Source organism: Ruegeria sp. HKCCD3925 (genome assembly GCF_057221175.1).
This window is the reverse complement of sequence record NZ_JBWVBI010000005.1, coordinates 1-55704: the sequence shown is the minus strand read 5'-3', so window position 1 is coordinate 55704 and position 55704 is coordinate 1. Positions and strand designations below refer to the sequence as shown.

Annotated in this window: 60 protein-coding genes (1 of these 60 only partly in view); 25 read left to right on the top strand and 35 right to left on the bottom strand. The window is 56.7% G+C overall.

Going from position 1 to position 55704, the window contains the following annotated elements:
* The 6 genes in view from flgG to AC2TEM_RS12940 are tightly spaced (at most 21 nt apart) and all read right to left on the bottom strand, a layout consistent with a single transcriptional unit that may run on beyond the window.
* Nucleotides 1-731 carry the 5' portion of a flagellar basal-body rod protein FlgG gene (gene flgG, locus AC2TEM_RS12965; protein ID WP_170408683.1) on the bottom strand. The gene continues 55 nt to the left of window position 1, outside the view, so the window shows 731 of its 786 coding nt (coding positions 1-731); it begins with the start codon at nt 729-731; its stop codon lies off the left edge, out of view.
* A 21-nt stretch (nt 732-752) separates the two neighbouring features.
* Nucleotides 753-1463: a flagellar hook-basal body complex protein gene (locus AC2TEM_RS12960; protein WP_170423319.1), complete on the bottom strand. Its 711-nt coding sequence runs from the start codon at nt 1461-1463 to the stop codon at nt 753-755.
* Entirely contained in the window at nt 1463-1735 is a 273-nt protein-coding gene (locus tag AC2TEM_RS12955) for a flagellar biosynthetic protein FliQ (protein ID WP_170395271.1), read from the bottom strand. The genes AC2TEM_RS12960 and AC2TEM_RS12955 overlap by 1 nt, the downstream gene beginning before the upstream one ends.
* Nucleotides 1736-1738: 3 nt before the next feature.
* Nucleotides 1739-2029 carry a flagellar hook-basal body complex protein FliE gene (fliE, locus tag AC2TEM_RS12950; RefSeq protein ID WP_170408685.1) on the bottom strand — a complete coding sequence of 97 codons (291 nt, stop codon included), beginning with the start codon at nt 2027-2029 and terminating at the stop codon, nt 1739-1741.
* A gap of 12 nt (nt 2030-2041) precedes the next feature.
* Nucleotides 2042-2428, bottom strand: coding sequence for a flagellar basal body rod protein FlgC (gene flgC, locus AC2TEM_RS12945; protein ID WP_170395265.1), 387 nt, complete (start codon nt 2426-2428; stop codon nt 2042-2044).
* Nucleotides 2429-2439: 11 nt separating this feature from the next.
* Entirely contained in the window at nt 2440-2826 is a 387-nt protein-coding gene (locus AC2TEM_RS12940; protein WP_170396063.1) for a FlgB family protein, read from the bottom strand.
* A gap of 107 nt (nt 2827-2933) precedes the next feature.
* On the opposite strand from AC2TEM_RS12940, the gene AC2TEM_RS12935 reads away from it, so the two are divergent.
* The 6 genes from AC2TEM_RS12935 (at nt 2934) to AC2TEM_RS12910 (ending at nt 10162) form a co-directional block, all read left to right on the top strand.
* Nucleotides 2934-4259, top strand: coding sequence for a FliI/YscN family ATPase (locus tag AC2TEM_RS12935; protein WP_480856281.1), 1326 nt, complete (start codon nt 2934-2936; stop codon nt 4257-4259).
* An 83-nt stretch (nt 4260-4342) separates the two neighbouring features.
* Nucleotides 4343-5182: a flagellar motor protein MotB gene (locus tag AC2TEM_RS12930; protein WP_480856236.1), complete on the top strand. Its 840-nt coding sequence runs from the start codon at nt 4343-4345 to the stop codon at nt 5180-5182.
* 98 nt (nt 5183-5280) lie between these two features.
* Nucleotides 5281-6576, top strand: coding sequence for a flagellar hook protein FlgE (locus AC2TEM_RS12925; RefSeq protein WP_255611994.1), 1296 nt, complete (start codon nt 5281-5283; stop codon nt 6574-6576).
* A gap of 33 nt (nt 6577-6609) precedes the next feature.
* Nucleotides 6610-8061: a flagellar hook-associated protein FlgK gene (gene flgK, locus AC2TEM_RS12920; protein WP_170423311.1), complete on the top strand. Its 1452-nt coding sequence runs from the start codon at nt 6610-6612 to the stop codon at nt 8059-8061.
* Nucleotides 8062-8063: 2 nt separating this feature from the next.
* Nucleotides 8064-9071: a flagellin gene (locus tag AC2TEM_RS12915; protein WP_170423309.1), complete on the top strand. Its 1008-nt coding sequence runs from the start codon at nt 8064-8066 to the stop codon at nt 9069-9071.
* On the top strand, nt 9068-10162 hold the full coding sequence (locus AC2TEM_RS12910) for a flagellar basal body P-ring protein FlgI (RefSeq protein WP_170423307.1): 1095 nt from the start codon (nt 9068-9070) through the stop codon (nt 10160-10162). Before AC2TEM_RS12915 ends, AC2TEM_RS12910 begins: the two co-directional genes overlap by 4 nt.
* Before the next feature lie 38 nt (nt 10163-10200).
* On the opposite strand, the gene AC2TEM_RS12905 is transcribed toward AC2TEM_RS12910, so the two are convergent.
* The 15 genes from AC2TEM_RS12905 to AC2TEM_RS12835 form a co-directional block, all read right to left on the bottom strand.
* Entirely contained in the window at nt 10201-10845 is a 645-nt protein-coding gene (locus AC2TEM_RS12905; protein WP_170423305.1) for a DUF1523 family protein, read from the bottom strand.
* Between the two features lie 10 nt (nt 10846-10855).
* Nucleotides 10856-11122 carry a hypothetical protein gene (locus tag AC2TEM_RS12900; protein ID WP_170395242.1) on the bottom strand — a complete coding sequence of 89 codons (267 nt, stop codon included), beginning with the start codon at nt 11120-11122 and terminating at the stop codon, nt 10856-10858.
* A 1-nt stretch (nt 11123) separates the two neighbouring features.
* Nucleotides 11124-12461 carry a DUF6638 family protein gene (locus tag AC2TEM_RS12895; RefSeq protein ID WP_170423303.1) on the bottom strand — a complete coding sequence of 446 codons (1338 nt, stop codon included), beginning with the start codon at nt 12459-12461 and terminating at the stop codon, nt 11124-11126.
* Nucleotides 12458-13222, bottom strand: coding sequence for a hypothetical protein (locus tag AC2TEM_RS12890; RefSeq protein WP_170609116.1), 765 nt, complete (start codon nt 13220-13222; stop codon nt 12458-12460). The genes AC2TEM_RS12895 and AC2TEM_RS12890 overlap by 4 nt, the downstream gene beginning before the upstream one ends.
* On the bottom strand, nt 13219-15150 hold the full coding sequence (locus AC2TEM_RS12885) for an ATP-binding protein (protein WP_170423301.1): 1932 nt from the start codon (nt 15148-15150) through the stop codon (nt 13219-13221). The genes AC2TEM_RS12890 and AC2TEM_RS12885 overlap by 4 nt, the downstream gene beginning before the upstream one ends.
* A 55-nt stretch (nt 15151-15205) precedes the next feature.
* Nucleotides 15206-16330 (bottom strand): hypothetical protein, encoded by a 1125-nt coding sequence (locus AC2TEM_RS12880; RefSeq protein ID WP_170423299.1) that lies wholly within the window; start codon nt 16328-16330, stop codon nt 15206-15208.
* Entirely contained in the window at nt 16317-16673 is a 357-nt protein-coding gene (locus tag AC2TEM_RS12875) for a hypothetical protein (RefSeq protein ID WP_170423297.1), read from the bottom strand. Before AC2TEM_RS12875 ends, AC2TEM_RS12880 begins: the two co-directional genes overlap by 14 nt.
* On the bottom strand, nt 16674-17753 hold the full coding sequence (locus AC2TEM_RS12870) for a coiled-coil domain-containing protein (protein WP_170423295.1): 1080 nt from the start codon (nt 17751-17753) through the stop codon (nt 16674-16676). It lies immediately after the preceding gene.
* 209 nt (nt 17754-17962) lie between these two features.
* Complete coding sequence (locus AC2TEM_RS12865; RefSeq protein WP_170395209.1) at nt 17963-18394, bottom strand: hypothetical protein; 432 nt, start codon at nt 18392-18394, stop codon at nt 17963-17965.
* 223 nt (nt 18395-18617) lie between these two features.
* On the bottom strand, nt 18618-19085 hold the full coding sequence (locus AC2TEM_RS12860; protein ID WP_170395206.1) for an Hsp20 family protein: 468 nt from the start codon (nt 19083-19085) through the stop codon (nt 18618-18620).
* 122 nt (nt 19086-19207) lie between these two features.
* Nucleotides 19208-20026 (bottom strand): trypsin-like serine peptidase, encoded by an 819-nt coding sequence (locus AC2TEM_RS12855; RefSeq protein WP_480856235.1) that lies wholly within the window; start codon nt 20024-20026, stop codon nt 19208-19210.
* Complete coding sequence (locus AC2TEM_RS12850; RefSeq protein ID WP_170423291.1) at nt 20023-20808, bottom strand: trypsin-like serine peptidase; 786 nt, start codon at nt 20806-20808, stop codon at nt 20023-20025. Before AC2TEM_RS12850 ends, AC2TEM_RS12855 begins: the two co-directional genes overlap by 4 nt.
* Before the next feature lie 117 nt (nt 20809-20925).
* Complete coding sequence (gene glcF / locus AC2TEM_RS12845; protein WP_480856234.1) at nt 20926-22239, bottom strand: glycolate oxidase subunit GlcF; 1314 nt, start codon at nt 22237-22239, stop codon at nt 20926-20928.
* A gap of 3 nt (nt 22240-22242) precedes the next feature.
* Nucleotides 22243-23337, bottom strand: a complete 1095-nt coding sequence (locus AC2TEM_RS12840) for an FAD-binding protein (protein ID WP_170423287.1) — start codon at nt 23335-23337, stop codon at nt 22243-22245.
* A gap of 50 nt (nt 23338-23387) precedes the next feature.
* Nucleotides 23388-24827 carry an FAD-linked oxidase C-terminal domain-containing protein gene (locus AC2TEM_RS12835; RefSeq protein WP_170423285.1) on the bottom strand — a complete coding sequence of 480 codons (1440 nt, stop codon included), beginning with the start codon at nt 24825-24827 and terminating at the stop codon, nt 23388-23390.
* Between the two features lie 80 nt (nt 24828-24907).
* On the opposite strand from AC2TEM_RS12835, the gene AC2TEM_RS12830 reads away from it, so the two are divergent.
* Together AC2TEM_RS12830 and AC2TEM_RS12825 are read left to right on the top strand one after the other, a co-directional pair.
* Entirely contained in the window at nt 24908-25618 is a 711-nt protein-coding gene (locus tag AC2TEM_RS12830) for a DUF599 domain-containing protein (RefSeq protein WP_170395190.1), read from the top strand.
* A 35-nt stretch (nt 25619-25653) separates the two neighbouring features.
* Nucleotides 25654-26001: a hypothetical protein gene (locus AC2TEM_RS12825; RefSeq protein ID WP_170423283.1), complete on the top strand. Its 348-nt coding sequence runs from the start codon at nt 25654-25656 to the stop codon at nt 25999-26001.
* A gap of 3 nt (nt 26002-26004) precedes the next feature.
* On the opposite strand, the gene AC2TEM_RS12820 is transcribed toward AC2TEM_RS12825, so the two are convergent.
* From AC2TEM_RS12820 to AC2TEM_RS12805, 4 genes are all read right to left on the bottom strand, one after another.
* Nucleotides 26005-26490, bottom strand: coding sequence for an NAD(P)H-dependent oxidoreductase (locus tag AC2TEM_RS12820; RefSeq protein ID WP_170423281.1), 486 nt, complete (start codon nt 26488-26490; stop codon nt 26005-26007).
* 1 nt (nt 26491) lies between these two features.
* A complete protein-coding gene (gene rlmH, locus AC2TEM_RS12815; protein ID WP_170423278.1) occupies nt 26492-26962 on the bottom strand; it encodes a 23S rRNA (pseudouridine(1915)-N(3))-methyltransferase RlmH in 471 nt (156 codons plus the stop codon).
* A 44-nt stretch (nt 26963-27006) separates the two neighbouring features.
* Complete coding sequence (gene rsfS, locus AC2TEM_RS12810; RefSeq protein ID WP_039541351.1) at nt 27007-27366, bottom strand: ribosome silencing factor; 360 nt, start codon at nt 27364-27366, stop codon at nt 27007-27009.
* Between the two features lie 164 nt (nt 27367-27530).
* On the bottom strand, nt 27531-28892 hold the full coding sequence (locus AC2TEM_RS12805; protein ID WP_480856233.1) for a mechanosensitive ion channel family protein: 1362 nt from the start codon (nt 28890-28892) through the stop codon (nt 27531-27533).
* A 123-nt stretch (nt 28893-29015) separates the two neighbouring features.
* Here AC2TEM_RS12805 and AC2TEM_RS12800 point away from each other — a divergent pair, with 123 nt between their 5' ends.
* The 6 genes from AC2TEM_RS12800 (at nt 29016) to AC2TEM_RS12775 (ending at nt 33980) form a co-directional block, all read left to right on the top strand.
* Entirely contained in the window at nt 29016-29111 is a 96-nt protein-coding gene (locus tag AC2TEM_RS12800; RefSeq protein WP_260023663.1) for an isopropylmalate isomerase, read from the top strand.
* A 43-nt stretch (nt 29112-29154) separates the two neighbouring features.
* Nucleotides 29155-30558 (top strand): 3-isopropylmalate dehydratase large subunit, encoded by a 1404-nt coding sequence (gene leuC / locus AC2TEM_RS12795; RefSeq protein WP_170395174.1) that lies wholly within the window; start codon nt 29155-29157, stop codon nt 30556-30558.
* A 38-nt stretch (nt 30559-30596) separates the two neighbouring features.
* The gene (locus AC2TEM_RS12790; RefSeq protein WP_170395171.1) at nt 30597-31151 is read left to right on the top strand and encodes an HdeD family acid-resistance protein; all 555 of its coding nucleotides are present in this window, start codon (nt 30597-30599) and stop codon (nt 31149-31151) included.
* Nucleotides 31152-31193: 42 nt separating this feature from the next.
* Nucleotides 31194-31799, top strand: a complete 606-nt coding sequence (gene leuD / locus AC2TEM_RS12785) for a 3-isopropylmalate dehydratase small subunit (protein WP_170395169.1) — start codon at nt 31194-31196, stop codon at nt 31797-31799.
* A gap of 331 nt (nt 31800-32130) precedes the next feature.
* Nucleotides 32131-32961 (top strand): hypothetical protein, encoded by an 831-nt coding sequence (locus AC2TEM_RS12780; RefSeq protein WP_170395166.1) that lies wholly within the window; start codon nt 32131-32133, stop codon nt 32959-32961.
* The gene (locus AC2TEM_RS12775) at nt 32958-33980 is read left to right on the top strand and encodes an endonuclease/exonuclease/phosphatase family protein (RefSeq protein ID WP_480856232.1); all 1023 of its coding nucleotides are present in this window, start codon (nt 32958-32960) and stop codon (nt 33978-33980) included. Before AC2TEM_RS12780 ends, AC2TEM_RS12775 begins: the two co-directional genes overlap by 4 nt.
* A 7-nt stretch (nt 33981-33987) precedes the next feature.
* Here AC2TEM_RS12775 and AC2TEM_RS12770 read toward each other — a convergent pair whose 3' ends face one another.
* The gene (locus AC2TEM_RS12770; protein ID WP_170423274.1) at nt 33988-34893 is read right to left on the bottom strand and encodes a sugar nucleotide-binding protein; all 906 of its coding nucleotides are present in this window, start codon (nt 34891-34893) and stop codon (nt 33988-33990) included.
* Nucleotides 34894-34976: 83 nt separating this feature from the next.
* On the opposite strand from AC2TEM_RS12770, the gene AC2TEM_RS12765 reads away from it, so the two are divergent.
* The gene (locus AC2TEM_RS12765) at nt 34977-35870 is read left to right on the top strand and encodes a LysR family transcriptional regulator (RefSeq protein ID WP_170395159.1); all 894 of its coding nucleotides are present in this window, start codon (nt 34977-34979) and stop codon (nt 35868-35870) included.
* Between the two features lie 6 nt (nt 35871-35876).
* On the opposite strand, the gene AC2TEM_RS12760 is transcribed toward AC2TEM_RS12765, so the two are convergent.
* Entirely contained in the window at nt 35877-36404 is a 528-nt protein-coding gene (locus AC2TEM_RS12760) for a redoxin domain-containing protein (RefSeq protein ID WP_480856231.1), read from the bottom strand.
* Nucleotides 36405-36495: 91 nt separating this feature from the next.
* On the opposite strand from AC2TEM_RS12760, the gene leuB reads away from it, so the two are divergent.
* The gene (gene leuB, locus AC2TEM_RS12755) at nt 36496-37599 is read left to right on the top strand and encodes a 3-isopropylmalate dehydrogenase (protein ID WP_170515495.1); all 1104 of its coding nucleotides are present in this window, start codon (nt 36496-36498) and stop codon (nt 37597-37599) included.
* Between the two features lie 57 nt (nt 37600-37656).
* Here leuB and AC2TEM_RS12750 read toward each other — a convergent pair whose 3' ends face one another.
* Nucleotides 37657-39843, bottom strand: coding sequence for a transglycosylase domain-containing protein (locus tag AC2TEM_RS12750; protein WP_480856230.1), 2187 nt, complete (start codon nt 39841-39843; stop codon nt 37657-37659).
* 257 nt (nt 39844-40100) lie between these two features.
* Between AC2TEM_RS12750 and AC2TEM_RS12745 the strand changes: the two genes are divergently transcribed.
* Together AC2TEM_RS12745 and AC2TEM_RS12740 are read left to right on the top strand one after the other, a co-directional pair.
* Nucleotides 40101-40439 carry a P-II family nitrogen regulator gene (locus AC2TEM_RS12745; protein ID WP_039541190.1) on the top strand — a complete coding sequence of 113 codons (339 nt, stop codon included), beginning with the start codon at nt 40101-40103 and terminating at the stop codon, nt 40437-40439.
* A gap of 33 nt (nt 40440-40472) precedes the next feature.
* Nucleotides 40473-41795 carry an ammonium transporter gene (locus AC2TEM_RS12740; RefSeq protein WP_170395150.1) on the top strand — a complete coding sequence of 441 codons (1323 nt, stop codon included), beginning with the start codon at nt 40473-40475 and terminating at the stop codon, nt 41793-41795.
* Nucleotides 41796-41865: 70 nt separating this feature from the next.
* Here AC2TEM_RS12740 and AC2TEM_RS12735 read toward each other — a convergent pair whose 3' ends face one another.
* The 4 genes from AC2TEM_RS12735 to AC2TEM_RS12720 form a co-directional block, all read right to left on the bottom strand.
* On the bottom strand, nt 41866-43050 hold the full coding sequence (locus tag AC2TEM_RS12735; RefSeq protein WP_170664331.1) for an amino acid aminotransferase: 1185 nt from the start codon (nt 43048-43050) through the stop codon (nt 41866-41868).
* Complete coding sequence (sseA, locus tag AC2TEM_RS12730) at nt 43050-43904, bottom strand: 3-mercaptopyruvate sulfurtransferase (RefSeq protein WP_170423265.1); 855 nt, start codon at nt 43902-43904, stop codon at nt 43050-43052. The genes AC2TEM_RS12735 and sseA overlap by 1 nt, the downstream gene beginning before the upstream one ends.
* A gap of 93 nt (nt 43905-43997) precedes the next feature.
* The gene (locus AC2TEM_RS12725) at nt 43998-44267 is read right to left on the bottom strand and encodes a CBU_0592 family membrane protein (protein WP_170395139.1); all 270 of its coding nucleotides are present in this window, start codon (nt 44265-44267) and stop codon (nt 43998-44000) included.
* A 14-nt stretch (nt 44268-44281) separates the two neighbouring features.
* Complete coding sequence (locus AC2TEM_RS12720; protein WP_170423263.1) at nt 44282-44839, bottom strand: XRE family transcriptional regulator; 558 nt, start codon at nt 44837-44839, stop codon at nt 44282-44284.
* Between the two features lie 104 nt (nt 44840-44943).
* Here AC2TEM_RS12720 and ilvD point away from each other — a divergent pair, with 104 nt between their 5' ends.
* The gene (gene ilvD, locus AC2TEM_RS12715; RefSeq protein WP_170408716.1) at nt 44944-46776 is read left to right on the top strand and encodes a dihydroxy-acid dehydratase; all 1833 of its coding nucleotides are present in this window, start codon (nt 44944-44946) and stop codon (nt 46774-46776) included.
* 170 nt (nt 46777-46946) lie between these two features.
* Here the strand turns inward: ilvD and AC2TEM_RS12710 are convergent, their stop codons facing one another.
* Nucleotides 46947-47765: a sulfotransferase family protein gene (locus AC2TEM_RS12710; RefSeq protein ID WP_170423261.1), complete on the bottom strand. Its 819-nt coding sequence runs from the start codon at nt 47763-47765 to the stop codon at nt 46947-46949.
* Between the two features lie 140 nt (nt 47766-47905).
* On the opposite strand from AC2TEM_RS12710, the gene AC2TEM_RS12705 reads away from it, so the two are divergent.
* Nucleotides 47906-49483, top strand: a complete 1578-nt coding sequence (locus AC2TEM_RS12705) for a DUF5928 domain-containing protein (RefSeq protein ID WP_170423260.1) — start codon at nt 47906-47908, stop codon at nt 49481-49483.
* Nucleotides 49484-49521: 38 nt separating this feature from the next.
* Here the strand turns inward: AC2TEM_RS12705 and amaB are convergent, their stop codons facing one another.
* Nucleotides 49522-51033: an L-piperidine-6-carboxylate dehydrogenase gene (gene amaB, locus AC2TEM_RS12700; protein WP_480790637.1), complete on the bottom strand. Its 1512-nt coding sequence runs from the start codon at nt 51031-51033 to the stop codon at nt 49522-49524.
* 3 nt (nt 51034-51036) lie between these two features.
* On the bottom strand, nt 51037-52143 hold the full coding sequence (locus AC2TEM_RS12695) for a saccharopine dehydrogenase NADP-binding domain-containing protein (RefSeq protein WP_170395124.1): 1107 nt from the start codon (nt 52141-52143) through the stop codon (nt 51037-51039).
* A 272-nt stretch (nt 52144-52415) separates the two neighbouring features.
* Between AC2TEM_RS12695 and AC2TEM_RS12690 the strand changes: the two genes are divergently transcribed.
* From AC2TEM_RS12690 to AC2TEM_RS12670, 5 genes are read left to right on the top strand one after another with little or no spacing between them, the layout of a single operon-like run.
* A complete protein-coding gene (locus AC2TEM_RS12690) occupies nt 52416-52847 on the top strand; it encodes a hypothetical protein (protein ID WP_170423258.1) in 432 nt (143 codons plus the stop codon).
* Nucleotides 52844-53506, top strand: a complete 663-nt coding sequence (locus AC2TEM_RS12685; protein ID WP_170423256.1) for a MotA/TolQ/ExbB proton channel family protein — start codon at nt 52844-52846, stop codon at nt 53504-53506. Before AC2TEM_RS12690 ends, AC2TEM_RS12685 begins: the two co-directional genes overlap by 4 nt.
* A gap of 25 nt (nt 53507-53531) precedes the next feature.
* Nucleotides 53532-53864, top strand: coding sequence for an ExbD/TolR family protein (locus AC2TEM_RS12680; protein ID WP_480790636.1), 333 nt, complete (start codon nt 53532-53534; stop codon nt 53862-53864).
* A 4-nt stretch (nt 53865-53868) separates the two neighbouring features.
* Nucleotides 53869-54246 carry an ExbD/TolR family protein gene (locus AC2TEM_RS12675; RefSeq protein WP_170423254.1) on the top strand — a complete coding sequence of 126 codons (378 nt, stop codon included), beginning with the start codon at nt 53869-53871 and terminating at the stop codon, nt 54244-54246.
* Complete coding sequence (locus tag AC2TEM_RS12670) at nt 54243-55298, top strand: TonB family protein (protein ID WP_170423252.1); 1056 nt, start codon at nt 54243-54245, stop codon at nt 55296-55298. Before AC2TEM_RS12675 ends, AC2TEM_RS12670 begins: the two co-directional genes overlap by 4 nt.
* The last annotated feature ends 406 nt before the right edge of the window (nt 55299-55704 follow it).

Here is a 55704-nt window from a genome sequence, read left to right as displayed (position 1 = left end):
GCGTTCATTTCATAGCCACGCTGCGCTTCGATCAGTTCCGTGACCTCGCGCACCGCATCGACTGAGCTGTCCTCAAGATAGCCCTGCCGCAATGTGCCCAGCCCATCTTCGCCCGGGGTGCCGACCACCGGTGCACCCGAGGCTTCGGTTTCCTTGAAGAGGTTGCTACCAATGGCCTCAAGACCCTTGGCGTTCGAGAAGCTGGCCAGCGTAAACTCGCCCAGCAACTGCCCCTCGGCCGTATCATCGAAATAGGCATAGACCTCACCCGCCGCATTGATCGAGATCGATCTGGCATCGTCTGGAATGGTAATTTCAGGGGCAACGGCAAAGCCATCAGAAGTTACGATCAGACCTTCGGCCGAACGTTTCAGGCTTCCGTCTCGGGTAAAGGCGGATTGGCCATTCGGCATGGTGACTTCAAGGTAACCTCGCCCTTCGATGGCGATATCCAGATCACTGCCTGTTGCCGAGAGCCCACCCTGTTGCAGCTGTACGGTGACGGCGGCAGGGCGCACGCCCAACCCAAGCTGAATACCTGTCGGAAGGACCGTTCCATCCGAGGCATTGACCGCCCCGGCGCGCGCCATCTGTTGATAGTGCAGATCGGCAAACTCGGCCCGGCGGGTGTTGTAGCCGGTTGTATTCATATTTGCGAGGTTGTTTGAAATTGTCTCAACCCGCATCTGCTGTGCGGTCATGCCCGTAGCCGCGATCTTCAATGCTCGCATGTCGTATTCTCCTTCCGGTAATCAGCGCATCAATGCCTTAAGCGCCCCGCGAACCCGTTCGTCTTCGGCCTCAAGAAAACTCTGCCCGAGCTCGTAGGCCCGCTGAATTTCAATCATCCGGGTCACCTGACCAATGGCATTGACATTCGATCCTTCGAGAAACCGATGCAGCACGACCGGCTCGTCCACCGGGTCCACCTGCCCGCCTGCACGGAAATGTGTGCTTCCTTCGCGCACCAGGTTTTCGGGATCGGCGACGTTGTAGACACCGATCTGGCTCAGAAGTTGTCCATCGACGCTCATCGTGCCGTCGCTGCCAACATCGATCGTTGCGGCGTCGGGCGGGACAAAGACCGGCGCGCCATTGCTGTCCAGAACCCGGTGCCCGTCCATCGTCACCAGATCGCCCTCAGCATTGGGTGAGAAACTGCCGGAACGCGTCAGGCGGTTCCCTGCGGGCGTTTCGATCATAAAGAACCCGTCCCCTTCGATGGCAAAGTCGAAGGACCCGCCTGTCTCGGTCAGCACACCTTGTTGCAGAGAAGTGTTTCGAACCTGCGCACGGCTGAGCGATAGTGAAGGATTGCCCGGCATATCCCGGACGAATTCGGAGAACACCAGCCCCTGCTGACGATACCCGGTCGTGTTGGCATTGGCGATATTGTTGGCCACCATTCGCATCTCATCCATGAGACCGGATTGGCGGGACAAGGTGACATAAGCGGTGTCCATTAGCGACCTCCGGCAATAAGCGGGACCAATGTCCCGGTAAAAAACGTAACAAGGGTCTGGGTCATGAAGCCCATCGACATCCAGAACACGACCACGATTGCAATCAGCTTAGGCACGAAGGTCAGGGTCATCTCCTGAACCGAGGTCAGCGCCTGAAACAAACCAACTGTAAGGCCCGAGATCAGCGCCACCGCCAGGATCGGAACCGACGTGATGACTGCAACCCAAAGCGCCTGGCGCACGATGTCGTAGAACAGACCTTCGCTCAGCATCGTTCAGACCGGCATCCGCAAGATTTCCTGATAGGCTTCAACGACTTTGTTCCGAACAATCACAGCCGTTTCCACTGCCAGCTCTGTCTGCGCCAGCGCCTGAACCAAAGCGTGCGGGTCGGCCTGCCCAACCATCGAAGATTGCGTGACTTGCTCGCTTTGTTTCAGCGTCGCCACGAAATCCTGAAACGAGGATCGCAGCCCTTGCGCTGTCCCCTGATGTTCGGGGGCGGCCTGCGTTGCAGGGCGCGCCCCCGTATAATTCTGCGCGGCGGTAAGTGAGCGAACATCCATTCTGGTATTCCTTTATTTACGGAGTAGATCCATCAGACTCGATGACATCTGCCGGGTCTGGTCGAACATCTTGAGGTTGGCTTCATAGCTGCGCTGCGCCTCTCGGGCGTCTGCGATTTCGATCATCAGATCGACGTTTGATCCTCTGTAATGGCCAGTCTCATCAGCCATAGGGTGGCCAGGATCATAAATTCGGCTCAGGTCGCGACGATCGAGTTTGACGCGCCCCGCCTGGACCATCTCTTTTCCGTCCCGTTCGACTGTCTCAAACGGGACTGTCTTACGCCGGTATCCGGGCGTATCGGCGTTCGAGATGTTCTCGGACACATGACGCAACCGCGCTGCTTGCGCACGCAGTGCGCTAGCCGACGCGTCCAACGAGTAGGAAAAATCGCTCATCGTGAAACCCCCTATGCCCGGCCCAGACTCGTGCGCAGCACACCGATTGAAGACTTGTAGATCGCTAATGCTCGGTCATGTTGTCGCTTGACCTCGACAGCTTTCAGCATCTCTTCTTCCAATGAAACACCATTGCCATTCGGATCGCTCGAAGCCGCGACCGTGAATTCAGCCCAAGGCTGAGCGCGCACATCACCATTCAGATGACCCGTCCGAGTCGCGGTCATCGCGACCTCTTGGCTCGTGTTTTCAAACGCTGTCTGGAAGGCTTCGATATCGCGGGGCTTGTATCCCGGCGTATCCGCGTTGGCCATGTTGCGCGCAACAACCGCTTGCCGTTGTCCGGCATGGGTTGCCATTGCGTACGCAGTCTTAAAGACGTTCAGGTCATTGAACATCGGGGCTTCTCCCTCGATCAATTTCAATCAAGGCTTAACCCCGATTCCTTTAGAAACCGTTTTCAACAAATCTATTTGGAGGACCTGCGATGGCCGATCTCGATCCGATGCGTCTGAAATGCGAATTCGATAGGATGTCGGCGGTACACCATATCGGGCGTGTGACCGGTGTTGCGCGCGGCGTGGTTGAAATCGATGGTCTGACCGCCCAAGCCCGGATCGGGGATCATCTGACGCTGCGCCGACAAAAAGGCCCGGACCTGCCGGGCGAGGTCCTGCATGTCGAATCAGGCGCGATCCATATGCTGCCAGCCTCCGCACCCGATGGCGTAAGCCTGGGGGATCAGGTCTCTCTCGACCAGATGCCTGCCTTTGCGCCCGGAATGCATTGGCTTGGGCGGGTAATCGATCCGTCTAGCAAACCTCTGGACGGCAAGCCCCTGCTGCCTGGCACGCTTGAACGTGACCTTATGCAGGCCCCGCCATCTGCGGTATCGCGCAAGCCGCTGGGCTGTCGTATGGAAACCGGGTTGGCCATCCTCAATACGATGCTGCCCATTGTCCAAGGTCAGCGAATCGGCCTGTTCGCTGGTTCAGGCGTTGGCAAATCAACACTTCTGGCGACGCTTGCCCGCTCAGTCCAGGCGGATGCTGTGGTCGTTGCATTGGTGGGCGAACGCGGGCGCGAAGTGAATGAGTTTGTCGAGAACGCCCTGGGTGCCGAAGGTCTGAAACGATCCGTCGTCGTGGCCGCAACCTCGGATCAATCGGCCCTGATACGCAGACGGTGCGCATGGTCGGCCATGTCGGTGGCGGAATACCTGCGGGATCAAGGGTTAAACGTTCTGTTTCTGGCCGATTCAGTTACTCGTTTTGCCGAAGCGCATCGCGAGATTGCCGCCGCAATGGGTGAGGCCCCATCGCTACGTGGCTACCCGCCATCGGTCACGCCGCTGATTGCAAACCTGTGCGAACGGGCGGGTCCCGGAACTGCCGATCAAGGTGACATCACCGCAGTCTTCAGTGTTCTTGTCGCGGGTTCTGACATGGACGAGCCCATTGCGGACATTCTGCGCGGCGTCTTGGACGGACATGTCGTGCTGAGCCGAGACATCGCCGAACGCGGGCGCTTCCCAGCGATTGACCTCAGCCGATCCGTATCACGCAGCCTACCAGGTGCGGCGACCGCAGATGAGAACCAGTTGATTACAGAAACCCGAAAGCTGGTCGGCAGTTATGAGCAATCTGAGGTGATGATCAAAGCCGGTCTCTATGCCGAAGGAACAGATCCTTTGTTGGATCGCGCCGTCCGGGTCCACGAAGAGCTAGATAGCTTTTTTGCGAAGGCCGATCCCGATGGTATCGAAAACAGCTTTAATCGATTATCTCTGGTTTTAAGGCGCGCTGGTGTAAACCCGGTGTCGCAGTCTTAGAATTCAGAACAGTTTTAAGTGTTAAGCCCACCTTAACACCTGCCCTGCTAGGCCAGTAAGCGGGTGAATAGAAGGTGGTGGAGATGGGTGCGCAATCCAATGCGGCGCCAATCATCATCAAGAAGAAACGTGTATCGGGTGGCGATTCTCACCACGGTGGTGCGTGGAAGGTCGCGTATGCGGACTTTGTCACTGCCATGATGGCGTTCTTCATGTTGATGTGGCTGCTGAATGCAACGACCGAGACGCAACGCAAGGGTCTGGCGGATTATTTTTCGCCCACGATACCGGTCAATCCGGTCTCGGGCGGTGGCGATGGTGCCTTCGGCGGTGACAACATGTTTTCGGAAAAAACCATGGTTATGGATGGATCAGGTGCCAGCAATCGGAACCCCACCGAGGCGAAACAGGCGCGCGGATCAACCGGCGTGGATGCGAAAGGCGGCGGTAAGGGTGCGTTCGAAGATTTCTCGTCGCTCGAGGCGCAGTTGCTGGGGCGCGCTGGGGAAAGCCTGGTGTCCGATAAGATGCGCAAGCACATCGTGACCCGCGTCACCGACGAAGGGCTGGTGGTCGAGCTGTTCGCCACTGATGATCAACCGTTGTTCGAATCGGGGACAGACACGCCAACCCAAATGATGCGCGCGCTGACACTTTTGGTAGCGCGGTCTTCTGATCTGGTGACAAACGCAATCGCGGTCGAAGGGCATGTGCGGTCTGCGCCCGTCGTGTTGGCGAATAACCCGGTCTGGGATCTGTCGACCGCGCGGGCGCAAAGCACCCGCCAACTGCTGCAGAACAAAGGCATCCAGCCACAGCGGTTGGACCGCGTGACTGGGCACGCGGACCGAGAGCTTTCGGATAAAAACCCCATGGCGATACGCAATAATCGGATTGAGATCATCTTTTTACGCAACCCTTAAGGGGTAAAGGATAGACAGCATTTTAGCTGTTAGCCGGCTGTTAAGGGCCAGTGCGGTACGTGTTGCATCAACGAATGACGCAACAAAAGGGCGTACCGATGACCATATCCTCTTCGCTGAATGCCGGTGTGGCAGCGTTGAAGGCCAACGCCAACAGGCTGGCCACGATCTCTGACAACATCGCCAATTCATCGACATTTGGCTATAAAAGAGTCGAGACCGACTTTCACTCCATGGTCACGTCTGGTCAGGGCGGCAGCTATTCGGCAGGCGGGGTCAGAACCACCAGCCAACGCCTGATAGATCAGCGCGGATCGCTGGTAACCACCAACAATTCAACCGATCTGGCCGTGCGCGGTAGAGGCATGCTGCCTGTCCGTCCCAGTTCGCAGATCGCGTCAGGTTCAAATGAGATGCTGCTGACCACGACAGGCTCATTCCGCACCAATGAGGAGGGATATCTGGTCACACAATCCGGCCTTGTACTTCTTGGCTGGCGTGCCAATCCAGATGGCTCGATCCCCAGCGTCCCGAGGGATACGCCCGCCGCTCTGGAACCCATTCAGCTAAGCGTTAATCAACTTTCGGGCGCCCCCACAACATCCATGAACCTGCGGATGAACCTGCCTGCAACAGCGACCGACGCCGGTGCTCCGGGTGACACGCAGCCCTTGTCGGTCGAGTATTTTGACAATTTGGGCAAGTCTGAAAGCGTCGATATCGAATTGGTCCCCACCGTTCCTGCAACCGGCAGCAGCAATGAATGGACCATGACATTGCGCGATTCAGCCTCGGGCGGCGCTGTCATCGGAGAATATACCCTGACCTTCACCGATAGCCGTACAGCCGGTGGTACACTAGCCAGCGTCACCGCCGTGACCGGCGGTGCCTATGACCCGGCAAACGGCAGCGTTGTCGTCAACGTCGCCGGCGGACCGATGGAGATCAACATCGGCCAGATCGGCGATGCGGACGGCATTACACAGCTTTCCGATACCTTTGCTCCGGTTTCGATCACACGCGATGGTTCGGCCGTTGGCACGATGACAAGCGTACAGGTTGATGAGAACGGCTATGTCTATGCTTTCTATGATACTGGGGTCAGCCGCCGGATGTTCCAGATTCCACTGGCCGATGTACCGAATCCAAACGGTCTGACGGCGTTGGACAGTCAGACCTATGCCCCCTCGCGTGACAGCGGCACCTTTTTCTTATGGAACGCGGGTGAAGGTCCAACAGGAGATCTTGTTTCTTTTGCACGCGAGGAATCGACCACCGATGTCGCCACCGAGTTGACCTCAATGATCCAGACCCAGCGGGCCTATTCCTCAAGCGCCAAGGTCATTCAGACTGTGGATGAGATGCTGCAGGAAACCACTAATATCAAACGCTGATCTGATGATTGATCAACGAAAGGGATGCGTCCGATGAATATGTCGACAGCACTGAACAACGCTCTGGGCGGGCTGAGCGCAGCCAGCCGTGGTGCGGCGGTGGTTTCAGGAAACATCGCCAACGCGTTGACCCCGGGATATGCCCGCAGATCGCTTGAACTGGCGACCAGCACAGTTTCCGGTAATGGCGTTCGTGTCGTTGGTATCACTCGGCACCAGGATCCGGTACTGATCGCAAACCGCCGTGCGACCGATGCAGACCTGATGGCAGCCAAAACCGTGGCGCAATTTCATTCAGGTTACGAGAAACTGTTGGGGGCAGCCGACGATGCCACTTCGATCTCGGCCAGACTGGCCCAATTCGAAAGCAGCCTGATTACAGCTGCAAGCCTGCCCGGCTCAGCCCAACGGCTGGATCAGGCCGCCCGTGCAGGCGGTACATTGAGCACAGCGCTCAATACAGCGTCCGAAGGGGTGCGGCAAATGCGATCCGATGCGGATCGCACGATAGGCAAACAGGTCGATACGCTGAATCAGACTCTGAAAGACATCGAGAAACTGAATGCTCGTATCCCCGCTGTCCGCAATTCGGGCGGTGATATTGGCGCGCTGTTGGATCATCGTCAGATTCTGGTCGATCAAGTCAACGAGTTGGTGCCTGTCAACGCGATCGCGCGCGATAATGATCAGATTTCCCTTTATTCCGATGGCGGGTTGATCCTGCTGGAAGGAACCGCGGCCGAGTTTTCGTTCTCGACCACAGGCGATACCATGCCGCATATGACCGTTGGCAACGGGTTGTTGTCCGGGCTCGAGATCAACGGCCGACCCGTTCGCGTGAGCGGAGAGTTCGCCCAAATCCGAGGCGGCGCATTGATGGCCCAGTTCTCGGTCCGCGACGAACTGACCGTCGAAGCGCAAGCCGATCTGGACGCCGTCGCCCGCGACCTGATCGAGCGCTTTGAAACCACCGGGTTGGACCCGACCGCTGCCGCGACCGATCCGGGCGTCTTCACGGATGACGGCAGCCGCTTTGATCCGGTTTCTGAAACCGGTCTTGCGTCGCGCATCTCACTAAATGTTGTGGTCGACCCGGATGCAGGGGGTGACAGCTGGAGATTACGCGCGGGTCTGGGGGCATTGATCCCCGGTGCGCCGGGTGATGCCAGCCAGTTGCAAGCTTTTGGGGCCGTTCTGACCGACTCGCGCCCGGCCCCCAGCGTGGGGTTTGGGACAGGCACGATGCGCGCGGCCGAGATCGCCGAGGCGTTGCTTTCCAAAGCCGGGGCAAACGCACACACAGCTGACCAGCGCAGCAGTTTTGCAGCAAACGCGCAGCTGGAGATGCAAAAAGTCGTCGCGGAGCAAGGTGTTGACAGTGACGCGGAACTGCAGCGCTTGATGCAGATCGAGCAAGCCTATGCCGCAAACGCACGCATCGTCGCTGTCGTGGATGAACTGATGGATACCCTGTTGAGGTTATGAACATGACACTGAATTCGATCGGGGATCTGGCCCGCGGCCTTACCCTCAGAACTCGCAGCGCCGAGATCAAATCACAAATCGAAACACTGTCGTATGAGATGTCCACCGGCAAGGTGCAGGATATCTCGGGTCGTCTGGGTGGTGATTACTCGCACCTACTGGATCTAGATCGCAGCCTGGAACGGTTGGACGCGCTTTCCATCGCCACCGCCGAGGCGCGGCTATTCACGGACGCAATGCAATTGAGCCTGACAACGCTAAGCGGCTCGGTCGCCGAGATGTCAGCGTCGCTGCTATCATTTGGCACGGCGAACCAGACCGTGACACATGAACAAGCATCGGTTCAGGCACGAAATGAGCTCGACACAATGATCTCAGCCCTGAATACGCGGGCGGGAGGGCGCAGCCTGTATTCTGGAACATCGACTGACGTCTCACCTCTGCCCTCCGCTGAAACACTATTGACAGCGCTGCAGGCCGAATTGATAGGGCTGACCTCCCTAACAGATATCCAACAGGCCGCTGAGGATTGGTTCAACGACCCCGCCGGATTTGATGCGGTGATATATCAAGGTGGCACAGACACCTTGGCTCCGATGCAGATTTCCGAGAACGAGCGGATCACGCTTCCGATCACTGCGACAGACCCCACGCTCAAGGACGCTTTGCGCGATGTTGCGGTTGCGGCTCTGGCCACAGATGATGCGCTTGGATGGACACCTGATCTACGAACCGCATTGTTCACGCAGCTTGGTGTTGAGCTGGCCAATACACAGGATGCGACGGTCAATTTGCGCGCCCAGGTCGGCGCGGCTGAGGCGCGTGTGGAGCAAGCCGCAACGCGCAACGCCGCCGCAAAGACCAGCGCTGAGCATGCGCGCAATGCGTTGATCGCTGCAGATCCCTATGAGACTGCGGCACAGTTGCAAACCGTGCAGTTCCAACTGGAGAGTCTGTATTCCGTGACCGTTCGCAACGCCAACCTGTCACTGGTGAATTTCTTAAGATGAAGATACTCGTATTCCTTTTGATAGTCTTACCGTGCATTGCCAATGCGGGGGCCATACGCCTGAAAGATCTGGTGGATTTCGACGGTGTCCGCGGCAATGATCTGGTTGGCTACGGCCTTGTGGTTGGCCTGAATGGCACCGGCGACGGCTTGCGCAATTCTCCGTTCACCGAAGAGATTATGTCCAACATTCTCGAACGGCTGGGCGTAAACGTGAATGGCGAAGATTTTCGCCCCAAGAACGTCGCCGCCGTATTGGTCACCGCCACCCTACCACCCTTCGCGCGCGTCGGCGGTCAGATTGACGTCACCGTCTCTGCCATTGGAGATTCCAAAGGGCTTCTTGGGGGGACATTGATCATGACACCCCTGAATGCAGCGGACGGTCAGATTTATGCCGTGGCACAAGGGACAGTGCTAGCCGGAGGCGCTGCGGTTGAGGGCGATGCAGCGTCGGTTGTCAGTGGGGTGCCGACATCGGGTGTCATACCCGCGGGCGCGCGGGTGGAGCGTGAGATTGATTTTCAGCTTGCTGATTTGACTCAACTGAGGCTGGCGCTGAGAGAACCGGATTTCACGACCGCAAGCCGCATTGAGGCCGCCATCAACAGGGAGTTCAACCGCGCCGTCGCACTCATGCGCGATTCCGGCACTGTGGAGTTAAGCGTCGAGGCGACGCGGGCCGTATCAACCGCGCATGCGATTGGACGTATTGAAAACATTCTGGTCGAACCCGAAAGCAAAGCCCGCGTCGTGGTGGATCAGAGATCCGGCACAATTGTCATGGGTCGGGACGTCAGGATTTCACGCGTGGCGGTATCGCAGGGCAACTTGACCCTCACAGTCGAGGAAGCCCCGATTGCTGTTCAGCCAAATCCGTTTGCGCGAGGCGAAACAGTCGTTGTTCCGCGCACCTACGCTGGGATCGAAGAGGAAGAAGGAACGGGGCTTGCAGAAATCCCCGAGGCAACCACCTTGTCCGAAGTGGTCGCCGGGTTGAACGCCTTGGGCGTGTCGCCACGCGATATGATCGACATCCTGAAAACCATCAAGGCTGCCGGGGCGCTTCATGCTGAGTTCATCGTGAGATGAGCAGTCAGACCACAGCGCACGCCTTTTGGCGTACCACTTTAATTGGATTTCCAACTGTCCAGCCAGCGGCGAAAGCCCTTGCGCTTTTCATCTATTGCATCACCAGCGGCGTAAAGACCATCTTCCATGTTCTCCAAAACAGGATCGATCTTCTTTTGCCGAAACCGCCGCCATCGAACCCAGATGGCCCAAACCAGCGCAGCAAACACCGTCAGGAAGACAATATTGAACCAGGGGATGATGCGGACATCCGGCCCCTCGACATGCCGGATGAAAATTGCGTTGGGAAAAATCGACATGAACTCATTGCGCCAGCCGTAATGCGTTACGACCACCCAATCGGGGTTATCTTTGGTCGACTTGGCATCGTTGGCCTCGGTGTAAAGATTCGCAGTGTCGAACTTGAAATAAGGCGGCCAGCCCCAACCGGTGTCTTCGTTGCGATAGACAATGGGCTTCCCGTTGGCGCGTACGGCCTGAATGAACTGTACATCGCGGTTTGACAGGCTGGTGGATTGATCTTCAGGCTCGGACCAGAAAATTCGCGTCCAGTCCGTCAGGTCCTGACGTTCCTCATAGGTGTTGACGATCCGCACCACATCGTGCTGCGGTAGGGAATACTGCAAGATCACGGCGATCGTGCCCCAGAAGATGATAATGAACGCCCATTTCACATAGGCCATGCCTTAACCCTCACATGTAATTCACGATGTAGATCAGCGCGCCAATCGCCACCCAAGGTACAATATAGACACCCAAAATCAGTTTGCGCCGGAATGAGTTGTCGTAGACGTGCAAACCACGCGCAACAAACGCTTCTTTGTTACCGGTTTTGCCCTTTTCGTCCCACCACGTCTCCAACTTTCGCCGCCTAACTCCTCGCGAATAAAAGGACAGCGCGAAATAGGCAATCGTCTGGATCACCAGCAGGATCAGAAACAGGCGCATCGCTCCGAACATCTTAATCTCTCCTGACCGCGCCCCAAGGGCCGACCCGTGCGATCACTGTTTCGCTGACCCGGTCATTGCCGGTCATATCCGGTTCATGACCAAATAGAGCCGCCCGCGCACCAGCCTTGTCCACCTGATACTCGCGGGCAAGGAAGTCGGCAACATAGGCTTTCTTGGTCTCGGGCCAGGTCCTGTAAGTACTATAAAACAATTCCTTGTGGCAGATGAACATCTGCCGCGGATCCAGCGGAGCCAATTCGGTCAACAGCATATTCACCAGATCGCGGTTCGGCGTATCGGCTGCGCGCAATGTGTAGAAATAGGCGGGATGATCCGAGGTGATGCGTGGCCAGCGCCCACCATCTGTCGCCCAGCGCAACAGTTGTGCGAGGCCGTGGTACGCCTCGGGCAGGCGATCCGCGTGGTTGCGTGCCAGTCGGCGCATGTCGCTGCGATCCAGCCCGCTCAGATCAACGTCTGCGTCAGCAGCCGCAGCAATGGTCAGAAAATCCATTTTCTGTTGCAGGATCGCGGCAGCATCCACGCCGCGCGCCTTAACGATAGGTTCAACCAGATCGTTGTAGTCGAGAAACTTGGCAATCTGGTTCCGCTGCGACGGGTCAAAAATGTATTTGATCGGCATATCGTCGGGCTTTTCGCCTATGCAAATCGCCGCCGGGTGATCCATATCCGGGAACAGGTAGAGCCCGCCAAAGTGTGCCGTCCAGAAATTACGCTGCTCGAATGCGGTGTGGCGCAGGCGGACGGGGTTGCGAGTGACGTCGCCGGTTTCCTTGGCCGTTTCGATCATCTTTGCGATCAGCACATCGTCGAACCATGCATCCTCTTCGGTTTTGAAGCGTTCGACCATGCCCGCTAGCTGCTGGGCTTTGCGCAGGGTGCCGCCCACGGTGTCGGCCTCGATCTCGATCTTGCTTAGGTTCAACAGGTCGCGCGGGGTGGTGAGTTTGATGACCGAGTTCACCAGCTCTCCGGCCACCGCATCGGTGGCGGTTAGAGCAAACAGCTGCGCCTCGTTCATCTCGATGAACTCACGCAGGATATCGCGCGAGGTCGAGAACTTGACGTTCAGAAGGGGCGCGCGTTTCTGCTCGGTCGTCAGCAGGATGAACTGCCGGTTAATCCCGTTGGGGTTGAGGTAGAGCTCGTCCTCAAGCTCAATCCCCACCTCCGGCGAATAGCCCGAGATATCGACATGGAAATCCGTCAGCGCCGTGGTTTTGCCCGACAGATGCTGCAGCGCGCGGTTATACCGCTCGACCAGAGCCGGGCTGGAAATGTGGACGAGGTTGCCGAACATCAGGCCTTTTTCGATGAGGCGGATCATTGGTCGCTCTGTATAAATACTGGCATTACTGCACGCCTATCCTTTGCGACGACTTCGGATTTTACGAAGTAGTGGGTTTTCCTCGGTACTTTCTTCGCCCTATCCAGAACGATACCAAACAAATTCGCTTGTAAGTCTTTGATAAGCATAACGACCTCTAAAGACCATTTTATCCAGCTTTCTGCCAGTATCTCAGGGTCTTCAAATTTCTTGTCAGCAGCGGAGAACCTTCGCAGTCTTTCAAAAAACACCAAGCTTTCTCCGAGCACGAAGTATGTGTTGCCGTCCAGAGAATTGACATAGACTGATGCATCTGCATCGCAGGGCAGACTTCCTGCATTTTTTAGGGCCGTATTAAGTTTATAGTGAAAGCTCGTTTCGTTTCTAATGTTGCGGTTTATTGCGTGACCTTCCGAAGCGCCCAATCTTTCAATTTCTTCCGTACTTTTTTGGATGAGCGCCAGCATTTCCGGATCTAGCTTTTCATTTTTCTTGGTTGCTTCTTTGAGGAACTCGTATGCCTCAAAAACGCGGGAAGATAACGTTCTCAGGACCACATGGAACTGAAGATCCGAAGCAAATTTTACTGGACCTCTTTCGTCATCTTGCCGCTCCGTAAGCCTGAGGAACCGCGCGAAAACGTTAAGTTCATTACAGATGTAAGACAGCATACCCAATACAGCTATCTCTTCCTTGGTCATCGAACCAAGATCAGACTTCTTCAGATTAAACTCATGGAAGTGGACTAGACTTTCAGTCACCCCTTCCCCTCCAGATACCGCCGCTTAGCCTCCTCCATCCGACCCATCTCACGCACCGCGTTCTCGATGGCGACCTCGTCGCTCTTGTCGGCATAGCGGAACTCGCTGTCGGCGTAGCGGTTGATTTCCTGCATCACCATCTCAACCGTGATCGGCTGGCGCAGGTCCTCGATCATGGCCTTCTTGGTGTCGTAGTCGCGGAACAGGAACAGGTCGGGGTTTTCCATCCATTCGTCGGGCAGTTCGAAATCCATCGCGCGGACCTTGACCGCGTCGGTGATGTTCTTGATCGCACGACCGGTAAACCGCTCATCCGCTTGCTGAATCGCCTTGAGGTAGGTGCCCAGTTTGGCGATGGTGTCCATCTGGCCGATATCGCCAGAGACCCGGTCGTAGACCTGCAGCAAGGCGTCCTCACGAGGGCGGGAATGGCCTTCGAAACTGGCGGCGACGGCCTTTTTGATCTCCTGCGCGGCATAGGCTTCGTGTTCGCCCAGCGGAATGTCGTGGTTGCGGCCCATCAGCAGGTGCAGGATGTCGATGTAATCCTCGCGCGTTTGCGGCCCGTCCACCAGGAACCGCGCGCCTGCCCGCTGGCGCAGGGCGTCGTCCACATTCTCGGGGTAGTTCGAGAACATGCCAAAGGTGCAGTTGCCGCGCACGACGGTGTTGGCCCCCGCAAAGCTCTCCATCAGCACGGCGGTGATTTCCAGTTGCCCAGCCGAGGACTGCCGGTCGCCGCGCTTGCCTGCCAGTTGGTCGATATCGTCGATGGTGCCGAACCCGATGACCGAGGGGTCGATGATCGTATTGATAAACGCCTTGGCGTTCTGGCCGGACTTGCCCTGATAGCTGTCGATATTGTCGGTACTCAGGTTCTGATAGCGGAACGGATAGCCCGCGTTCTGGCAATAGTCGTTGATCAACCCGGCCATCATCTGGATCAGGGTGGTTTTGCCGGTGCCCGGTTTGCCGTCGCCCATGAAGGTAAAGATGAACCCGCCAAGTTCCGCAAACGGGTTCAGGCGGCGGTCGAAATCATAGGCCATCACCATCTTGGCCAGCTTCATGGCCTGATATTTGGCGATATGGTTGCCGACCACCTCGTTCGGTTTCTTGAACGTCATGGTCAGGGTGGTGGATTTGGCCTTTGATGCCGGTTCGAAGCCCCGGATGGTCAGATCATCTGCCTCGATATGCCAAGCGGCACTCTGGAACGGTGCCAGATGGCCTGCGGACTGGGCGCGTAGAGCTACCTTTTCCAACAGTTGCTCGGCATAGGCGCTGGTGGCCGCGATCAGGTGGGCATCATCGGGGGCGTGTTTGGCAAGGGTCTGGTCCAACTCCCACAGCGCGCCGTGCAAGGCGAGTTGGCCGTTGTCGGTCAGGACCTCTTCGATCTCACCGATATCGACAGTGGTCTCTCCCAGATGCGAGGACATCAAGTACGCCAGCGCATTGCCGAAGGTGTGCGAGGTGATCAGAGCCTCGGCAGTCAGCAGTTGCGAGAATTCGGTCTTTCGCGCGGCGGGCAAATCGCCCGCAAGGTTCGCGCGTTTCAAGTCTGCCAACGGTGTCTGTTCGGCGTAGGCCTCGCTCACCGCCAGAGCGATGGCAACCGCACGGCGGATTGCCTGCTGCGTTGTGGCCTGCGGTGGCGAGACCAGCGCATCGCCATCATCCGAGGCCTCGATCCGTTCGACCAAATGCACCCCGTCTGCGCGCACTGTGCGCCGTGTCACCAAACCCGGCGTGGTGGACCGAAACCTCCGTCCGGTCGACACCCCCGGCGACCGTTCCGTCGACGTCTCCACCGCCTTGGCAATCCGCGGCGCGTGTTCGAACCCATTCAGCAAGGCGGTCGCTGCCGGGTAATGCTTGCGAATATCCGCCTCGCGCAATTCCATCTGATCTGACGTCAAACTCATCTTAAAAACCGCCCTTGATTCATTTTTTTCAAAAATACTCTCGCCGAAGGCGAAACTAATACCTCAACACCTGCCCTGACTTGCTGACCACGAACTTGCGCACATCGGCAAACCCTGGAGGGTTACGCTCGGCCAGCACCTGAAACGGACGCTGGGGCAAGATGATCGACCGTTGGGTGCGTGTGGCCCCGGTTTCGGCCCCTTGCGCGCCGAATGGGTCGAGAGCAAAGACCTCACGTTCGACGGTGGAAAACCAACCGGCGCGTTCTTCGATCACATCTTCGCTTTCCAGCTCTTCCGTGGTCCAGGCCAGCGCCCAATCCTGACCTTGCGGAGATTGCGCATCCTCCAGCACCTGCCGCAGGGGGCCGGATTGTTCGGTATAGGCCGAGGAATACATTGGCCCCACAAGAATGCGGCGCAGGTGTTTGGGGTGCAGGTCGTCGAAATCCTGATCGAACCCTTTGGCTATGGTCACCAGTTTCAACCCGCCCAGAGACTGCGCCATCAGATGCGCCTGCACTTCGGGCCAGCGGCGTTGGTCTTTGGGAAGGGCGGTTTTGCCGCTATCCTCCAGTTGCATCAGATAGATGACCGGCAGGTTGATCTGGCTGTCATAGACCGCCCAATGGATCATGAACTTCCGCCGATCGCCCTCATTCCCGATCCAGTGGCACTCGGGATCGTTGCGGGCCCAGAACAGCTCTCCCTTCAACAACTCCTCGTAATAGAGCCTTTGGGACAATGCGAATTGCAGCTTGGTGGGGATTTCCTGATCGCCGATGATCGTTCGCACCATATCGGTTTTCAGATCATCCTCGGATGGCATATTCGCCAGATGCACCTGCGCCTGCTGCGCGTCATTGGCCATGGTCAGCAGCTCAGCCGCCACCGGAAATCCACTGTCGCGCTTGTCCATGGCGAGGCTACCAAAGAACCGCCCCGTATCGCGCCCGACCAGTAGGTATTTCATGGAAAGCGCGCGGAACGTATAGAGCAGTCCCGAGAGGTAGCGCGACACGATCCGCACCTCTTGCTTGCTGATTGCGCCCTCCGCCTCCATCGTCGCAGCCACGCGCAGCAGGTGGACGGTGATCACCTCGAATTTGCGGAAATAGCGGCGTGAGGCGAAAGTGTCGGTCAAGCCGACATGGTCTTTGGTGGGGTTAGTTTCGACCACGGATAAATTTCCTGTATCTGCCCCAATCTTCAAAGACGAGCCGGAAACGATCCCGCCAAAAACCAAAGGCTTCGGCTGACGTCATACCATCACTGTGAAGTATTTCTTCATACATATTCACCATGCCGAACCAAAAAGCTGGCACCACAATACGGACGACGAAATAGACGTAGGCCGGTAATAGCAGCACTCCGAAAGTAACTGCGACACCCTCCACGTTGGCGGCATTGTGCAGGCCCAAAAGCGCCAAAACCCACAGTGCTAGTACATAAACAACCAACGCAATTGCCAATACCGGTATCAACACGACCATTGGGCCAAACATCAATATGAAAGAGGCCATTTACCCCCCATACAAATTCTTGTCATGCTTCTCGACAATCGAGGCAAAGCGCCGCGCGAACCGCTCATCCGCCTTGGCCTTTTTCTCCAGCACGTCGCGGGCAAAGACCATGTGGTCTTCATGCGCCTCAAGCATGTCGGCCATTTTCTGGTTGGTCGCGGTGCCGATGGCGGCCATGGCGGTTTGCGCCTCTTGATCGGTCTGCACACCGATCTCGTTGATGCGATGGGCCACGTCCTGCTGCTGTGCAGTTTTCAGCGATTTGGTCAGGGCGTCATACAGCACCACGCGTTGTTGCGTGTCTGTCTGCAGCTTGTTGATCAGCACCATCTGCGTCGCTGCCTGGTTCTGGAGTGAATCGACCCAAGTTTTACCCTTTTCGATGTACCGCTCCAACGTCTGAGACTTGGCCAGCTTGACCTGCTCTTCCTGAACCTTGGCGTTGTATTGCTTGTTCAGCTCGGCCAGTTCAGTTTCCAGCTGGGTCCGCGCGGCGGCGTCCTGTTCGACGCTGATTTTGTTTTCCAGCGTGATGATTGTCGGGTCCATACCCTGAATCTCGGCGCGCAGTGCTTCCAACTCGGCCACCGTCGCCTCACGGTCATCCAGCGTGACAGTCAGGTTGTCTTCGACCTTGACGCGCTGTTCCTCCAGTACCGACAACTGCCCTTCCAGCAACTTTACGATCACATCGGACTTGGCGATCAGGTCCTGCAGCTTGTCATCAATATTGGCGGTGCGCATGCGTTCCTGCCGCATGGACTCGGATTTGGCCTTGGCGAAGATGCCGACGAACGACTCCCACCCGGTTTTCGAACGCATTTCGTCGAAATCCTTGGAAAACGCGTTGGTCACGTCGTCGAGCCCCATGATCAGCTCAGCGATGTTGGCGTTCATCACCTCGGTATGGGCGTGCACATCTTCCAAAGTGGCATTTTCAATGTCGATATCTGCCTCTGCGGTTCCGATCTTGGCACGCGCCGCTTCGATCCGTGAGGTCAAGCCTTCAATCTGCGACTGGCTTTCGCGGACTTTCTGTTGCGTCTCTTGAATCAATGCTTCGAATTGCTGGTTCGACATCTGCTATCCCTATTCTTTTTATCATCCAATGACATAGGGAATGTTATGGCAATTTACATCCCCTTGGGTCTCCAAATCACCAAGACTGTGACAAACTCGACGCTAAAAAGATAGACGCAGAGACAAGGCCGAGACACATTGCCTACTGGTTTTCAGAAGGGAAAATAGAAGCTCTTGGATTTCTTAAGTTGAAGCTGCCGATGGCAAGCTCAGTAGTTCGAATACCGGAAATTGACCACAGCATCATCTTGAATAGCGCAATGGGCTTTTATGTGGCTCCGCGCGTCATTGCTGTCCTTTGAGCGCGCGACCTCCAAATCAATCAGATCGATGCCATCAGAATTCGTCGTATAGGAAAGCGTCCGCTCAAAATCGACGGCATAGTAGCCTTGATTGCTCATGGCGGTGTGGGTCCGATGCATACAAAGCCCGATCGCATTCTCCTCGGGCGAAACATGCGGGTGCTTCTGGTATTTTGATCCGTGCTTGTGATGGTGTTTGGCGATCGACGCTCCCAGCACACCCAACGCGACCCCAGCGATAAGCGCTCCTGTATCGTTGGCACGGGTTGATGTCGCGGTCAGTGTGGTCGATGCAACAACGGCACAGACTATAGCGGCAAAAACGGATTTCATTCGCATCTATTTCGTCTCCCTCTGTAGGCAGTGAACAAAATTCAGTTCATTGAAGTGTTCCAGAAGAGACTAGCCTGACGACCTAAACTATTGCCAGATTTTCGTGAAAACGTGTTGCCCACCAAGTCCTTGTTGCGATGGATACAACTTCGCCCCGCGCCTGGAGGAACGCGGGGCGTGTGGTGCGACAATCCAGAGAGGCGGGACTGTCGCTAAGTGATCAACAGCCTCAGTTCACGGCTTTGGCGTCAACCACGTCCTTTTCAATGGCCTTGCCAGACGAAATTTCGATCCGGCGCGGTTTCAGCGCTTCTGGCACTTCGCGCTTCAGATCGATGTTCAGCATGCCGTTTTCATGGCTCGCGCCGGTGACACGAACGTGGTCGGCCAGAGCAAAGCGGCGCTCGAACGCGCGGGTGGCGATGCCACGGTGCAGGTAGCTGCGCTCTTTTTCGTCCGAAGCTTTCTTGCCGGAAACCACCAGAGAATTTTCCTTTACCTCAACCGACAGATCGGCCTCGGAAAACCCGGCAACAGCGACCGAAATGCGGTAGGTATCAGCATCGGTCTTTTCGATGTTATAAGGGGGATAGCTGGGCTGAGCCACGTCATTGGTCAAAACCCGGTCCATCATGTCTGCAATCTGGTCGAAACCGATGGTTGCGCGGTGAAGTGGTGCGAAGTCAAATGTACGCATGTCGTATCCTCATCTTTGAGCGATTCACGAAATTGCCCTCCGAAATGGACGGGCGGTGATTTATGCCGGACCCCAGCTTTGGCGATCCGGTAAAACTCAGATGGGAAGTAAAAGGACTGGGTTCAAGACCCGCCCGCGCTGAGGAATTTAGCACCCGAATTGGACTTGGCTGAACCCGGCTGCAATCTGCGGATTGTTGCCGTGGGTCGGGGCGCGTCACGACGCAATATCGCCTTGAGTTCCGAGACAATCCCCGACAGCTCCATCCCGTAGCCGATCTTGCGTTGACCATCCGATGCGCCCGCCGAAACAACCGACAGGATCTGCCAACGCGGGCCTTTTTTTGCTAAAATAGCGGAGCCCGACGAACCGAATGTAATATCGCAATCAAAGCTGATCAGCCCCTGCCCGCGTTGCAGGATGCGGCAAGAGCGTTGGCGCGTGATCGCCTCGGCCCGACCGCGACCATACGAGGCGACGCTGATTTCGCTGTCGCTGACGCGGCCGCTGTGCAGGGCGAACGGATCAGCAATCGAATAGGGAATCGGCTCTTCCAGCCGCATTAGAGCCACATCAATTCGAACACGTGACGCCGATACCGGCGCATTGGCAACAAAATCGGGATGGGTCGCAATCTGGATGACCTTGCGATCCGCAAGCGCCTGACCGTCGCTCAAACCGGCGCGAAAGGTCAATTCACCGGGGGCATAGGGTTTTCCGGTGGCCTTGCTCACAGCGCAATGCGCCGCTGTCAGCACGATGTCCTTTGCGATCAAAGTACCGGTGCAAAAGCCCTGTTCGCCGATATCCAGACGTCCGACCGCCTCCCACCCATACAGATCATCGCGATCCGTCAGTCGGCGCTTGCTGCTGGTCTGGGCCTGCGCGGCAGTTACGAGAATAGAAACAAGCAAGGTGATACTTAGAAAAACACGCATCATGGCTTAAGGAACTTTGCTCCGAGGTTTTTGGTGTTGTTGTCCAATGTGGCGTTCATACCCCGCCCCTGCGAAAGCTCGGCCCGCAACAATTCCAGCGATTCATCCAAGGCGGTGCCCAGCGCAACGCGTTGACCCTGCAATTCGGCCTTCGCTGCAACGACCGACACAATGCGTGGCCGCTCGCCGTCAAACGAAAAGATCGGCGCGCCGGATGCCCCGAAATCCACGTTGCAGGACATAACCAGAATTCCAGCCTGTCGCCCAATGACGGAACAGACTTCCTGCAGTGCTGGCGCTTCGGCGCGGTCATGCGCGTACGAGACAACCCCCACCTCTTGACCGCGGGCAGGACGGCGTCCGGTTTCGAAAGGAATGACCGAGGTGTTGCGGATCGGCTGCCACAGCTCGATCAGCGCAATATCATGACGCACCCGCGTTGCAGAAACATTGCCTTCATAAACATAATCGGGGTGAACCACTGTTCGACGCGCCGGGCGATAAGCCGAGGCGGAACCGAGGCGCCAACCGGCCAGAAACTCGATCCGGGCCGGATTAATTCGCTGTTTCGTGGTTTTGTCGTACAGACAATGCGCAGCCGTCAGTACCAGAGTCGGAGATATCAGCGATCCGGTACAAAACCCGGTGCCGTCGATATCCAGCCGACCAACTGCCATCCACTCGCGCCCAGCATCGGTGGTTTCAAGGCTCCTAAGCCCAGTATCCTGCGCCTGTCCTGCCAAGGGCAGCAAGCTGAAGACAATAGCCGTGATCCAGTTGCGCACGCGGGTCTCCGGTCATGAGGTCCGACCAAGATTCGTATGCCGTTGGTGCGGCGAAAATAGGGCAATTGCCCCTTGGATGAAATTCAACCGGACCTGATGCGCGAGTGCAGCAATCGATCAGCGCAGTTGGGGTACCCCAGCCATGCCGTCGCGCAATGCGCGCGGTTCCGGCCCTCCGGTGGCCCAGTCCAGCAGCTCGACTGTGTGGACAACGGGCGTGTCAGTCCCAGAGCCGATCTGCATCATGCATCCGATGTTACCTGCCGCGATAACATCAGGATTCCTAGCCTCAAGCGTGCGCACTTTTCGTTGTTTCAACTTACCCGAAATCTCAGGCTGCATCAGGTTGTAGGTTCCTGCACTGCCACAGCACAAATGACTATCTTTAGGCTCTAACACTGTGAATCCAGCAGATTTCAGCAGGTTCTTGGGATAAGAGGTAACCTTTTGCCCATGTTGCAATGAACACGCCGCGTGGTAGGCAACAACCAGTTCTTTCTTGTCGCTGTCCGGCATCTCTAGCTGCACCAAAAGCTCACTGATATCCATCGCCAGGGCGGATACACGCCCCGCATCCACCGCCAGCGGATCACTACGGAACAGGTGCCCATAATCTTTAACCGTGGTCCCACACCCCGAGGTGTTGATCACGATCGCGTCCAGACCATCACCATCCATTTCGCGTGTCCAGGCCCGGATATTGGCTGCAGCAGACGCATGGCTTTCACCGGTTTTACCCATGTGATGGGTTAATGCGCCACAACAGCTGGCACCTTCGGCGACAACGACCTCGCAGCCCAATCGGGTCAGCAAGCGAATCGTGGCGTCGTTGATGTCGGTGTTCAGCGCTTTTTGCGCACAGCCCGTCATTAGGGCGACGCGTTTCTTCTTAGCGCCTTTTGCTGCAAAGCTCTGAGGGTCATCATTGCGACTGACTGGTGGAATATATCTCGGCGCCATGTCCAGCATCGCCTTTAGCCGGGCATCCGGCATCAGAAACCGGAACGGACGACCCAGCTTTGCCCCGATTAGAGCCCAGCGAAAGCGTGTCGGATAAGGCAGGATTCTGGCCAATATCCAGCGCAGAGCCCGATCCGAGAACGGGCGCTTGTAGTTGTCTTCGATATATTCCCGTGCGTGGTCCACGAGGTGCATGTAATGCACGCCCGAGGGGCACGTGGTCATGCAGGCGAGGCAGGATAGGCAGCGATCGATATGCTTGACAGTCTTTTCGTCCGGAACACGCTCATTCTCCAACATGTCCTTGATCAGATAGATGCGCCCGCGTGGGCTGTCTAACTCATCGCCTAGCACCTGATAAGTCGGGCAGGTTGCTGTACAGAAACCACAGTGAACACAATTTCGGAGTATCTCGTTGGATCGCTGAATCGCTGGGTCTTGCAACTGCTTTTCGGTAAATTTCGTCTGCATCGCCTACCCCATCAGACCCGGATTGAACACGTTCCGAGGGTCAAATCTCTTCCGAATTGCCTTTGTTAGAGCCCGAATCTGCGTGCTCTCTGGTTGGAACCGCCCAAATTCAACGATGGTGTCAGCCTCTGCACGTACCAGCGTTGCATGTCCTTCAAAGTGACCCAGTCGTGCACGCAGATCGGTGCCCTTTGGCACCAATACCCAGATCAAGCCCCCGCCCCAGTCAAATAGGGTTCGATCCGCGTCGATCCGTTCTGCAAGGCTGGCTGCATCGCCGGGTTTCACCGATAAGCGCCAGACATCACCTTCCAGATCCTGAAACGCACGCAGATCACGCAGATCGACCCAGCGGTTCCTCGAATTCTCTAACTCGGTGCATTCGCCCCCAAGGATTTCGCGCAATCGACCTACCCGATAGGCAACAGAGTCGGCAAATCCTTCGATCCGCAACAGCGCCTGCCCATCCAGTGGATCATAGGCTGCGCTGCTCACCTCGAAGGGGGATTTCAGGGCAGTGGACATGAGATCAACTGCGGTTCCTACATCAGCGGCCCCGACTGCCAGAGTGGTCTCGATCTCAGGTCTAGGCAGCACTTTCAGCGAGACCTCTGACAGCACCCCTAGCGTGCCCCAGGAACCCGCCATGAGCTTGACCAGATCGTAACCGGTGACGTTCTTCATCACCCGCCCGCCATTCTTGATCACCTGCCCCAACCCGTCGACATAACGTACGCCCAACAGGAAATCCCGGCACGCGCCCGCCTGAATTCGACGCGGCCCCGAGATGTTGGCCGCGACAACACCGCCGATTGTCGGTTCCCCCGTGGTGCCCAGCAAACCGCGATGATCCATCGGTTCGAACGCCAGTTGCTGACCCTCGGCCTCCAAAGCCGCCTCGATCTCAGTCACTGGAGTCCCGGCATGTGCGACCAGAGTCAATGCGCCCGGCTCATACTGTGTGATTCCGTGCAGTCCCGATAGGTTCAGCACAGGCTCGGGCCCATCAAGGCCGCGCGTGCCGCCTCCGGCAATATGCACTGGGCCATCCAGGCCGGCAACGATGTCCGCAAGTTCAGCCTCGGTTTCAGGTGTCATGGCACTTCATCTTTTCGAATATACTCTGGGTATTGATGGGGAAGGCTCATCTATTCCGCGGCCATCCTGCGCGTGGCAGACGCCTTTAGCGGAAACACCTTGGCTGGGTTCAACAGCCAATTCGGATCAAACACATCTTTCACCGCCATCTGCGCCTCAAGATCCTGTGGTTCATATTGGTGTGTCATCAGATCACGCTTTTCGATGCCGACCCCATGCTCACCAGTCAGGCAGCCTCCCGCATCAACGCAAAGCTTCAGGATGTCCGCCCCGAACGCTTCACATTTCTCAAGATCGCCGGGTTTGTTGGCGTCAAACAGGATCAAGGGGTGCATGTTGCCGTCACCGGCATGGAACACATTGCCGACTGGCAGGCCATAGTCTTTGCTCAGCTCCCCGATCCGGCGCAGGACGAAGGGTAGCGATGAGACCGGGATCGTCCCATCCAGACACATATAATCGTTGATTTGCCCCATCGCGCCAAAGGCCGATTTCCGCCCCAGCCAGATACGGGCGCTTTCATCAGCCGATTGGCTTTCTCGCAGCTCAACCGGATTATGCCGCTTGGCGATCTCGATAATCTTCGACAACTGGCTATCGATCTCTGCCTCTGATCCTTCAACTTCGACGATCAGCAACGCCTCGCAATCAGGATAACCCGCTTGGGCGAAATTCTCGCAGGCTCGAATACAAAGGCGGTCCATGAACTCGATCGCGACAGGCAATATGCCCGATTTGATTATGTCAGAGACGCATTGACCGGCTACTTCATTATCGTCAAAGCCCATCAGAACGGGACGCGCGCCCTCAGGTTTGCGCAGGATGCGCAACGTTGCTTCAGTTACGACACCCAATTGCCCTTCGGATCCGCAGATAACACCCAACAGGTCCAACCCGCCAGCGTCCAGATAGGCACCTCCAATTTCGACCACGCTGCCATCCATCATGACCATAGTCACACCCATCAGATTGTTGGTCGTCACCCCGTATTTCAGGCAATGCGCCCCGCCCGAATTCATCGCGATATTCCCGGCAATGGCGCAGGCAAGCTGAGATGAGGGATCGGGGGCGTAAAAGAAATCCTCTTCTTCAACGGCACCGGTTACACTCAGGTTGGTTCGGCCGGATTGCACCTTGATAAACCTGTTGTCGTAATCGATTTCCAGAACTTCGTTCATCCGTGCAACGCCTAGAATCACACAATCTGCCGTCGGCAGGGCGCCACCGGCCAATGACGTGCCCGCGCCGCGCGGTACAACCGGCACACCCAGTTCATGGCAAATGCGCAAGACATCGGAAACCTGCTGCGTGGTCGAAGGCAGTACAGCCAGCATTGGCGGGCATTTATAGGCGGTCAGCGCATCACATTCATAAGCCCTGGTCTCGGCCTCTTCATGGATAACAGCATCCTTCGGCAGCACTTGCTGTAGTCGCGCAACCAATGCCTGCTTGCGTGCTAAGACATCCGGATTTGGCTTGGGCATTTCCATCGCTGATCCTCCATTTGGTAAAATTATATTACCAATTTTATCGACTGGCAAGTTGCCGAATCCAACAATAGTGTCGTGGCATGACCTGGATCGACCGCACATTACTGTTTTCCTCGCTGGACTATGCAGCCGTTTTGCTATTGTTCGCGACATGGCTGGGGATTGGGTGGCGGATCGAAAATCCGTCCTCTCAGAAACCATCGGTTTCATTGATGATGGATGATTTTCGCAAGGTCTGGATGCGTGAAATGGTGACGCGCCAGCCGCGTGTGTTCGATGCACAAGTGATCTCGGCCATGCGCCAGGGCAGCACGTTCTTCGCTTCGACAATCATGATTGCAATAGGCGGCGGCTTGGCATTGCTTGGCAATACCGAACGCCTTGCTGGGGTTGCTGAAGATCTTGCCATCGGCCGTGCGCCTGCCATGGTTTGGGAAATCAAGATACTGATTATTCTGCTTTTTCTGTCGAACGCTTTTCTGAAATTTGTCTGGTCGCATCGCCTGTTTGGGTATTGCGCAATTCTGATGGCCGCTGTTCCAAATGATCCCGATGATCCACAGGCCTATCCACGCGCCACACAATCTGCTGATATCTGCATCACGGCGGCTCGTAGTTTCAATCGCGCGTTGCGGGCGACATATTTTGCGTTGGCTTCAATCGCATGGATACTTGGACCGGTAGCCCTGATCCTAAGCTCAATCGTCACATTCGGTGTGCTCTATCGTCGCGAATTCGCCTCGCATTCACGGACCGTAATCATGACTGCGCCACCAAACACAGAGTCGTGATCGCAATGCCATGCGCGAGAGCATAGTTTGACCCTATGCGATATCTGATTCTCAGCGCCTTACTGGCCAGCCCCGCATTCGCCGACCCTCCGACGGTCGAACAGGTTTCAGCCCAATCAAATGGGGATACCTGGCGGTTCGACGTCACGATCCGCCACTCCGACACCGGATGGGATGACTATGCCGATGGCTGGCGTGTTCTGGATATGCAGGGGAACGAGCTGGGGATGCGTGTGCTGCATCACCCTCATGTCGATGAGCAGCCCTTTACACGGTCACTTGGCGGGGTGGTGATTCCGGACGGGACCACGCAGGTGCAAATTCAGGCGCGCGACAATGTCGGTGGTTGGAGCGAAGACATGACCGTGGTCGATCTGAACTGACCCTCAGAACACCCCGAGGCTGAGACCTGCGGCCAAGGCCGCTCCAACCTCACGACAGTTTTCAAGTTGTTCTTCAGGAATGATCTTTTCGGCCAAGATCGCTTTGGGTGTTTGCGCATGAGTGCAGATGATCAGGGGCGGTTGCACCTCTTTCAACCGCCACCCCGTTGCGATCCGAGCCATCTGTCGCGCGGCATTCTCACCATCTGATCCGGCGCAGACCATCTGCGCATAGGGTCGACCTTCGATCCTCCCCAGCACAGGATAATAACAGCGGTCGAAAAACTCTTTCATCAGACCCGAAATCGCAGCCAGGTTCTCGGGTGCGCAGAAGATATAGCCATCGGCGGCCAGCAGGTCGTTTGGCCCGGCCTGATCGGCGGTTTTCAGGATGGTGTTCGCTTCATCCCGCGCTGCTTCGGCTGCGGCTTCAGCCATTTGCCGGGTGCCGCCGGTGCGCGAGTGGTAGACGATCAATAGCTGCGCCATGTCAGACCCGGTGATAAGGGCCGCCTGAAAGGATGGTCGAGGCCCGGTAAAGTTGCTCGGCCAGCATCACACGGACCAACATATGGGGCCAGACCATTGACCCAAAGGATAGGGAAAAATCAGCCTCCGCCCGCAGATTTGGGTCTATTCCGTCCGCTCCGCCGATGATCAGCGCCAGATCCTGTCGGCCCGCGTCGCGCCATCCACCCAGCTTTTTTGCAAATTCAGGCGAGGACAACACCCGTCCGCGCTCATCTAGCGTACAGATCACCACACCCTTGGGCAGCGCCTTGCGCAGCAGGGCCGCCTCGGCCCCCATGCCTGCGTTTTTCTTGTCTTCGACCTCGATCACCTTCGCAGGACCAAGGCCCAGCGCGCGGCCGGTCCTGTCAAATCGGGTCAGGTAGTCGTCAAGCAGGGATTTCTCCGGTCCGGCGCGCAATCGCCCGACCGCAACGATGCTGATACGCATGTCTCTCTCGCCTCCGACCCCTCAATACAGGCCGGGATAGCGCCTCAATTCGCCGAGGCGCTGCCGCCCTGAGGCAGCCACATCTTTTCCAGCTGATAGAATTCACGCACTTCGGGGCGGAAGATATGAACGACCACGTCGCCCGTATCGATCAGCACCCAGTCGCCGGCATCCTTGCCTTCGACCTTCGAGGTGAAACCGAATTCCTGCTTGATGCGATCCGTCAGCTTTTCCGCCATGGCCGAGACCTGACGGGTCGACCGACCCGAGGCAATCACCATGTGATCCGCAACAGAAGACTTACCTTGCAGGTTGATCTGCACGACGTCTTCGGCCTTGTCATCGGAAAGTGAGGAAAGGATACGTTCAAGCAGCTTGTCGCTGATTGACTGAGAGTGGGCCATTACACCGGCCCCATCATCGGCGGGCAAACCCGCCTGTGTATGTAGAGACAGGACATAGTCCTCCTTTGCTGCGCGCCGCCAAACCCCGGCGCCGGGGTACTAATAAGGTAACAAGGGGATTGCAACATTTCAATGAAAGGGCCGACGCTGCGCCCCACATCCGGTCACTCTTTGGCGAGATGTTGCACCTCGGCGTCGGCCTCCGGGCCGCCCAATACACGGATTTCACGCTGCGGGAACGGAAGCGAGATGTCTTCGACCTTGAACGCATCCCACAGCGCCAGGAAGACATTGCCCCGAATGTTTGTCAGACCCTTGTTCGGATCACTGATCCAGAAGCGCAACACATAGTCCACGCTGCTGTCACCGAAACCAGTGATATGGCAGACAGGTTCATGTTTGCCTCCACTCAGCACTCGACCAACCGTCTTGACGGCACGGATCGCTGTCGCGCGGACTTTGTGCGGGTCGTCGTCGTAGCTGGTGCCGAAATCAAGATCCAACCGCACGAAACGGTCGGAATGCGACCAGTTTACAACCTGATTGGTAATCAGATCTTCGTTTGGAATCAGATATTCCCGACCATCCCGCGTAACCACCGAGACATAGCGCGCGCCCAGCGCGTTAATCCAACCGAACGTGTCCCCGAGTGAAATCACGTCGCCCGGTTTGATCGACCGGTCCATCAGGATGATGATGCCTGAGATCAGGTTCGAAACCACTTTTTGCAGGCCAAACCCGATCCCGACGCCAATAGCCCCGGACAGCAACGCTATGCCAGTCAGATCAAACCCGAGGGTGCGGATCGCCGCCATGAACACCGCCCCGTAGAGCAGCACCTGAATACCCTTGGCCAGAAGAACCTGCATCGATGGGGTTATGTCTTGATTGTTCGTAAGGCCGCGCTCAGCCGCGCGTGTGCCGACACGCGCCAAAGTCAGCAGGACGCCAATCAGCAGTACAGCCTTGATGATGCCCAGCGCCGAGATATGAAGATCACCGATAGAAATGGCGACGCCGTCTAGGAAACCGGCTACATCATCCGTCAGGTTCAACGCAATCAGCGTAGCATAGACCCACATAGACCATTTAAATATTTGTCGCAGCGTTCGGTTTCTCACCAATCGCGAAACCAACGCGATGGCCAGCCATGCAACAGCCAGTGTTGCGAAGACACCAAGTATATAGCTCCGCGACGGCCATGTGACCTGTTGCATCACCAGATAAAGCCCACCAGACAGCAACACAAAATACACCAGCGTCAGACGGCGCATCAGTTGTATCAATATCCGCAAGCGCCATTTCGGCCATCCCACCCGGGCCCTCGCCCAGGTTTCCCATCGGCCCTGCGTCAGCAGTTTCAGTAAAAATGAAATTGCCCAGAGGAATAGGATGATGATGAGTTGATACTGCCGCCATCCCGGGGTGACGATCAACTCGACCAGACCTTCAATTTGCGAGGAAAACGCCGCCGTCATGTTGGCGTAAAGCACCGAGAGCGTCTCCGGTAGTAAATCCTGGTTCATTCACCTCTCCTGCAGGTCAGCTTGGACAGCGATGCTGGATGATGCAAGCCCGCAGTGAGACGGTTGGGATTGAACCTTGATTGACACGAATGCCCGTTATATCTGGTGCGTATGAGACTCAATGTGGCCCAAGAACAGAATCTGGAAGATCGCGCGCGTCTGCGTGAACGGTTCTTTGGGGCTGCCCGCACGGTCTTGGCCCGCCTATCGGCGGCCTAAGCCAACTCGCCAGCTATTTCTCATTACATACGGGAGAGGACCGATGTCCCCCAAAACACTCTATGACAAGATCTGGGATGCCCATGTCGCCCACGAGGCCGATGATGGCACCTGCCTGCTGTATATCGACCGCCATCTGGTACACGAAGTGACCAGCCCACAGGCATTCGAAGGCCTGCGCATGGCGGGCCGCAAGGTGCGCGCGCCAGAAAAAACCATCGCCGTGCCGGATCACAACGTTCCGACCACGCCGGACCGTGTGAATGGTATCGAAAACCCGGAATCACGCATTCAGGTCGAGGCACTGGACAAGAACGCCAAAGATTTCGGCATTCACTATTACCCTGTGCACGACGTCCGTCAGGGCATTGTGCATATCGTCGGCCCCGAACAGGGCTGGACCCTGCCCGGCATGACCGTTGTTTGCGGCGACAGCCACACGGCGACTCATGGTGCATTCGGCGCTCTGGCGCACGGCATCGGCACGTCCGAGGTTGAACACGTTCTGGCCACCCAGACTCTGATCCAGAAGAAGTCCAAGAATATGAAGGTCGAAATCACCGGCAAACTGCAGCCGGGTGTGACCGCCAAAGATATCACTCTGGCTGTGATCGGCGAGACCGGTACTGCTGGCGGTACAGGTTATGTCATCGAGTATTGCGGCGAAGCGATCCGCGATCTTTCGATGGAAGGGCGCATGACCGTCTGTAACATGGCCATCGAAGGCGGTGCCCGCGCTGGCCTGATCGCGCCGGATGAGACCACCTTTGAATATGTCAAAGGCCGCCCGCATGCCCCCAAAGGCGCGCAGTGGGAAGCCGCGATGGACTGGTGGAAGACGCTTTACACCGACGAAGATGCGCATTTCGATAAAGTCATCACGCTGCGTGGTGAAGATATCGCGCCGGTCGTCACTTGGGGCACCAGTCCCGAAGATGTGCTGCCGATCACCGCATCCGTACCGCATCCCGAAGATTTCGAAGGCGGTAAAGTCGACGCGGCCCGCCGTTCGATCGAGTATATGGGCTTGGAAGCCGGTCAAAAGCTGAGCGATGTTGAAATCGACACTGTTTTCATCGGCTCTTGCACCAACGGTCGGATCGAAGACCTGCGCGCTGCGGCGGAAATCCTGAAAGGCAAGAAGATCAAGGACGGCATGCGCGCCATGGTCGTACCAGGCTCGGGCTTGGTGCGTGCACAGGCCGAAGAAGAAGGTTTGGCCGAGATCTTCAAAGATGCCGGTTTCGAGTGGCGTCTCGCGGGCTGTTCAATGTGTCTGGCGATGAACCCCGACCAGCTGCAACCGGGCGAGCGCTGTGCCGCGACTTCGAACCGCAACTTCGAAGGCCGTCAGGGTCGAGGTGGGCGTACCCATCTGCTGAGCCCCGCAATGGCTGCCGCTGCGGCAATCACAGGACGGCTGACAGACGTCCGTGAATTGATGTAAGAGTCTCTCATATCTAGATATTTGATGGAGAGACTAACATGAGTGATTGGGTCAAATGGCTACTGCTTGGACTTTTGTCCATAGCATTCGGGGTGTTCGTATTGGGCGCACCGGTCGTGGCGTCCGTTGCCGTAACAGTAGTAACTGGTGTGTTGCTATTGATTGCGGGCGGAATGCAGATCGTTGGTGGCTTCACGGTTGAAGGCACTGGCAACAAGATCCTGTCACTCATCATGGGTGCGGTCATGCTGTTTCTGGGCTGGTCCTTTCTGGATCACCCGCTGCAGGGCACGCTGACGCTGGCAACTGTGATGCTGATCCTGTTTATGGCAGGCGGCATCGCGCGGGTCATTCTGTCGTTCCAGATGAAAGGAACGCAGTTTTTCTGGCCCACGATGATCTCGGGCATCTTGTCGATCATCCTCGCCGGCATCATCTGGACCTATGTGGGCAAGGAACCGGCTGCTCTGCTGAGTATACTGGGGATCTTCCTGGGCATTGAGATGCTGTTCAACGGGTTCGGATTGGTCTTCATGGCGTTCTTCGTCAAGAACGCACCCAAGGACGAAACAACAGAAGCGAAAGAAGCTTAAACGCGGAGCACGGGCGCGGCCCTACCCCGCAGGAGTGTAGAAATGGAAAAGTTCGAAAAAGTCCACGGGGTGGCCGCCCCAATGCCACTGATCAATATCGACACCGATATGATCATTCCCAAAGTGCACCTGAAAACCATCAAACGCTCTGGCCTGGGTGTCGTGCTGTTTGATGAGATGCGCTATCACGATCATGGCGGCGAGAACGAAGATTTCGTTCTGAACAAACCTGCTTATCGCAACACCGAGATTCTGGTGGCTGGCGACAATTTCGGTTGCGGCTCGTCGCGGGAACATGCGCCATGGGCGATCAAGGATTTCGGCATCAAGGTGGTGATCTCGACCAGCTTCGCCGACATCTTTTTCAACAACTGCTTCAAGAACGGCATCCTGCCCATCGTAGTCGAAGAAGAGCATCACGCGATTCTTATGGATGACGCGCACAAGGGTGAAAACGCCCGCATGACCGTGCATCTGGAAGATCAGCAGATTACCACTTCGGATGGCATGGTCATCGAGTTCGACATTGACCCACACCGCAAGCACTGCCTGCTGAACGGTCTGGACGATATTGGCCTGACGATGGAAAAAGACCATCACATCGACAAGTTCGAAGATCATGCGAGTCAGGCCCGACCCTGGGTATGATTCTGGGGACGAATCTGTTGATACTCAACCTAACAGGGTCGCAAGCGCGGCCCTGTTCGCATTCTTGGGGCAAAAACCCAGTGCACCACAACATATAGGTATCAATTTGAGATACACGTCGGATTTGCGTCGAAATTGATGCAATCCCGCACCAGTTGCGCCATCATTTTGCCCGAAATTGCGTGTTATTTGCTCATTGGCTTGAGCGAAATACCGCTTATCGGCAAAGTTGGCACCCATGAGGTAGCCGCCAACGAACGAGCGGTGAGCACAAGTTGGACGATAAGTCGGCACAGAATCGACTACGCCGGTTTGAAAAAGGGTTCGGATTGTGATTGCACGCACAACGGGGGCGGCGATACGTGGATTATTGGTAGCACTTATGGTGCTTACCCCTGCGTTGTACCTGCCTACATCGACGTCGAATGGGACTGAGATTGTCGTCTTTCTGGCGATCCTTGCGTTTATCCTGACTTTCTCGGAATACAACTCGGCCTTTCCAAGCTTTATCGAATTTCGTGACGCACCACCTGTGAACAGGCTGCGCTTTGTCGGTTTGATGTCGATGGTTACCTTCCTGACGCTGATCTGCAAAAACGCCTATGCCCCCTCGGAACTTACCGGCCTGTTTTATTCAGTTGGCCTGATGGTCGCGAATGTGGTGGATTTCCCCTACTCCCCCGTTCGTCTTGTGGTTCTGATGCTGCCCGCCGATGCCAGCCAGCCCCTCGTAGATTTGGTGCGTATCTCCGCCAGCGTCGCTTATGTCGCGGCCTTGGTTACCATCGCCAGCTTTGCCTATGCAGTAAAGCTTCGGGGATGGCCAACAGGCAACGGCGCGTTCAACGTCTGGACCAATCTACCGCTGTTTGACCCAACCAAGGGTGGTGATGTGGTCACCCGTCTGCAGCGTGACGGGCGGCTCAACATCGCAATTGGGGCTTTGCTGCCTTTCCTGATTCCCGCCCTGATCAAACTGATGGCTGCTTTCATCACGCCGATCGCGCTCAGCAATCCGCAGACATTGATCTGGACCCTTTGCGCATGGGCATTCCTGCCTGCCAGCATGATCATGCGAGGCATGGCGACACTGCGCATTGCCGGCCTGATCGTTGAGAAGCGCCGCGCATACTCAACTTCCGAGTCAACTCAGATCGCATGATCCGACTGCTGGTTCTGTTGCTGTTGCCGTTTACGGCACAGGCAGAGACATTGCGCATCGCAAGTTTCAATACAGAACTCAGTCGCGAAGGTCCCGGCCTGTTGCCGCGTGATATTCGGCGGAACGACCCTCAGGTCGCTGCGGTTATCGAGGTGCTGATGACAACCCGTCCCGATATCGTCGCGCTGCAAGGCATCGATTGGGATTTAGACGGGCTTGCCCTTGCTGCGCTGGTCGAGGCGCTGAAAAGCAACGGCTTGGATTATCAATACAGTTACGCCGGGCAACCCAATTCCGGGATCGAAACCGCGTTGGATCTGGATGGGGACGGCGAGACGGGCGGCCCGGGCGATGCACAAGGCTGGGGGCGGTTCACCGGCCAGAATGGGCTGGCAGTGCTGTCCCGCTATCCTATCGCTACCGATCAAGTGCGGTCATTCACCCAGATGCGGTGGCGCGACTTGCCGAATGCCCAGCTGCCAGCCGAGGATGGAGAGCCCTTCCCATCACCACAAGCGCAGGCTGTTCAGCGGCTGTCTTCTACATCGCATTGGGTCGTTCCGGTCGACACCCCGGGTGGTCGCCTAAACCTGATGACGTTTCACGCCAGCCCGCCTGTCTTTGATGGACCTGAAGATCGGAACGGACTGCGCAACAGGGATGAAATTCGGCTCTGGTCGCTTTTGCTGAACGGTGATCTGGGTGAGAAACCTATGGGGCGTTTTGTCATCGCAGGTGATGCGAACCAGGATCCTTACAAAGGCGAGGGCCGCAAATCGGCAATCCGTGATCTTCTGGCCAATCCGCAACTGCAGGATCCGATGCCTGTTGACCCTGCGGGGTCAACTTCAACAGTTTTGTGGAAGGGCGTTGGCGAGATGAGAGTGGATTATGTCCTACCTTCGGCGGATTGGCGTGTGCACGATGCGGGCATTTACTGGCCGGAACCCACATCCCGTGACGCGGCCGTCGTCGCAAGCCGTCACCGGCTTGTCTGGGTCGATCTATTCGACGAATAGGCTTCGATCATGACCGTATGACTGTGCCGAGTCGCTGGCGGGATTCATATTGCACAGGTTCAGACACGGCGTTCCTCAACGCATCATTTAGGTCGGTCTGCGCAAATTCCGGGAGCAGAGCATCAAAGAGGCGTCTGTCCAGCCGGTGAGAAGTATTCCATAGATACCTCATCTCAAGCAAATGAGGCGCCATACGCCAGAACGGGCGGGCCAGATGCAAAGGCCACCATGCCATCTGTTTGAGGGTAAGCTCACGCCCCACAACCTGCGAAAGCGCCAATGCCATTTCATTGCCGGTCAAGGTGTATCCAGAATAGGGGACATCGCAGAAACGCGGTAGCAGGCTGCGCATTTCTGCCAATTCCACAGCAGCGCGAGTTAAATCGGGCAGATAGGCCCAAGCATGCTCGATATCTGGATTGCCGGGATACACAAAGCGCCCGCGCCGCAAGTGTTTGATGAGAATCTGATCGAACCAATTGCCAGAGGCCGTGGTATCTATGAAATCACCTGCCCGCAACATGATGGTCCGAACCGACGAGGCACGATAAGCCTCTTCCATCTCGATCCTAATGCGTCCCAGCGGATTTCGCGCAAGATGCGGTGTCCTGGTAGACCAGGGGCCGGGCGTATCCGCACCGAAAACATAAACGTTCCCCGGGACAATGACCGTCAAGTCACGCTCTGATGCAGCGGCGATTACCTGACGATGCAACTCTGGCACCTGCTCCGCCCAGTCGGGGTAAAGCGGGTTCCAGGCGTTCACGATGACGTCTACTCCATGTAGCGCCGCGCGCAATTCCTCCCTGCGTCGATCAAACTTTTGCACAATCCATCCCGCATCCGAAAAGGCTCTTGCAGCGTTGCGTCCAAATCGACCGGTGGCCCCGAGAATAAGTACCGTTTGTGGCATTGATCCCTCCGTTCCGGATCAATCTATTCATTCACGATGTTTTGGAAATTGCGAAAAATCGCAGATTATGTATTCGTTTTTGAATGGCTAAAACACTCCAACTATCCGACTGGTCCTTAGTTCAAAGCTTTCTGGCGGTTGCCGAAACCGGCTCACTATCCGCAGCCGCAAAGCAACTGGGTCGCAGCCAGCCGACGCTTGGTCGTCAGGTGCATGCGCTGGAAGAAGAATTGGGGGTCTCGCTGTTTGATCGTCACGCGCGTGGACTGACGCTCAGCGAGGTGGGGCAGCAAGTGCTGCCAATGGCGCAGCAGATGTACAGCGCAGTCAATGCCCTGGGGCTGACGGCAGCGGGTCAGGCGCAACAGCTGGAAGGGTCGGTCAGGATCACCGCTTCGGTATTTGTATCGCATCACCTGTTGCCGCCGATACTTGCCGCAATCCGTGAGGCAGAACCGGCGATTCAGCTTGATCTGGTCGCCTCGGATGCCAGCGAAAACTTGCTGTTCCGCGAGGCCGATATTGCCGTGCGCATGTATCGGCCCGAACAGGTTGACATCGTGGCAAAGCATATCGGTGAGGTTCCGTTATGTTTCTGCGCCGCCCAAAGCTATCTGGATCGTGCGGGGCGACCAACAACGCCGACAGAGCTGATGCAGCACGACCTTGTGGGATTTGACACCAATGAAGACATTATCACCGCTATGCGGAACAAGGGCTGGCCTGCCAGCCGGGACAGCTTTGCCACGCGATGCGACAACCAGACTGCCTATTGGGAATTGATCCGCGCAGGGTGTGGGGTGGGCTTCAGCCAACTCAGCATCGCGCAGTCCGATCCTCTGGTCGAAGTGCTAGATATTGATGTCGAGATACCGGTGCTGCCGGTCTGGCTGGCTGCCCCTCAGGCGATGCGACAGACCCCGCGCATTCGCAGAGTCTGGGATTTACTGGCCGACGGGTTGAAGGCCCGGCTTTAAAACCGCCTACAGCGCGCCGGTATAGGTGCCGCGCGCAGGATAGTTATTGGCCAAGGTGAATTTCAAACCGCCGACGATGTCCGACATCGGCGGCCGCGCAAAAGGCGTTGTCTGCTGCCAGACGTAATAGAGGGTCTGATCAGGTTTGATATAGAAATGTCCTGGCTCAGCGAACAACGCTGGCTCGGCACTACCTTCACGAGCCACCGAGATGTTCAGGCCCCAGACATCCCGCGCGTCAGCCATGGACAGGCCGTATCCTACGCGCAGCTTCGACACTCCGGCCTTCTCAACCGTCTCGGCCGCACGTTCGCCGGTATCCGTGGTGATCATGATCACCTCAATCCCCAGCTCGGCGAATTCATCCAGCGCAGCCTCGACCTCACCCATTTGGCGAACGCAGATCGGGCAATGCAGACCGCGATACTGAATCACCAGCGTTCCGTTTTCGCCAGTGTCGCGCTCAAGATCAAAGGTGCCATGGCCTACTGTTTCGATTTTTAGCGATGGGGCCGGATTTCCGGGTGTCAGCATGTGGTTTCCTCGTGATTTGATGGGTTCGTCTCATTGACCCGATGCGCCGCAAACGCTAGGGCCTGTGCGACAAAACGCAAGGAGACTGTCGATGTCCAACCCCTCGCTCCTCATCCTGCCCGGAGACGGAATTGGCCCGGAAGTTATGGCCGAAGTGCGCAAAATCATCGATTGGTTCGGCGCCAATCGCGGTCTTCAATTTGACGTGAGCGAGGATCTGGTCGGCGGCGCTGCCTATGATGCGCACGGGAAGCCCCTATCGGATGAGACCATGGCCAAGGCACAAGAGGTCGACGCTGTTCTGCTGGGAGCTGTTGGCGGCCCTAAGTATGACGATCTGGATTTCAGCCTGAAACCCGAACGCGGACTGCTGCGTTTGCGCAAGGAAATGGACCTGTATTCCAACCTGCGCCCAGCTCAGTGCTTCGACGCGCTGGCGGATTTCTCTTCGCTGAAGAAGGATGTGGTCGCTGGCCTCGACATCATGATTGTGCGCGAGCTGACATCGGGTGTCTACTTCGGTGAGCCGCGCGGCATCTTTGAAGAAGGCAATGAGCGCGTTGGCATCAACACCCAGCGCTACACCGAATCCGAGATCGAACGCGCAGCACGTTCCGCGTTTGAGCTGGCGATGCGCCGGAACAAGAAACTGTGCTCGATGGAAAAAGCCAATGTGATGGAATCGGGCATCCTATGGCGCGAGGTCGTGACACGTGTCGGTCAGGAATACCCCGAGGTCGAGCTGTCACACATGTATGCAGACAACGGCGCGATGCAGCTTGTGCGCGCGCCCAAACAGTTTGACGTGATCGTCACCGACAACCTGTTTGGCGATGTACTATCCGATTGCGCAGCGATGCTGACCGGGTCTTTGGGCATGCTGCCGTCTGCCTCGCTGGGCGCACCGATGGCGAATGGCCGCCCTAAGGCCATGTATGAACCCGTTCATGGCTCGGCCCCGGACATTACAGGTCAAGGCAAGGCCAACCCAATTGCGTGTATCCTCAGCTTCGCCATGGCACTGCGCTACAGCTTTGACCAGGGCGACGAAGCGGATCGTCTGGAAACCGCGATCGAGAAGGTTCTGGCCGACGGCGTTCGCACAGCTGACCTGCTGGCCGAAGAAGGGGTTGAGCCGGTTTCGACCAGCGAAATGGGTGATGCAATTCTGGCAGCGCTAGACGAAAGCGTCTGATCTTACGATCATTCAGACATCAAAGGCGGTGCCCAGCGCACCGCCTTTTTTTGTTGGTCAGTTTCCGAAGATGTTGTTCAGCAGGTTGTTGATCGCACGGTCCAAACCGGTTTGATTCTTACGGCGCTGTTGCTGCGGCTGCGCGGTTCTAACCGGTGGGTCCGGCACCAACATGGGCAACGGCGTGGGCGTCATCCCTTCTGTCACGCGCAGCATGGTCTCTTTCCATATCTCCGCCGGCAAGCCTCCACCCGTGACACCTGACAACGGCGTATTGTCATCATACCCCATCCAAACGCCCGTAACGTAGTCCGCGGTAAATCCGATAAACCACGCATCACGTGCGGCCTGGGTCGTGCCGGTCTTGCCCGCCACCTGCCAGCCCGGCAGCTTTGCCCGTCCGCCTGTACCTTCAGAGACCACACGCTCCATCATCCAGGTCAGTTGTTTGGCGGCCTTGTCGTTGATGACGCGTTCACCAATACCGGTTGTCGTGATCATAACTGGATCGGTCTCACCAAGCAGCTTCAACTCGGTCAGACCATAGGGTTCCACCGCTGAACCGCCGTTCAGGATACCAGCGTAAGCGCCCGTCATCTCTATCAGCGTGCTTTCCGATGCGCCGAGCGCCAGCGCGAGGCCCTCGGCCAGATCACTTGAAAGGCCAAAACCACTGGCAACCGTGCGCACGTTATCCAGCCCCGAGATATCCGCCACCTTGACCGCGGGAATATTCAACGAATTCTTCAACGCATCTGCTAATGTCACCCGGCCATAGAACTTATTGGTGTAGTTCTTCGGACACCACTGACCTGAACCTGCGATGTTCCAGCACGTTGGTTCATCCATCACCGTGTCCAACGGTGAATATCCCAACTCCAAGGCCGTCGCATAGACAAACGGTTTGAACGACGAACCCGTTTGACGCAGAGCCTGCGTAGCCCGGTTGAACGCCCCCGAAACACGGGTCTTGCGCCCACCGACCATACCTCGAACCGCGCCATCCGCTGACATCACCACAATAGCGGCCTGCGCTTTGGACCCTTCGCGCACTTTCTCCTGGAAGATGAATTTAAGCGCCTCTTCCGCCGACGTTTGAATGCGCTGATCCAGTGTGGTTCGGATCACCACGTCCTCGGTTGTGTTACGTGTGAAAAACTCAGGCCCACTGGCCATGACCCAATCGGCAAAGTAACCACCAGCACGCGCGGCAGCGGCCTCGGACAACTGCGCCGGACGGCTGCGGGCCTCGCTGGCCTGCGCGCTGCTCAGATAGCCCTGAGTCTCCATTAGCCCAACCACCAAACGTGCCCGATCTTGTGAACGTTGCAGGTTGTTCGTTGGCGCATAGCGTGTCGGGGCCACCAATAGACCTGCCAGCATTGCCGCCTCGGCCGGAGACACTTCGGCTGCCGAAATACCAAAATACCGCTGGCTGGCGGCCTCGAAGCCGCGGGCTCCCGCACCGAGGAAGGCGCGGTTCAGATAGATCGTCAGAATTTCATCCTTGGAGTATTTGACCTCCATCGCAATGGCATAAACTGCCTCTTTCGCCTTGCGCCATAGCGAACCCTGACGGCAATCGGCTTCATATGCAGCCTCAGACTCCCATTCGCTGGGCTCATAAGGCACACCCAGGCATAGAAGTTTCGCGGTTTGCTGGGTGATCGTTGAACCACCGTGACCAGACAGCGGTCCACGTCCTTCGCTCAGGTTGATGCGTACCGCGCTGGCGACACCGCGCGGGCTGACGCCGAAATGGCGGTAGAACCGTTTATCCTCGGTTGCAATCACGGCGTTCTTGAGATGCGGCGAAACTGTATCCGCCGTAATCACGCCGCCAAACTGATCGCCGCGCCAGGCAAAGACCTTGCCGTCGCGATCCAGTAAGGTCACCGAACCACGTGCCCGCCCATCAAGCAGGGCATCGACATCCGGCAATGAGGTGTAAACAACACCCACCGCCAGCGCCAACAGCAACCCCGCCACTGCGCCGACCCTCCAACTGATCCCCCAAATTATGCGCCAGAACCAGCGGAACAGCCGGCGGAAAATGCCACCGCCCTTCCCACCAGAACTGAGCCGCGTTTTCTTCCGCGCCGTTTTGCGCGGAGCGGCTTTTCGGGTCGTCGACTTCTTACCAGCGGGTTTTGCAGCCCGCTTGGTCGCCGCAGGCTTTCGGCCTTTGGTCGGGTACCTTTTATCCGCGACAAGGCGCGATTTGCGACGGTTGGACTCAGTCATGCTCAAACTCTGCCCGGTTATGCTTTTGGGGCACCATACCCCGCCGGAACGGCCATGTAGAGGTGTGAAATACCCGTATTTCCCCTCACAATTTTGCCTATATTTTCACCAAATAGCGTGTTTTGTGCAAAAATTGTGCATAATTGCTGATTTTTTACCCTCATTTACCCTCCGAAAACGTTCCATCTGAACCTCTGTCGCGCATTTTTCTGCAGGTGCAAAATGCCGGGCCGCCCGGAGTAGTAGAGGGGAAAGACGTGAAACTGATCATTGCGACAATCAAACCGTTCAAGCTTGAGGAGGTGCGTGAAGCACTGACCAATGCAGGCGTGCGCGGCATGATGGTGACTGAGATCAAAGGGTTTGGCTCGCAATCGGGTCACACCGAGATTTATCGCGGTGCCGAATACGCCGTGAATTTCGTTCCCAAGATCAAGCTTGAGATCGTGGTGCCCGCCACCATGGCCGACCAGATCGTCGAAACCATCACCACAACCGCCAAGACCGGCAAGATCGGTGACGGCAAGATTTTCGTCCTCGATGTCGAGCAAGCCCTGCGCGTGCGGACCGGGGAAACCAACGAAGAGGCGCTTTAAGCGCGCTTACTCACAATCACTCGAGGACTAACAATGAACCTGATGAAATCTCTCATCCCTGCCGCTGCGATCGTCGCACTGCCGCAGATGGGTCTTGCGCAAGAGGCCGCTACCGGAGAGCCCGCGCAACACACCCAATATATATTCACCACGCTGCTGTTCCTGATGGGCGGTTTCCTGGTGTTCTTCATGGCTGCAGGCTTTGCCATGCTCGAAGGCGGGCTGGTGCGCTCAAAGAACGTCGCGATGCAGATGACCAAAAACATCGCGCTGTTTTCAATCGCCGCGATCATGTACTGGCTGATCGGCTTCAACCTGATGTACCCCGGTGATGGTTGGACCATTTCTGGCTGGCTGGGCCCGTTCTTCTCGACCACCGTGCTTGACCCAGTGGGTGTCGGTGCAGATGCTGCGGCGCTTGACTACGCCTCAATCGGTTCGGATTTCTTCTTCCAACTGGTCTTTGTCGCAGCGACCGCCTCGATCGTGTCCGGTGCGGTGGCTGAACGGATCAAATTGTGGCCCTTCCTTGCCTTCGTTGTTGTCCTAACCGGCATCATGTACCCGATCTCGGGCTCGTGGCAGTGGGGTGGTGGTTGGCTGTCCGAAGCAGGCTTCTCGGACTTCGCTGGTTCGACCATCGTGCACTCGGTCGGTGGCTGGGCGGCTCTGGCAGGTGCCCTCATCCTTGGGCCGCGCATCGGTAAGTACAAGGACGGTAAAGTGCACCCGATGCCTGGTTCGAACCTGGCTCTGGCCACTCTGGGTACCTTTATCCTGTGGCTGGGTTGGTTCGGCTTCAACGGTGGTTCGCAGCTGGCGATGGGCACTGTAGGAGATGTCTCGGACGTATCGCGCATCTTTGCCAACACTAACATGGCTGCTGCATCCGGAGCCGTTGCCGCCCTTATCATGACACAGCTGCTGTACAAAAAGCCCGACCTGACCATGGTGCTGAACGGCGCGCTGGCGGGACTGGTGTCGATCACTGCTGAGCCGCTGGCCCCAACCCTGTTCGGCGCTCTGTGGATCGGTGCTGTGGGCGGTATCATCGTGGTCTTCGCGGTTCCGATGCTGGACAAGTTCAAGATCGATGACGTAGTCGGCGCCATCCCGGTTCACCTGTTCGCCGGTATCTGGGGCACCATCGCCGTGATCTTCTATGGCGAAGCCAGCCTGATCACGCAGCTGACCGGCATCATTGCTTATGGGGTCTTCACCTTTGGTGCTGCTCTTATCCTTTGGTCGATCCTGAAGGCCACCGTAGGTATCCGTGTTAGCGAAGAGGACGAGATCAACGGCCTCGACATGGCTGAACTGGGTATGGAAGCGTATCCGGAATTCTCCAAGGGCTAATAGCCAACCAAGTAAAAACAAAAAAACCCGGGCGTTCGCGCCCGGGTTTTCCTTCATTCAAAGATATCGCTCAGACGCCGACATCTACAATCGCCTGCGCCAAAATGGGCACAGTATTGGCGTTCAAACCAGCGATGTTCAGACGGCTGTCACCGACCATGTAAATGCCGTGATCGGCACGCAGCTTTTCAACCAGTTCTGGCGCGGCCCCCAGTCGCGAGAACATGCCGCGATGCTGGGCGATAAATCCAAATCGATCCGATCCACTAAGGCTCTGCAGCTCATCAGCCAGTTGCTGACGCAGGCCCAGCATGGAAAGGCGGACATCTTCCAATTCGGTCGCCCAATCTGCCCGCAGAGCATCGTCATTCAGGATCGTCGTCACCACCCGCGCGCCGTGATCAGGCGGGAATGAGTAGTTCTGGCGGTTCAAAAATGCCAGCGTAGACTGGTTCAGTGCAGTCTGTGCCGGATCGTCACTGATCGCCATCAGCAGGCCGGTGCGTTCGCGGTAGACGCCGAAGTTCTTCGAACAAGACGCCGCGATCAGGCAGCGCTTCACTGACGATGCTACCAGACGGGTTGCCTGCGCATCTTCTTCCAGACCGTCGCCAAAGCCCTGATAGGCGATGTCGATCATTGCGACGAGGCCACGCGCGTTGATCAGGTTCACGACCTCTTGCCATTGCACCATATTTAAGTTGGCACCCGTTGGGTTGTGGCAACAGCCGTGCAGAAGAACCACGTCGCCTGCATTGGCAGTTTTCAGGTCCTCGATCATACCGTCGAAATCGACGCCACGCGATTCTCCGTCGAAATAACGGTATTGGACTGTCTCGATCCCTAGATAGTTCAGGATCGACAAATGGTTTGGCCATGTGGGGTTCGACACGAAAACACGCGCGGTGGGGTTGGCCATACGGATCATCTCAAACGCCTGACGACAGGCACCGGTACCACCAGGGGTGGCTACGGCTGCAATGTTGCCACGCGGGACAGAAGTTCCGAGGATCAAGTCGATCATCGCGTCCGCAAAGGCTGGATCACCAGCCAGACCGGTATAAGCCTTGCTCTCCTGCTCTTCGAGAATACGCTTTTCAGCTGCTTTCACCGCGCGCATCACCGGAGTGACCCCCTCGGCGTTCTTGTAGACGCCAACGCCCAGATCGATCTTCTGATCACGTGGGTCGTCGCGGTACATCTGCATCAACGCCAGAATCTTGTCTGCTGGCTGCGGTTTAAGGTTCTCGAACATCAGTTCTCTCCGGTTGCGACGGGCAGGGTTGGGAAGGCACCCCATTCAGCCCAGGAGCCGTCATAAAGCGCGTGGTCTTTCTTGCCCATGCGTTCCAAGGCAAGGCTGAGAATTGCGGCAGTCACACCAGAGCCACAGGATGTGATCGCGGGTTTCGATAAGTCGACGCCGGCATCTTCGAAAACCGCGCGGCAGTCTTCGGGCGACTTCATCGTGCCATTCTTGTTCAACAGCATTCCAAAAGGCACGTTGCGCGAGCCTGGGATATGACCCGAGCGCAACCCCTCGCGCGGTTCAGCTTCGGTCCCGAAGAAACGGGCCGCCGAACGGGCATCGATGATCTCGTGATCCGCAAGCTTCGCGGCTGATGAAACTTGCGTCACATCGCGGACAAGGTGGTTCTGAACCCGCACCGTCATATGACGGTCGCGAATAATGGGGGGCAGGTCTTCGATCTCGCGCCCTTCGGACTGCCATTTTGGCAGTCCACCATCCAGAACGGCAATATTGTCCTGTCCCATCAGACGGAACAACCACCAGACCCGCGCCGCCGACATCAGCCCCGCACCGTCATAGACCACGACCTGATGGCCATCGCCAACGCCCATCGCGCGCAGGCGCGACATGAACTTCTCGACCGGAGGTGCCATATGCGGCAAGTCGGAACGATGGTCGGATATCTCATCAATATCAAAGAACCGCGCACCAGGGATGTGGGCAGCGACATACTCTGTCTTGGCGTCTCGCGCTTGCTGCGGCAGGTACCACGACCCATCCAGAATCCTTAGATCCGGATCCTTGAGATGTGCGGCAAGCCATTCGGTAGAAACGAGGGTTTTTGGATCGTCCTGCATCTATGCCTCCCCTAAGCGAGCTTGGGTTTTCCCTATACTTGGCAGGATGCAGGTTCAAGGCTGGATAGCGCTAGCGTCCCGACCACACTGGATTTATCGCAAACGACGCAGGCGATAATACTGGATGATCCCAATAACGCTGATGATGATCCAGAAGCCTTCGATCAGCATCGACGCCAGATTGAAGTTCTGCAGCAGTGAGAACACGATCAGCACCGAACCGATAAGATTCACCAGCGGAAAGGCCAGATCCTCCGAGTTCATCACTCGCATCTGGGTCGCAAAATATGCCGCAACAACGATCAAAGCCCCGAATGAGCCGATGGCATCGACGACGGTCAAACTGTCCAGTAGTGCGGTCATTGTATGGGGCTTTCCTATTCTGAAACTTCCGCTGGTTGCGAATAGTGGTGCATATTTAGAAAAGCAGCTCCCTGTTCACCAGCGCGGTATCCATGCGGCACATCCGCAGAAAATCGCAACCCTTGACCGGATTGCAGCGGAACCCAGTTTCCATTTCGCAGCACGTCCAAAGCTCCGCTCAGAACAAAAACCTCTTCGGTTACGCCTGCTGCATGGGCCGGAGATTCGTGGCTTTGATTGGGTGACAACTCGACATGAAATGTTTCGGCCCCCAGTGCGGGATCAAAAGGAAAGACAATCTTGACTTCGATACTTCCCGGAAATCTCACGGTACTGAACACATCAGCATCTGTCGTGTCACGCATTGCAGCAGTACCAATCAATGCACTCAGCGGGAGCTGGAAACCCTTCGCGATCTTCCACAGGGTCGCGATGGTCGGGCTTGATTCGCCACGCTCGATCTGGCCCAGCATGGCTTTGCTGACCCCGGTGAGTTCCGCGACTTTTGACAGGCTCAGCCCGGATGCCGCCCGCACATCCCTTAGTTTCAGCGTTAGTTCGTCCGATTCCATACCCGCGCCCTGCGATTTGTCTTGTGCGTTATAACGTACATATGATACGTGCGCTATAACGTACACACCCAATATCGCAGTTTGGGCAATAGGGATACAGCATCATGCCAATGTACCGATCCAGAACCTCCACCCATGGCCGCAACATGGCCGGTGCCCGCGGCCTGTGGCGCGCCACCGGTATGGGAGACGACGATTTCGGCAAACCGATCATCGCCATCGTCAACTCGTTCACCCAGTTTGTACCCGGTCACGTCCACCTGAAGGACCTGGGACAGATGGTTGCGCGTGAGGTTGAGGCCGCTGGCGGTGTCGCCAAAGAGTTCAACACCATCGCGGTCGATGACGGCATCGCCATGGGCCATGACGGGATGCTGTATTCGCTGCCCTCGCGTGAGGTGATTGCGGATTCTGTTGAATACATGGTTAACGCCCACTGCGCGGACGCTATGGTCTGTATCTCGAACTGCGACAAGATCACGCCCGGCATGTTGATGGCGGCCATGCGTCTGAACATCCCTGCGATCTTTGTCTCGGGTGGACCTATGGAGGCGGGCAAGATCGACATCGCCGATCTGGACGCCAAGAAGATCGACCTTGTCGACGCGATGGTTGCTGCGGCGGATGATCGCTTCACCGATGAGCAAGTTCAGCACATCGAGGAAAACGCCTGCCCTACTTGCGGGTCGTGTTCGGGCATGTTTACCGCGAATTCGATGAATTGTCTGGCCGAAGCACTGGGACTGGCGCTGCCAGGAAATGGCTCAACTCTAGCCACCCATGCCGACCGGAAAGAGCTGTTCCTAGAGGCCGGTCGCCGCATCGTCGAGATCACCAAGCGCCACTATGATCTAGACGAGAAAGGCTTCCTGCCGCGTGAAATCGCCACGTTCGACGCGTTCGAAAATGCCATGAGCTTGGATATCGCAATGGGTGGATCGACCAATACGGTGCTTCATTTGCTGGCCATCGCGCACGAAGGTGAAGTGCATTTCACCATGTCCGACATGGACCGCCTGAGCCGCCAAGTGCCCTGTTTGTGCAAAGTCGCGCCCAACATCGAAAACGTGCACATGGAAGACGTCCACCGCGCTGGTGGCATCTTCTCGATCCTCGGTGAACTCAGCCGCGCAGGCTTGCTGCATGAGGATTGCCATACAGTGCATTCGGGCACCATGGGCGAAGCAATTGCCAACTGGGACATCAAAGTCGCCAACAACCCGAAGGCTCAGGACCTATTCAAAGCGGCGCCCGGCGGCGTGCGTACTACACAAGCCTTCAGCCAGTCGAACCGCTACAAGGAGCTGGACACTGACCGCGAAGGCGGCGTGATCCGTTCGAAAGAGCATGCATTCAGCCAGGATGGCGGTCTGGCGGTATTGTTCGGCAACATTGCGCGCGACGGCTGTATCGTGAAAACTGCGGGTGTGGATGAGAACATCCTGAAATTCACAGGCTCAGCTTATGTCTGCGAAAGCCAGGATCAGGCAGTGAATGATATTCTGACCGGCAAGGTCAAGGAAGGCGACGTGGTGGTCATCCGCTACGAAGGCCCGCGCGGTGGGCCGGGCATGCAGGAAATGCTCTACCCGACCTCATATCTGAAATCCAAAGGGCTGGGCAAAGCCTGCGCCCTGCTGACAGACGGTCGTTTCTCGGGCGGCACGTCCGGCCTGTCGATTGGACACGTCTCACCCGAAGCCGCCGAAGGAGGCGAGATCGGGCTGGTGAAAACCGGCGACAAAATCGAGATCGACATCCCCAACCGCAGCATCCATCTGGCGGTCTCCGACGAAGACCTGGCCGCGCGGCGCGAAGAGCAGGATGAGAAGGGCTGGCAGCCCGTTGCACCACGTAAGCGTAAAGTGTCCACCGCGCTAAAAGCCTATGCCAAATTGACGACCAGTGCCGCAAAAGGTGCCGTCCGTCAGGTCTAAGCACTGCGGGTAAGCGAACACTCCCGCACCCGATACATGGAATCGGCTGCGCCGATTCCACTTTCGGAATTTGGGCCCGGCGCCGCGCATTGCGCGGCGCCGGGCCCAACCAGAGGAGATGTCTCACAAGAGACATTGGCGATGGGCGGGAGCCTCACACTTCGAGCGTCTTAATCACCCAGCTTGGCGTGAATCTCATCTAGATCGATCTCACCCGTCGGCATTTTGTTGGCGGGATTCTCGAAATCATACTTGAACAGTTCAAAATCCTGTTTGTAGATCTCGTAGACCAGATGCATCGACAAATCGTCAAAGTAATCCTCGACCGGATGCACGCGTTTTGGCCCATGGCCTTCGGATTCGTTGAAGCGCGGGATTTCGGACAGAGTCACGGGATGCGAGGTTTCAAGATTGTCCAATACACCCTGCATCCCATCGTTGAACTTCTCGGTCCAAAAAATCCGATCATATCGCCCGCCATTAGCGATCAGCGTCGAGACATGGCCAGACATGGCCGACCAGTGAATGTCGGGGTCCATCGGACGCCGCCAACGGATCGTGTCACGTGCAAATAACAGAAACCGGCGGAAACTGGCGATCTGATCGAACTCGCCTTTGCCATCGTCACCGCCAACCTCGATTCCATAGTTGTAAATCAGCGTTGGCACCAGATTGCCGCGATATCGTTTGCCGTTGCGCTGGATGCCACAGATCTTGTCAAAAAAGGAACTGAGAATGCGTGTGTAGGGATTACGCACGCAGGTGAATGTATAGGACTGGTGCGATTGAACATTTCTGGCAATCGGATCCTGACTGGCACCAAAGGCCCACTTGTGCATTCCGTCCTTGGCATCGTGAATGTCGCCATCAAAGAAGCTGCCATGATCCGAGAAATACATGATTTGCCCGATCGTCGAACAGGCGCATTTCGGCACAACACGGTAGACCATGCTTTGACTTTCGGTCATCCACGTTCCGGGAAAACCCATCTACTGCGCCTCCTTAGCCAGTTATCGCATTGATACTCCGGCATTTTGACCCAAAGAACCAAAAATATTCTGTTTATTCAATCGCTCATCCTCAGTATCACGGTTGCAATTGGGCAGAAACGGGGAATTACGAGACGCAAATGGCAAAGATTGCCTATATCTTGCTGTGCCACAAAGATCCTGACGCGATCATTGCGCAGGCACGTCAGCTGACGGCTGCCGGCGATTGTATGGCGATCCATTTTGACGCCCGCGCCAACGATACGGATTATGCGCAGATACGCGACGCCCTGAAAGATAACCGCAATGTCACATTTGCAACGAAGCGGATCAAATGCGGATGGGGCGAATGGTCACTGGTTCAGGCCACGCTCCATGCATTACAGGCGGCGGTGGATCAGTTCCCAAGGGTCACCCATTTTTACATGCTGTCCGGCGATTGCATGGCAATTAAAACCGCCGAGTATGTGCACAGCTTTCTTGATGACCGCGACATGGATTTCATCGAAAGCCATGACTTCTTCGAAAGCAATTGGATTAAGACCGGAATGAAAGAAGACCGGCTGATCTATCGTCACTATTTCAACGAACGCAATCAGCCGCGCCTGTTCTATGCCGCATACGAAATGCAAAAGCGTTTCGGTCTGACCCGCGGCATACCTGCAGACCTGCAGGTCAAGATCGGTAGCCAGTGGTGGTGCCTGCGCCGTCGCACAGTCGAGATGATTCTGGACTTCCTGCGCCAACGCCGCGATGTGGTCCGGTTTTTCTCGACCACCTGGATTCCGGACGAGACGTTCTTTCAGACGCTTGTTCGCCACCTCGTCCCGAAGCAGGAAATCGAAAACCGTACACTGACATTTTTGATGTTTTCCGACTATGGCATGCCTGTCACCTTCTACAATGATCACTATGACATGCTGTTGGGGCAGAACTACCTGTTCGCTCGCAAGATCAGCCCCGAGGCCCATGAGTTGAAGGAACGGTTGGGTCAGCTTTATGCCAGCGAAGGGGTCACGTTCCACATCTCGGACGAAGGGCGTAATCTGTATCACTTCCTTGCCGGTCGCGGTCGGGTAGGACGACGTTTCGCTCAGCGCTTTTGGGAGGTCGGCAATACGTTAGGCCCCGAGCGTCAGGCGTTTTTGATTGTTTGCAAGAAGTGGCATGTCGCCAAACGGCTTGTTGACCAGATCGCATCCGAAACCCCCATTCCCTGCATCGAATACATCTATGATGAGCAGGATACGCCATTGCCCGATTTGGGTGGAATCGAGACGACCCTGATTAAGCGGTCGCGCCATCGGCGGGCCGTTGCACGTATGTTGTTCGATTATTTCCAAAGCGACAGGCTGGTACTCTGCATAGATCCGGCCAATCTGGACGTCATTCAGGATTTCTGTGCAGATCAGGCCCAAACACGAGTTCTGGAAATCGAATGTACTTATTCAGATGAATATCTGACCGGCCATGCCTATCGCGTCGGTCTTGCGGGCCAGAACAGCTCACAGGATTCTCTTGCACGTCTGCTACCGACCCTTCGCAATGCGCTGGCTTACGAATCCGAATTGATCCGCAGTACCCAGAATGATGGGCTGTTCCATTTGCGTGAGGCGGCGGAACGTTCGGAGAATGAGGTGATTATCGCGGAATTTCTGGGGATCAGTGCCGATAAGGCCAAAGCGATCATGCAACTGGATTACCTGTTCGCTGATTGAATCCGGCGGCACGATCAGGTGCCGCCGGACATTCGAGTTCAGATGTCGAATTTGACACCTTGCGCCAATGGCAACTCGGCCGAATAGTTTACCGTGTTGGTCTGACGGCGCATGTAGGCTTTCCAGGCATCTGATCCGCTTTCGCGCCCGCCGCCGGTTTCCTTCTCGCCACCAAATGCGCCACCGATCTCGGCCCCGGACGGGCCGATGTTCACATTGGCAATCCCGCAATCCGACCCGGCCGCTGTCAGGAATTGCTCAGCTTCGCGCATGTTCAGTGTAAAAACGCAGGACGACAAGCCCTGTGGCACGTCGTTCTGAATCTCGATCGCCTCGGCAAAATCGTCATAGCCCATGACGTAAAGGATCGGAGCAAAGGTCTCGGCCTTCACAGTCGCGGTCTGGCCCGGCATCTCAACGATGGCCGGTTGCATATAAACACCGCCCGGCACACCATCGGTCACGCGCTGACCTCCGAACACGGCACCACCCTCGGCCTTTGCTGACTCAAGCGCTGCGGTCATCGCATTGCCCGAAGCTTCATCCACCAACGGCCCAATCAACGTACCCTCGGTCAACGGATTACCGATGGGCAGACCTGCATAGGCTTTCTTCAGACGCCCAACCAGTTCCTCGCGGATCGAGTTGTGTACAATCAACCGCCGCAGTGTCGTACAGCGCTGCCCTGCCGTTCCCACAGCCGAGAATACAATCGCGCGCACCGCCATTTCCAGATCCGCCGACGGCCCAACGATCATCGCGTTATTGCCGCCGAGTTCCAGAATACACTTGCCAAAGCGCTGCGCCACGATCGGCGCAACCGCGCGGCCCATCCGGGTCGAGCCGGTGGCTGAAATGATCGGCACATCCTCGCTGGCAACCAGCGCCTCACCCAGGTCGGCACCACCGATCAGGGTCTGCAATAGCCCCTCGGGGGCGTCACCAAACCGGGCCAATGCCCGCTCAAAGATTTTCTGGCAAGCCAACGCGGTCAGAGGCGTTTTCTCGGACGGTTTCCAGATCACCGGATCGCCGCAAACCAGCGCCAGCGCAGCATTCCACGACCATACCGCCACGGGGAAATTAAAGGCCGAGATCACTCCGACCGGTCCCGCCGGATGCCACGTTTCCATCATCCGGTGACCCGGGCGTTCCGAAGCAATGGTCAGACCATAAAGCTGCCGCGATAGACCAACAGCAAAATCGCAGATGTCGATCATCTCCTGCACTTCGCCCAGACCTTCCGAGGTGATCTTTCCTGCCTCCCAACTGACAAGCGCGCCAAGGTCGTCCTTGGCGGCCCGCAGCTCTTCGCCCAGCAGTCGGATCAACTCACCCCGGCGCGGAGCCGGCACAACGCGCCATTCCTTGAACGCCGCTTTCGAGCGGGCAAAGATGGCCCCCATCTCGGAAACCGGAGTTTCGTGAACCTCGGCCAACAGGCTGCCATCTATCGGAGAGGTCACCCGCAGCGACCCGCCGCTAAGCTCAGCTGCAGTCAGGTCCAAATTCGCAAGCGTGGTTTCAGCAGTCATTATAATGTCTTTCATATCTCAAGCCGCCTTGTTTTGTTCGGTAACGTCACCGGCGCGATAAAGCCGGCCAAATTCGGTGTTCAGGAAATCGGCAAGCTTTACCTGCTCTTGCCGAACAAAGCCTTTCGAGGGCAGAACCCCTGTCCGCATCAGATCGACGACACCCAATACACCTGCCGCAGTGGTTACTTGGATCGCACTCCAGACTTGTCCATCGATGGTGCGCGCAAAGGATTTGTTGATCAGGGATTTCTCACGCAACGTGCCGTCAACGATGCCCTTTGCCGTGCAATAGACCAACACGACATCTTGATCCGTACGCGGCAAGGCCGTTTCAAAAATCTCTTTCAGCAGATCGCGGCGACGCTCTAGTCCCAGGTCACTGAGCAACAAGCGCAAGATATCCCGATGGCCCGGATAGCGGATCGAGCGATAGGATACCGCCTTCGCCTTACCGTCTAGCGTCTCGGGCAAGGTGCCCAGCCCGCCCGATGTATTGAAGCACTCGTACTCGACTCCGTCATGGCCGATCAGCTCATAATCTTCGAGGGGGGCGGTCTTGACCCTCTCGCCATTCACAATGGCATCACATGGATTGCAGTATTCGTTGATTAGCCCATCAGTTGACCAAGTCAGGTTATATTTCAACGCGTTGGTCGGATAGAGCGGTAACGCCCCGACCCGCATATGCAGGCTGTCGATTTCATCGAACTCGGCCGCCAGCGCAGCGCCCGCAATCCCGACAAACCCGGGGGCCAACCCGCATTGCGGCATAAATGCCGTCTCGCTGTTCTGCGCCAGCTCGCGCACCGCGTTGGTGGCGGCGACATCTTCGGTCAGGTCAAAGTAATGCGCCCCAACAGTTTTGGCCGCGCTCGCAATCGCCGGTGTCAGAAAGAACGGCGCGGCAGAGATCACCGCATCAAACCCTTTAAGGCCTTTCTCCAAGCCCGCGCTATCGCTGGCATCAATCTGCCGCGTAGAAATGCCCCGTTTCTTGAATGCTGACAGGGCCGCAAGATCGTGATCGGCAACAGTCACCGTGTAATGTGCCGAGGTTTTCAGCAAAGTCGCGATCATCTGACCGATCTTCCCCGCCCCGACTACGCAAATATTCCAGCTCAAAACGCGCCTCCATTCTGTGTTTCTTTTGATTATGAAGGGCGACTTGTTCGGATTGCAGATCGTATCTTGACGAAATGAGGTAATATTCCGTCATTTTGCCATATTATACGTCACTTTGCTAAATAACTTACTCGAATATGACTTCGAACATGGTCGAATTCACAATCGTTTCAGCGCTCCTTTGAAGTGATTGTACTATCAGGTATGAGAGGACCATTGTCGGCTATACAACGCGGGCAATCGCGGTTCGCCCAAGCATATAGGTGCCTTCAATGAGATCTCTCCGTGTCCTGCTTACCTGTTTCGCATGCCTGCTTCCTTTTGCAGCTCTGGCCCAATCCGCTGAGGCACCTGCCGTAGAGATTTCGTTAGAGCTCAATGCCTTGGAAGACGTTGGTAGTGCCTGCAGATTGACCTTTCTGGTGACCAACCAATCCGGAGCCACTATCGATGAAGCCGTATTCGAGACGGTGATATTTGACACCGAAGGCAGTGTCGTTACCCTCTCGCTTTTTGATTTTCGCGACTTACCTTTGGATCGCCCACGTGTCCGTCAGTTCGATCTGCCAGAGATGTCTTGCACGACTGTTGGGCGCGCATTGATCAATGGCGCGAGTTCATGCGTGGTAAAAGGCTCCCAGAGCGACATCTGTCAATCGACCCTAACGCTCAGCAGCCGGATTGAAGTGGAGTTGCTTGGATGAATATTCTCTCTTCTCTTCGAGAGATCCTGACCCTTGGCGGGCCCGTTGTGGCTATCCTTATTGTCATGTCGGTCCTGACCGTAGCAGTTACTCTTTACAAGCTTTGGCAGTTCGCAGCCTGTGGCGTAGGGCGGCACAAGGTTCTGTCACAAGCGCTGCAGGCCTGGGATGCTGGAGATCGAGCCACTGCACGCGCGCGCCTCGCACAGAGCAGCAGCTATCTTGCACCGCTTGTCGAAGCCGCCATGGACGCGCCGGACACTCCTGATCTGGACGCTCGACTGGATGCCGAAGCTGGATTGGCCCTGGCCGGGCTGGAGCGCGGATTTCGGCTTTTGGATACGGTCGCCCAGCTTGCACCCCTGCTTGGATTGTTCGGAACAGTTTTGGGAATGATCAATGCATTCCAAAGCCTTCAGTCTGCCGGGTCTTCTGTCGATCCCTCATTGTTGGCAGGTGGCATCTGGGTTGCTCTGGTAACAACAGCCGTTGGCCTTGCGGTGGCAATGCCGACTTCAATGGTCTTGTCTTGGTTTGAAAGCCGAACTGCCCGGGAACGGGTGTTTGCGGACAAAGCACTGCGCACGGTTCTGGTCCCGAACAACTCGAACCAGCCCGCCTCAGGCAGGACCGAGATTCTGAACGCTGAACATGCGTAACACGGCGCCCTTTGTAAGACGCCCGATGTCGATGACCCCGCTCATCGATGTCATCTTCTTGCTGTTGCTGTTTTTCATGTTGTCTTCAACTTTCTCAAAGTTCGCGGAAATCGAAATCAGCAGCGCAACCTCAGGAGCATTAGCCTCGGCTGAGCCGGTGGAGAGAATTTTCATTCAGATCGGTGCGGAGCGCGTGACTTTGAATGGCGAAACGCTGACGCTGGATGAACTGCCGGCGCAGATAGGGACTGGTCAGGCTCTGGTGAGCCTTGATGCCGATACGTCCGCCCAACGGCTTGTGGATTTGCTGACCAGGCTGCGTGGCCGCGATGGCTTGACCGTCACGGTGTTGGAGTAGACCGATGGTCCGCTTTGGTCGCCCAATCCGCAAACGAGACTCGACCATCCCTCTGATCAACGTCGTCTTTCTGATGCTGATCTTCTTTCTGATTGCGGGCACCCTGGCACCACCGCTTGATCCAGAGCTTCAGCTTGTCGACACATCGGAACTAGAAGGCCGCGACCCTCCCGATGCGCTTGTCTTGAACGCCGATGGCATCCTCAGCTTTCGCGGAGTGCAAACCGATCCCGAGGCTTTTATGGCCAGCCATGATGACGGGCCCGTCAGGATTGTCCCCGACCGCAATGTTTCAGGCCAACGATTGATGGAGGTAACCGGTGCCCTTCGGCGGTATGGCGCGCCTTCTGTTTTCCTTGTGACCCAGCAGGCTTTGAAATGATCCGGAAGTCAGCAGCCATCGCTGCGTTGGCGGGTGTGCTTTCGCTTATCCTGCATATCTTTGGGATCAGCTTGTATGGGTCCAGCCTGCCAGAACTGCGAGCCAATGAGGAAACGATCAGTTTGATCGAGCTTGGCAACACATTCGAAGAATTCACCGAAGACACGACAGACCCGGTCCAACCGGAATCTGCTGAAACACCCGAGCCCCCGGTTGAAGACACTATTAAGCCCAATACTGCCGACATCCCGATCAGCGAAACACTCGTCGCTTCCCCCAATCCTCAGCAGGTATCTTCACCCGATGTCGGAGCGCCCGTCGCCCCACGATCAGAGCTACAGGAAGAGGTGCCGACCGAACCGGTCGCCCCGTCCAATCCGGAACCAGCCACAGACGCAGATACCGCCGTAACGCCAGCGGTCGACCCGGAACCCGAGCGCTTGGCAGCTTTACCGCCCACAGACGGCTCAACAGCGCCGGTCCCTCCACTCGAGAGTACGGCAGTCGAACCAGAAATCCCAAGTTCGGTCGATGAGCCAACAAACGAGCCACCAGAAGAACAAGCCGCGCCCTCCGATCAGGCCGTATCTGTTTCCAAACGCCCCCGCCTCCCGGACAGAAGGCCATCAACTGAAACACCAAAATCACTTGATGGGTTCAGTAACTTCGATAACTTGCGCAACCCTACGCAGACATTGGAGTCGCCGCTTAGCCTTTATCAAAAGGAAGGGGCTGACCCGTTCCGAGCCAGCAGTGGCCGAAATCAATCCTCGGGTCGCGGCGTTGGAAACTCCGATACCACGAACTATGCCGGACAAGTCCTGGTCCACCTCAATCAAACGCCCGTCGTCTATGTCCCGGTCCGCGGGTTTGCGCAGGTATTCTTTGAAATCAGTCCGGATGGATCACTGGCGTGGGTTGATATCGTCGATAGCTCTGGCTCACCCGAAATCGAACGCGCCGCCAGAGATCAAGTCATCCGCGCCGCTCCATTTCCCCGCCCACCAAGCGGGTCAAGCCGCAGGCTATCGTTTTATTACCAGAATAGTTGATACCAAAGACGGCAGTTCGCCGAACCAGTTGATCGTTCCCTGAATGCTTCAACACGCTCCAGCGAGAGGATTTCGATCGGTCGTCACGGCAAGATCACCATGGGCGAAGCGCAGAAATAGGCAAAAAAGAGCTGAGGGGGTAAGTGGCTAGTTACGAAAAGAAGTTTCCTATCGTTGCTTCCACAGTGCTTCTAGAAGTGTTGGCGCAAATAGGAACACCGCCCTAGGGCGGTGCGTAAACATCTGATGTTGCACGATGTTTTTGTTTGCGGGAGTAGGATTTGAACCTACGGCCTTCATGTTATGAGCCTGACGAGGTTTGATCGTTAATCGAACAGTCCGGTGGACTGTTTGTAGTCTGCACGGGCTGCTCTGGGATTTTCTAAAGTTGGTTGCGGGAGCAGGA

Excerpts from the sequence above, each read along its gene's own strand:
- AC2TEM_RS12960 (WP_170423319.1), bottom strand. The coding sequence starts at position 1,463 with ATGGACACCGCTTATGTCACCTTGTCCCGCCAATCCGGTCTCATGGAT.
- AC2TEM_RS12955 (WP_170395271.1), bottom strand. The coding sequence starts at position 1,735 with ATGCTGAGCGAAGGTCTGTTCTACGACATCGTGCGCCAGGCGCTTTGG.
- fliE (WP_170408685.1), bottom strand. The coding sequence starts at position 2,029 with ATGGATGTTCGCTCACTTACCGCCGCGCAGAATTATACGGGGGCGCGC.
- flgC (WP_170395265.1), bottom strand. The coding sequence starts at position 2,428 with ATGAGCGATTTTTCCTACTCGTTGGACGCGTCGGCTAGCGCACTGCGT.
- AC2TEM_RS12940 (WP_170396063.1), bottom strand. The coding sequence starts at position 2,826 with ATGTTCAATGACCTGAACGTCTTTAAGACTGCGTACGCAATGGCAACC.
- AC2TEM_RS12935 (WP_480856281.1), top strand. The coding sequence starts at position 2,934 with ATGCGTCTGAAATGCGAATTCGATAGGATGTCGGCGGTACACCATATC.
- AC2TEM_RS12930 (WP_480856236.1), top strand. The coding sequence starts at position 4,343 with ATGGGTGCGCAATCCAATGCGGCGCCAATCATCATCAAGAAGAAACGT.
- AC2TEM_RS12925 (WP_255611994.1), top strand. The coding sequence starts at position 5,281 with ATGACCATATCCTCTTCGCTGAATGCCGGTGTGGCAGCGTTGAAGGCC.
- flgK (WP_170423311.1), top strand. The coding sequence starts at position 6,610 with ATGAATATGTCGACAGCACTGAACAACGCTCTGGGCGGGCTGAGCGCA.
- AC2TEM_RS12915 (WP_170423309.1), top strand. The coding sequence starts at position 8,064 with ATGACACTGAATTCGATCGGGGATCTGGCCCGCGGCCTTACCCTCAGA.
- AC2TEM_RS12910 (WP_170423307.1), top strand. The coding sequence starts at position 9,068 with ATGAAGATACTCGTATTCCTTTTGATAGTCTTACCGTGCATTGCCAAT.
- AC2TEM_RS12905 (WP_170423305.1), bottom strand. The coding sequence starts at position 10,845 with ATGGCCTATGTGAAATGGGCGTTCATTATCATCTTCTGGGGCACGATC.
- AC2TEM_RS12900 (WP_170395242.1), bottom strand. The coding sequence starts at position 11,122 with ATGTTCGGAGCGATGCGCCTGTTTCTGATCCTGCTGGTGATCCAGACG.
- AC2TEM_RS12895 (WP_170423303.1), bottom strand. The coding sequence starts at position 12,461 with ATGATCCGCCTCATCGAAAAAGGCCTGATGTTCGGCAACCTCGTCCAC.
- AC2TEM_RS12885 (WP_170423301.1), bottom strand. The coding sequence starts at position 15,150 with ATGAGTTTGACGTCAGATCAGATGGAATTGCGCGAGGCGGATATTCGC.
- AC2TEM_RS12875 (WP_170423297.1), bottom strand. The coding sequence starts at position 16,673 with ATGGCCTCTTTCATATTGATGTTTGGCCCAATGGTCGTGTTGATACCG.
- AC2TEM_RS12870 (WP_170423295.1), bottom strand. The coding sequence starts at position 17,753 with ATGTCGAACCAGCAATTCGAAGCATTGATTCAAGAGACGCAACAGAAA.
- AC2TEM_RS12865 (WP_170395209.1), bottom strand. The coding sequence starts at position 18,394 with ATGCGAATGAAATCCGTTTTTGCCGCTATAGTCTGTGCCGTTGTTGCA.
- AC2TEM_RS12860 (WP_170395206.1), bottom strand. The coding sequence starts at position 19,085 with ATGCGTACATTTGACTTCGCACCACTTCACCGCGCAACCATCGGTTTC.
- AC2TEM_RS12855 (WP_480856235.1), bottom strand. The coding sequence starts at position 20,026 with ATGATGCGTGTTTTTCTAAGTATCACCTTGCTTGTTTCTATTCTCGTA.
- glcF (WP_480856234.1), bottom strand. The coding sequence starts at position 22,239 with ATGCAGACGAAATTTACCGAAAAGCAGTTGCAAGACCCAGCGATTCAG.
- AC2TEM_RS12840 (WP_170423287.1), bottom strand. The coding sequence starts at position 23,337 with ATGACACCTGAAACCGAGGCTGAACTTGCGGACATCGTTGCCGGCCTG.
- AC2TEM_RS12835 (WP_170423285.1), bottom strand. The coding sequence starts at position 24,827 with ATGGAAATGCCCAAGCCAAATCCGGATGTCTTAGCACGCAAGCAGGCA.
- AC2TEM_RS12830 (WP_170395190.1), top strand. The coding sequence starts at position 24,908 with ATGACCTGGATCGACCGCACATTACTGTTTTCCTCGCTGGACTATGCA.
- AC2TEM_RS12825 (WP_170423283.1), top strand. The coding sequence starts at position 25,654 with ATGCGATATCTGATTCTCAGCGCCTTACTGGCCAGCCCCGCATTCGCC.
- AC2TEM_RS12820 (WP_170423281.1), bottom strand. The coding sequence starts at position 26,490 with ATGGCGCAGCTATTGATCGTCTACCACTCGCGCACCGGCGGCACCCGG.
- rlmH (WP_170423278.1), bottom strand. The coding sequence starts at position 26,962 with ATGCGTATCAGCATCGTTGCGGTCGGGCGATTGCGCGCCGGACCGGAG.
- rsfS (WP_039541351.1), bottom strand. The coding sequence starts at position 27,366 with ATGGCCCACTCTCAGTCAATCAGCGACAAGCTGCTTGAACGTATCCTT.
- AC2TEM_RS12805 (WP_480856233.1), bottom strand. The coding sequence starts at position 28,892 with ATGAACCAGGATTTACTACCGGAGACGCTCTCGGTGCTTTACGCCAAC.
- leuC (WP_170395174.1), top strand. The coding sequence starts at position 29,155 with ATGTCCCCCAAAACACTCTATGACAAGATCTGGGATGCCCATGTCGCC.
- AC2TEM_RS12790 (WP_170395171.1), top strand. The coding sequence starts at position 30,597 with ATGAGTGATTGGGTCAAATGGCTACTGCTTGGACTTTTGTCCATAGCA.
- leuD (WP_170395169.1), top strand. The coding sequence starts at position 31,194 with ATGGAAAAGTTCGAAAAAGTCCACGGGGTGGCCGCCCCAATGCCACTG.
- AC2TEM_RS12775 (WP_480856232.1), top strand. The coding sequence starts at position 32,958 with ATGATCCGACTGCTGGTTCTGTTGCTGTTGCCGTTTACGGCACAGGCA.
- AC2TEM_RS12770 (WP_170423274.1), bottom strand. The coding sequence starts at position 34,893 with ATGCCACAAACGGTACTTATTCTCGGGGCCACCGGTCGATTTGGACGC.
- AC2TEM_RS12765 (WP_170395159.1), top strand. The coding sequence starts at position 34,977 with ATGGCTAAAACACTCCAACTATCCGACTGGTCCTTAGTTCAAAGCTTT.
- AC2TEM_RS12760 (WP_480856231.1), bottom strand. The coding sequence starts at position 36,404 with ATGCTGACACCCGGAAATCCGGCCCCATCGCTAAAAATCGAAACAGTA.
- leuB (WP_170515495.1), top strand. The coding sequence starts at position 36,496 with ATGTCCAACCCCTCGCTCCTCATCCTGCCCGGAGACGGAATTGGCCCG.
- AC2TEM_RS12750 (WP_480856230.1), bottom strand. The coding sequence starts at position 39,843 with ATGACTGAGTCCAACCGTCGCAAATCGCGCCTTGTCGCGGATAAAAGG.
- AC2TEM_RS12740 (WP_170395150.1), top strand. The coding sequence starts at position 40,473 with ATGAACCTGATGAAATCTCTCATCCCTGCCGCTGCGATCGTCGCACTG.
- AC2TEM_RS12735 (WP_170664331.1), bottom strand. The coding sequence starts at position 43,050 with ATGTTCGAGAACCTTAAACCGCAGCCAGCAGACAAGATTCTGGCGTTG.
- sseA (WP_170423265.1), bottom strand. The coding sequence starts at position 43,904 with ATGCAGGACGATCCAAAAACCCTCGTTTCTACCGAATGGCTTGCCGCA.
- AC2TEM_RS12725 (WP_170395139.1), bottom strand. The coding sequence starts at position 44,267 with ATGACCGCACTACTGGACAGTTTGACCGTCGTCGATGCCATCGGCTCA.
- AC2TEM_RS12720 (WP_170423263.1), bottom strand. The coding sequence starts at position 44,839 with ATGGAATCGGACGAACTAACGCTGAAACTAAGGGATGTGCGGGCGGCA.
- ilvD (WP_170408716.1), top strand. The coding sequence starts at position 44,944 with ATGCCAATGTACCGATCCAGAACCTCCACCCATGGCCGCAACATGGCC.
- AC2TEM_RS12710 (WP_170423261.1), bottom strand. The coding sequence starts at position 47,765 with ATGGGTTTTCCCGGAACGTGGATGACCGAAAGTCAAAGCATGGTCTAC.
- AC2TEM_RS12705 (WP_170423260.1), top strand. The coding sequence starts at position 47,906 with ATGGCAAAGATTGCCTATATCTTGCTGTGCCACAAAGATCCTGACGCG.
- amaB (WP_480790637.1), bottom strand. The coding sequence starts at position 51,033 with ATGAAAGACATTATAATGACTGCTGAAACCACGCTTGCGAATTTGGAC.
- AC2TEM_RS12690 (WP_170423258.1), top strand. The coding sequence starts at position 52,416 with ATGAGATCTCTCCGTGTCCTGCTTACCTGTTTCGCATGCCTGCTTCCT.
- AC2TEM_RS12685 (WP_170423256.1), top strand. The coding sequence starts at position 52,844 with ATGAATATTCTCTCTTCTCTTCGAGAGATCCTGACCCTTGGCGGGCCC.
- AC2TEM_RS12680 (WP_480790636.1), top strand. The coding sequence starts at position 53,532 with ATGTCGATGACCCCGCTCATCGATGTCATCTTCTTGCTGTTGCTGTTT.
- AC2TEM_RS12675 (WP_170423254.1), top strand. The coding sequence starts at position 53,869 with ATGGTCCGCTTTGGTCGCCCAATCCGCAAACGAGACTCGACCATCCCT.
- AC2TEM_RS12670 (WP_170423252.1), top strand. The coding sequence starts at position 54,243 with ATGATCCGGAAGTCAGCAGCCATCGCTGCGTTGGCGGGTGTGCTTTCG.